This is a genomic window from Frateuria hangzhouensis, assembly GCF_026410505.1.
In the GTDB taxonomy this organism is placed as follows: domain Bacteria; phylum Pseudomonadota; class Gammaproteobacteria; order Xanthomonadales; family Rhodanobacteraceae; genus Frateuria_A; species Frateuria_A hangzhouensis.
Window position 1 is genome coordinate 341,845 of the sequence record NZ_JAPMIU010000001.1, and the last position, 55,977, is coordinate 397,821.

55 protein-coding genes, 2 tRNA genes and 1 other RNA gene (2 of these 58 cut by a window edge) are annotated in these 55,977 nt (G+C 67.5%); 7 read left to right on the forward strand and 51 right to left on the reverse strand.

What is annotated here, in order from left to right; translation table 11 throughout:
- The 38 genes from phaC to OSC30_RS01715 form a co-directional block, all read right to left on the reverse strand.
- On the reverse strand, positions 1-212 hold the 5' portion of the coding sequence (gene phaC / locus OSC30_RS01530) for a class III poly(R)-hydroxyalkanoic acid synthase subunit PhaC (RefSeq protein WP_267170060.1). It extends 859 nt beyond the left edge of the window; the window shows 212 of its 1,071 coding nt (coding positions 1-212); it begins with the start codon at positions 210-212; the stop codon falls past the left edge of the window.
- A gap of 8 nt (positions 213-220) precedes the next feature.
- Positions 221-1,066 carry a poly(R)-hydroxyalkanoic acid synthase subunit PhaE gene (locus OSC30_RS01535; RefSeq protein WP_267170061.1) on the reverse strand — a complete coding sequence of 282 codons (846 nt, stop codon included), beginning with the start codon at positions 1,064-1,066 and terminating at the stop codon, positions 221-223.
- Between the two features lie 258 nt (positions 1,067-1,324).
- On the reverse strand, positions 1,325-3,430 hold the full coding sequence (gene pnp, locus OSC30_RS01540; RefSeq protein WP_267170062.1) for a polyribonucleotide nucleotidyltransferase: 2,106 nt from the start codon (positions 3,428-3,430) through the stop codon (positions 1,325-1,327).
- A gap of 142 nt (positions 3,431-3,572) precedes the next feature.
- Entirely contained in the window at positions 3,573-3,842 is a 270-nt protein-coding gene (rpsO, locus tag OSC30_RS01545) for a 30S ribosomal protein S15 (RefSeq protein WP_267170063.1), read from the reverse strand.
- A 237-nt stretch (positions 3,843-4,079) separates the two neighbouring features.
- Positions 4,080-5,030 (reverse strand): tRNA pseudouridine(55) synthase TruB, encoded by a 951-nt coding sequence (gene truB / locus OSC30_RS01550; RefSeq protein ID WP_267170064.1) that lies wholly within the window; start codon positions 5,028-5,030, stop codon positions 4,080-4,082.
- Positions 5,011-5,391 (reverse strand): 30S ribosome-binding factor RbfA, encoded by a 381-nt coding sequence (gene rbfA / locus OSC30_RS01555; protein ID WP_267170065.1) that lies wholly within the window; start codon positions 5,389-5,391, stop codon positions 5,011-5,013. The genes truB and rbfA overlap by 20 nt, the downstream gene beginning before the upstream one ends.
- 136 nt (positions 5,392-5,527) lie before the next feature.
- Entirely contained in the window at positions 5,528-8,284 is a 2,757-nt protein-coding gene (gene infB / locus OSC30_RS01560) for a translation initiation factor IF-2 (protein ID WP_267170066.1), read from the reverse strand.
- A 132-nt stretch (positions 8,285-8,416) separates the two neighbouring features.
- Positions 8,417-9,916 carry a transcription termination factor NusA gene (gene nusA / locus OSC30_RS01565; protein WP_267170067.1) on the reverse strand — a complete coding sequence of 500 codons (1,500 nt, stop codon included), beginning with the start codon at positions 9,914-9,916 and terminating at the stop codon, positions 8,417-8,419.
- Positions 9,917-10,016: 100 nt separating this feature from the next.
- Positions 10,017-10,547, reverse strand: coding sequence for a ribosome maturation factor RimP (locus tag OSC30_RS01570; RefSeq protein WP_267170068.1), 531 nt, complete (start codon positions 10,545-10,547; stop codon positions 10,017-10,019).
- 189 nt (positions 10,548-10,736) lie between these two features.
- Positions 10,737-10,813, reverse strand: a tRNA-Met gene (locus OSC30_RS01575).
- 138 nt (positions 10,814-10,951) lie between these two features.
- The gene (nuoN, locus tag OSC30_RS01580) at positions 10,952-12,391 is read right to left on the reverse strand and encodes an NADH-quinone oxidoreductase subunit NuoN (RefSeq protein WP_267170069.1); all 1,440 of its coding nucleotides are present in this window, start codon (positions 12,389-12,391) and stop codon (positions 10,952-10,954) included.
- Positions 12,392-12,407: 16 nt separating this feature from the next.
- Positions 12,408-13,916, reverse strand: a complete 1,509-nt coding sequence (locus OSC30_RS01585; RefSeq protein WP_267170070.1) for an NADH-quinone oxidoreductase subunit M — start codon at positions 13,914-13,916, stop codon at positions 12,408-12,410.
- Between the two features lie 13 nt (positions 13,917-13,929).
- Positions 13,930-15,984, reverse strand: coding sequence for an NADH-quinone oxidoreductase subunit L (gene nuoL, locus OSC30_RS01590; protein ID WP_267170071.1), 2,055 nt, complete (start codon positions 15,982-15,984; stop codon positions 13,930-13,932).
- Between the two features lie 4 nt (positions 15,985-15,988).
- On the reverse strand, positions 15,989-16,294 hold the full coding sequence (nuoK, locus tag OSC30_RS01595) for an NADH-quinone oxidoreductase subunit NuoK (protein ID WP_209614757.1): 306 nt from the start codon (positions 16,292-16,294) through the stop codon (positions 15,989-15,991).
- Positions 16,291-16,938, reverse strand: coding sequence for an NADH-quinone oxidoreductase subunit J (locus OSC30_RS01600; RefSeq protein ID WP_267170072.1), 648 nt, complete (start codon positions 16,936-16,938; stop codon positions 16,291-16,293). The genes nuoK and OSC30_RS01600 overlap by 4 nt, the downstream gene beginning before the upstream one ends.
- Before the next feature lie 12 nt (positions 16,939-16,950).
- Positions 16,951-17,442 carry an NADH-quinone oxidoreductase subunit NuoI gene (nuoI, locus tag OSC30_RS01605; RefSeq protein ID WP_267170073.1) on the reverse strand — a complete coding sequence of 164 codons (492 nt, stop codon included), beginning with the start codon at positions 17,440-17,442 and terminating at the stop codon, positions 16,951-16,953.
- A gap of 8 nt (positions 17,443-17,450) precedes the next feature.
- Positions 17,451-18,503: an NADH-quinone oxidoreductase subunit NuoH gene (nuoH, locus tag OSC30_RS01610; RefSeq protein ID WP_267170074.1), complete on the reverse strand. Its 1,053-nt coding sequence runs from the start codon at positions 18,501-18,503 to the stop codon at positions 17,451-17,453.
- Positions 18,504-18,506: 3 nt separating this feature from the next.
- Positions 18,507-20,837, reverse strand: coding sequence for an NADH-quinone oxidoreductase subunit NuoG (gene nuoG, locus OSC30_RS01615; protein ID WP_267170075.1), 2,331 nt, complete (start codon positions 20,835-20,837; stop codon positions 18,507-18,509).
- The gene (nuoF, locus tag OSC30_RS01620) at positions 20,837-22,162 is read right to left on the reverse strand and encodes an NADH-quinone oxidoreductase subunit NuoF (protein ID WP_267170076.1); all 1,326 of its coding nucleotides are present in this window, start codon (positions 22,160-22,162) and stop codon (positions 20,837-20,839) included. Before nuoF ends, nuoG begins: the two co-directional genes overlap by 1 nt.
- An 8-nt stretch (positions 22,163-22,170) precedes the next feature.
- Positions 22,171-22,698 carry an NADH-quinone oxidoreductase subunit NuoE gene (gene nuoE / locus OSC30_RS01625; RefSeq protein ID WP_267170077.1) on the reverse strand — a complete coding sequence of 176 codons (528 nt, stop codon included), beginning with the start codon at positions 22,696-22,698 and terminating at the stop codon, positions 22,171-22,173.
- Positions 22,699-22,720: 22 nt separating this feature from the next.
- Positions 22,721-23,974: an NADH-quinone oxidoreductase subunit D gene (locus OSC30_RS01630; RefSeq protein ID WP_267170078.1), complete on the reverse strand. Its 1,254-nt coding sequence runs from the start codon at positions 23,972-23,974 to the stop codon at positions 22,721-22,723.
- Between the two features lie 14 nt (positions 23,975-23,988).
- Positions 23,989-24,720, reverse strand: coding sequence for an NADH-quinone oxidoreductase subunit C (locus OSC30_RS01635; protein WP_267170079.1), 732 nt, complete (start codon positions 24,718-24,720; stop codon positions 23,989-23,991).
- A 16-nt stretch (positions 24,721-24,736) separates the two neighbouring features.
- Positions 24,737-25,294 carry a NuoB/complex I 20 kDa subunit family protein gene (locus OSC30_RS01640; RefSeq protein ID WP_267170080.1) on the reverse strand — a complete coding sequence of 186 codons (558 nt, stop codon included), beginning with the start codon at positions 25,292-25,294 and terminating at the stop codon, positions 24,737-24,739.
- Positions 25,285-25,641: an NADH-quinone oxidoreductase subunit A gene (locus OSC30_RS01645; RefSeq protein WP_267170139.1), complete on the reverse strand. Its 357-nt coding sequence runs from the start codon at positions 25,639-25,641 to the stop codon at positions 25,285-25,287. The genes OSC30_RS01640 and OSC30_RS01645 overlap by 10 nt, the downstream gene beginning before the upstream one ends.
- A 331-nt stretch (positions 25,642-25,972) precedes the next feature.
- A complete protein-coding gene (locus OSC30_RS01650; RefSeq protein WP_267170081.1) occupies positions 25,973-26,326 on the reverse strand; it encodes a PilZ domain-containing protein in 354 nt (117 codons plus the stop codon).
- A 127-nt stretch (positions 26,327-26,453) separates the two neighbouring features.
- Positions 26,454-27,383 (reverse strand): PIG-L deacetylase family protein, encoded by a 930-nt coding sequence (locus OSC30_RS01655; protein ID WP_267170082.1) that lies wholly within the window; start codon positions 27,381-27,383, stop codon positions 26,454-26,456.
- A gap of 132 nt (positions 27,384-27,515) precedes the next feature.
- A complete protein-coding gene (gene holB, locus OSC30_RS01660; RefSeq protein WP_267170083.1) occupies positions 27,516-28,451 on the reverse strand; it encodes a DNA polymerase III subunit delta' in 936 nt (311 codons plus the stop codon).
- Complete coding sequence (gene tmk / locus OSC30_RS01665; protein ID WP_267170084.1) at positions 28,448-29,089, reverse strand: dTMP kinase; 642 nt, start codon at positions 29,087-29,089, stop codon at positions 28,448-28,450. Before tmk ends, holB begins: the two co-directional genes overlap by 4 nt.
- On the reverse strand, positions 29,082-30,122 hold the full coding sequence (gene mltG, locus OSC30_RS01670; RefSeq protein ID WP_267170085.1) for an endolytic transglycosylase MltG: 1,041 nt from the start codon (positions 30,120-30,122) through the stop codon (positions 29,082-29,084). Before mltG ends, tmk begins: the two co-directional genes overlap by 8 nt.
- Before the next feature lie 122 nt (positions 30,123-30,244).
- Positions 30,245-31,054, reverse strand: coding sequence for an aminodeoxychorismate lyase (gene pabC / locus OSC30_RS01675; protein ID WP_267170086.1), 810 nt, complete (start codon positions 31,052-31,054; stop codon positions 30,245-30,247).
- Entirely contained in the window at positions 31,051-32,403 is a 1,353-nt protein-coding gene (locus OSC30_RS01680; protein ID WP_425474723.1) for an aminodeoxychorismate synthase component I, read from the reverse strand. The genes pabC and OSC30_RS01680 overlap by 4 nt, the downstream gene beginning before the upstream one ends.
- A complete protein-coding gene (gene fabF / locus OSC30_RS01685; protein ID WP_267170088.1) occupies positions 32,400-33,689 on the reverse strand; it encodes a beta-ketoacyl-ACP synthase II in 1,290 nt (429 codons plus the stop codon). Before fabF ends, OSC30_RS01680 begins: the two co-directional genes overlap by 4 nt.
- Positions 33,690-33,913: 224 nt before the next feature.
- Positions 33,914-34,153: an acyl carrier protein gene (gene acpP, locus OSC30_RS01690; RefSeq protein ID WP_091336635.1), complete on the reverse strand. Its 240-nt coding sequence runs from the start codon at positions 34,151-34,153 to the stop codon at positions 33,914-33,916.
- A gap of 195 nt (positions 34,154-34,348) precedes the next feature.
- On the reverse strand, positions 34,349-35,092 hold the full coding sequence (fabG, locus tag OSC30_RS01695; RefSeq protein WP_267170089.1) for a 3-oxoacyl-ACP reductase FabG: 744 nt from the start codon (positions 35,090-35,092) through the stop codon (positions 34,349-34,351).
- A 99-nt stretch (positions 35,093-35,191) separates the two neighbouring features.
- The gene (gene fabD, locus OSC30_RS01700) at positions 35,192-36,130 is read right to left on the reverse strand and encodes an ACP S-malonyltransferase (protein WP_267170090.1); all 939 of its coding nucleotides are present in this window, start codon (positions 36,128-36,130) and stop codon (positions 35,192-35,194) included.
- Between the two features lie 157 nt (positions 36,131-36,287).
- The gene (locus tag OSC30_RS01705; RefSeq protein WP_267170091.1) at positions 36,288-37,262 is read right to left on the reverse strand and encodes a beta-ketoacyl-ACP synthase III; all 975 of its coding nucleotides are present in this window, start codon (positions 37,260-37,262) and stop codon (positions 36,288-36,290) included.
- A gap of 158 nt (positions 37,263-37,420) precedes the next feature.
- A complete protein-coding gene (gene rpmF, locus OSC30_RS01710) occupies positions 37,421-37,612 on the reverse strand; it encodes a 50S ribosomal protein L32 (protein ID WP_091336642.1) in 192 nt (63 codons plus the stop codon).
- A gap of 15 nt (positions 37,613-37,627) precedes the next feature.
- A complete protein-coding gene (locus OSC30_RS01715) occupies positions 37,628-38,146 on the reverse strand; it encodes a YceD family protein (RefSeq protein WP_425474718.1) in 519 nt (172 codons plus the stop codon).
- Positions 38,147-38,259: 113 nt separating this feature from the next.
- Here OSC30_RS01715 and OSC30_RS01720 point away from each other — a divergent pair, with 113 nt between their 5' ends.
- Complete coding sequence (locus OSC30_RS01720; RefSeq protein WP_425474719.1) at positions 38,260-38,718, forward strand: hypothetical protein; 459 nt, start codon at positions 38,260-38,262, stop codon at positions 38,716-38,718.
- On the forward strand, positions 38,715-39,293 hold the full coding sequence (locus OSC30_RS01725) for a Maf family protein (RefSeq protein ID WP_267170092.1): 579 nt from the start codon (positions 38,715-38,717) through the stop codon (positions 39,291-39,293). Before OSC30_RS01720 ends, OSC30_RS01725 begins: the two co-directional genes overlap by 4 nt.
- A 65-nt stretch (positions 39,294-39,358) precedes the next feature.
- On the opposite strand, the gene OSC30_RS01730 is transcribed toward OSC30_RS01725, so the two are convergent.
- A complete protein-coding gene (locus tag OSC30_RS01730) occupies positions 39,359-40,843 on the reverse strand; it encodes a glycosyltransferase family 39 protein (protein ID WP_267170093.1) in 1,485 nt (494 codons plus the stop codon).
- 136 nt (positions 40,844-40,979) lie between these two features.
- Between OSC30_RS01730 and OSC30_RS01735 the strand changes: the two genes are divergently transcribed.
- The 4 genes from OSC30_RS01735 to OSC30_RS01750 are packed head-to-tail and all read left to right on the forward strand — an operon-like array spanning position 40,980 to position 45,502.
- On the forward strand, positions 40,980-41,921 hold the full coding sequence (locus tag OSC30_RS01735) for an AAA family ATPase (RefSeq protein ID WP_267170094.1): 942 nt from the start codon (positions 40,980-40,982) through the stop codon (positions 41,919-41,921).
- A gap of 2 nt (positions 41,922-41,923) precedes the next feature.
- Positions 41,924-42,877 (forward strand): DUF58 domain-containing protein, encoded by a 954-nt coding sequence (locus OSC30_RS01740; protein WP_267170095.1) that lies wholly within the window; start codon positions 41,924-41,926, stop codon positions 42,875-42,877.
- On the forward strand, positions 42,874-44,859 hold the full coding sequence (locus OSC30_RS01745; protein ID WP_267170096.1) for a transglutaminase TgpA family protein: 1,986 nt from the start codon (positions 42,874-42,876) through the stop codon (positions 44,857-44,859). Before OSC30_RS01740 ends, OSC30_RS01745 begins: the two co-directional genes overlap by 4 nt.
- 46 nt (positions 44,860-44,905) lie before the next feature.
- A complete protein-coding gene (locus OSC30_RS01750) occupies positions 44,906-45,502 on the forward strand; it encodes a Slp family lipoprotein (protein WP_267170097.1) in 597 nt (198 codons plus the stop codon).
- A 257-nt stretch (positions 45,503-45,759) separates the two neighbouring features.
- On the opposite strand, the gene OSC30_RS01755 is transcribed toward OSC30_RS01750, so the two are convergent.
- From OSC30_RS01755 to OSC30_RS01795, 9 genes are all read right to left on the reverse strand, one after another.
- On the reverse strand, positions 45,760-46,104 hold the full coding sequence (locus tag OSC30_RS01755; RefSeq protein WP_267170098.1) for a histidine triad nucleotide-binding protein: 345 nt from the start codon (positions 46,102-46,104) through the stop codon (positions 45,760-45,762).
- Positions 46,105-46,128: 24 nt separating this feature from the next.
- The gene (locus OSC30_RS01760; protein WP_267170099.1) at positions 46,129-46,560 is read right to left on the reverse strand and encodes a GNAT family N-acetyltransferase; all 432 of its coding nucleotides are present in this window, start codon (positions 46,558-46,560) and stop codon (positions 46,129-46,131) included.
- Positions 46,557-47,156, reverse strand: a complete 600-nt coding sequence (gene recR / locus OSC30_RS01765; protein WP_267170100.1) for a recombination mediator RecR — start codon at positions 47,154-47,156, stop codon at positions 46,557-46,559. Before recR ends, OSC30_RS01760 begins: the two co-directional genes overlap by 4 nt.
- A 79-nt stretch (positions 47,157-47,235) precedes the next feature.
- Entirely contained in the window at positions 47,236-47,559 is a 324-nt protein-coding gene (locus OSC30_RS01770) for a YbaB/EbfC family nucleoid-associated protein (protein WP_267170101.1), read from the reverse strand.
- A 13-nt stretch (positions 47,560-47,572) separates the two neighbouring features.
- On the reverse strand, positions 47,573-49,219 hold the full coding sequence (gene dnaX / locus OSC30_RS01775) for a DNA polymerase III subunit gamma/tau (protein WP_267170102.1): 1,647 nt from the start codon (positions 49,217-49,219) through the stop codon (positions 47,573-47,575).
- A 201-nt stretch (positions 49,220-49,420) separates the two neighbouring features.
- Positions 49,421-49,517, reverse strand: an RNA gene (gene ffs / locus OSC30_RS01780) — signal recognition particle sRNA small type.
- Between the two features lie 41 nt (positions 49,518-49,558).
- Positions 49,559-49,651 (reverse strand) — tRNA-Ser (locus OSC30_RS01785).
- 85 nt (positions 49,652-49,736) lie between these two features.
- Complete coding sequence (locus OSC30_RS01790; protein ID WP_267170103.1) at positions 49,737-50,495, reverse strand: MBL fold metallo-hydrolase; 759 nt, start codon at positions 50,493-50,495, stop codon at positions 49,737-49,739.
- Complete coding sequence (locus OSC30_RS01795; RefSeq protein WP_267170104.1) at positions 50,492-51,220, reverse strand: 3-deoxy-D-manno-octulosonic acid kinase; 729 nt, start codon at positions 51,218-51,220, stop codon at positions 50,492-50,494. Before OSC30_RS01795 ends, OSC30_RS01790 begins: the two co-directional genes overlap by 4 nt.
- A gap of 21 nt (positions 51,221-51,241) precedes the next feature.
- Here OSC30_RS01795 and OSC30_RS01800 point away from each other — a divergent pair, with 21 nt between their 5' ends.
- Positions 51,242-52,312: a glycosyltransferase family 9 protein gene (locus OSC30_RS01800; RefSeq protein WP_425474720.1), complete on the forward strand. Its 1,071-nt coding sequence runs from the start codon at positions 51,242-51,244 to the stop codon at positions 52,310-52,312.
- Between the two features lie 232 nt (positions 52,313-52,544).
- On the opposite strand, the gene OSC30_RS01805 is transcribed toward OSC30_RS01800, so the two are convergent.
- From OSC30_RS01805 to hisS, 3 genes are all read right to left on the reverse strand, one after another.
- Positions 52,545-52,949: a DUF6165 family protein gene (locus OSC30_RS01805; protein WP_267170105.1), complete on the reverse strand. Its 405-nt coding sequence runs from the start codon at positions 52,947-52,949 to the stop codon at positions 52,545-52,547.
- Positions 52,950-52,964: 15 nt separating this feature from the next.
- On the reverse strand, positions 52,965-54,899 hold the full coding sequence (locus OSC30_RS01810; RefSeq protein WP_267170106.1) for an HAL/PAL/TAL family ammonia-lyase: 1,935 nt from the start codon (positions 54,897-54,899) through the stop codon (positions 52,965-52,967).
- 86 nt (positions 54,900-54,985) lie between these two features.
- Positions 54,986-55,977, reverse strand: partial view of a histidine--tRNA ligase gene (hisS, locus tag OSC30_RS01815; protein ID WP_267170107.1) — the 3' portion only. Its footprint extends 385 nt past the window's final position; only the last 992 of its 1,377 coding nucleotides appear in the window; the start codon falls outside the window, past its right edge; the stop codon is at positions 54,986-54,988.

Below are 55,977 nucleotides of genomic sequence, written 5' to 3' on the forward strand. Positions count from 1 at the left end.
ATCAACAGTGGCGTGTTCGAAGTCGGTTCGCGCTCGCCGCGCATGCGCCAGAGGGTGAGCTTGTCCTCGCGGTAAACCAGCTCGCGCGGGGTATCGGCGTACGTCGGCTCCGCCAGGCCGCGCAGGCTCGCGGCGCCGGCTGCCAGCTTGCGCTGGAAGGCGGTGATTTCCTCGAGGATCCGGGCGGGATCCAGCGTTCCTGGCATATGCATGCTCGGCCTCAGCGCGGCTTGCGCGATGCGCGGCGGGTGCCGGCCTTGGCGGCCGGTTTCGTCTTGGGGCGCGTGGACGGCCTGGCGGCGGCGGTAGCGCGTTTGGCGGCTTTTGTGACTTTGTCCGCGTCCGTTGACGGCGCACCAGCCGCGGCCCGCATGCGCCGCAGTTCGCGTCGAAGCTCCTGCAACCGTTGGCCCAGCGTGTCCACCTCACTACGCGTGGGCAGGCCCATCTCGCGGCACCATTGCTCGATCTGCTGTTGCTGCAGCTGGCGTACGCGCATCTGCGTGTTGGCCTGCGCGGCATAGACCTCGCGGAATTCGTCGGACAATGCGATCTCGGCGTAGGCCTCTTCCACCGCATCCACCCACAGGTCGTACATGGCCTTGAGCGAATCGATCTGGAGGCCAGGCTCGGCCAGTTGGCGCTGTGCCCGTGCCATGCCTTCGGCCTGCGCGCGCCCGACCAACTGCTGGTAGCGGGCGTTTGCCTGCTGGTGGTCGAGCAGCGCACGCATGAGCGCCTGCTGCTGAGCCTGCTGTTCGCGGGTGTAACCGAAGGCGGGCGTGTCGAGCAGTCCGCGCGAGGCGTCGAGCCCGGCCGGTGGCGCTCCCATGGCAGGCATGGCCCAGCCGGTGAACGGAGGGACCGGCGGGGGAACCTGGGTGCCCTGCCCGGTCATCGTGGCGGTTGCCTGCTGCATCCACTCGAGATAGCCCTTGAGGCCGTCCATGCCCGGTACGGCCTCGGCGGCGGGCGTCACAGCAGAGCCGGGCCACTTGTGGGCCCAGGCCTCCCATACCTGGCGGCCCAGGGTTTCGAAGTCCGTAGCGGGGTTCTGCGCGGTCACGGGCGTGCCTTGCGGGGGATCGCGTGGATCGTAGCAAAACGGTCAGGCGCGCACCTTCGCACGTGGCAAGGAATGGCCGTCGACAGCCTGCCCTTGCAGGCGCCCACTTGTGGGCGATGCTCTTCGTCGCGTGGGTTGAAGAGCATCGCCCACAAGCGGGCTCTACAGAGATGACGCCGTGCGTGAGCATAAAAAAAGCGGGCCGATGGCCCGCTTTTCTTTTTCATTGGAACGGATGCTCAGTCGCGCATCGGGCGATCAGCCGTTGGCGGCTTCGTCTTCGGTCACGGCCTTCATGGACAGGCGGATACGGCCCTGCTTATCCACCTCGAGCACCTTGACCTTCACGATGTCGCCTTCCTTGAGCTTGTCGGAGACCTTCTCCACGCGCTCGGAGGAGATCTGCGAGACGTGCACCAGGCCGTCCTTGCCCGGCATGATGGTCACGAACGCGCCGAAATCCATCAGCTTGGCGACCTTGCCCTCGTAGATGCGGCCCGGCTCGACGTCGGAGACGATCTGCTCGATGCGCTTCTTGGCCTCGTCGGCCGCCAGGCGGTTGACCGAGGCGATGATGACGGTGCCGTCGTCGCTGATGTCGATCGTGGTGCCGGTCTCTTCGGTGATCGAGCGGATGGTGGCGCCGCCCTTGCCGATGACTTCGCGGATCTTGTCCGGATGGATCTTGATGGTGAGCAGGCGCGGGGCGTACTCGCTCATCTCCGAACGCGGCGTGCTGATGACCTTGGCCATCTCGCCCAGGATGTGCAGGCGGCCGCGCTTGGCCTGCTCCAGCGCCACCTTCATGATCTCTTCGGTGATACCGTCGATCTTGATGTCCATCTGCAGCGCGGAGATACCGTCGGCGCTACCGGCCACCTTGAAGTCCATGTCGCCGAGATGGTCCTCGTCGCCCAGGATGTCGGACAACACGACGAAGTCGCCGCCTTCCTTGACCAGGCCCATGGCGATACCGGCCACCGGCGACTTCAGCGGCACGCCGGCGTCCATCATGGCCAGCGAGGAACCGCACACCGAGGCCATCGAGGACGAACCGTTCGACTCGGTGATCTCAGAGACCACGCGCAGCACGTACGGGAATTCTTCGATGCTCGGCTTGACCGCCTGCACGCCGCGCTTGGCCAGGCGGCCGTGGCCGATCTCGCGACGCTTCGGCGCGCCGAAGCGGCCGGCCTCGCCCACCGAGAACGGCGGGAAGTTGTAGTGGAACAGGAACGGATCTTTCGACTCGCCTTCCGGCGCGTCGATGATCTGCGCATCGCGGGTGGTACCCAGCGTGGCCACGACCAGCGCCTGCGTCTCGCCGCGGGTGAACAGCGCCGAACCGTGGGTGCGCGGCAGCACGCCCACGCGCACGCTGATCGGGCGCACGTCGTCGAGCTGGCGGCCGTCGATGCGCACCTTGGACTTGAGCACGCTGTCGCGCATGGTGTGGTATTCGAGCTCGCCGAATTCCTTCGACAGCTCGGCAGTCGACCAGCCGTTGGCTTCGGCCTGGACCTTGAGGGTCTCCAGCACGTCGGCCTTGATCGCGGAGATCGCGTCGCGGCGCTGCAGCTTGTCGCGCACCTGGAAGGCTTCTTCCAGCTTGTTGCCGACTTCGCCCTTGAGCGCGGCGATCAGCGACTCGTTGCGCGCCGGCGCCTGCCAGGTCGACGCGGGCCTGGCCGCTTCGGTGGCGAGCTCGGCGATGGCATTGATCGCGATCTGCATCTGCTTGTGGCCGAACATCACCGCGCCGAGCATGACTTCCTCGGACAGCAGCTTGGCCTCGGACTCGACCATCAGCACGGCACCGGCGGTACCGGCGACAACGAGATCGAGGTCGGAGGTCTTCAGCTCGGTATGCGTCGGGTTGAGCAGGTACTGGCCGTTGGCATAGCCGACGCGGGCGGCTGCGATCGGGCCCTTGAACGGGATCCCGGCCAGCGACAGCGCGGCGGAGGCGCCGAGCATCGCGACGATGTCGCCGTCAACCTCGGGGTTGAGCGAAACGACCTGGGCGATGACCTGCACTTCGTTCTTGTAGTCGTCCGGGAACAGCGGGCGCACCGGGCGATCGATCAGGCGCGAGGTCAGCGTTTCCTTCTCGGTCGGGCGGCCTTCGCGCTTGAAGAATCCGCCAGGGATACGACCGGCGGAGTAGAACTTCTCGACATAGTCGACGGTGAGCGGGAAGAAATCCTGCCCCTCGCGCGGCTTGGCCGCGGCCACCGCGGTGACCAGCACGACGGTACCACCCATGCTGGCCATGACCGCACCGGACGCCTGGCGGGCGATTTCGCCCGTCTCCAGTGTGACTTCGTGATTACCGTACTGGAATGACTTGGTTACTTTCGCCACGGGCTTTTGTCCTATTGAAGAGTGCGGCCAAGAATGGCCGCTTGTTGACTTTCGCGTTCTAGGGAACGAACACAGAAATCAAACAGTGCGGCCCACGCAGGGCCGCTTCCTGACCTTCGCGTTCACGGATGAACGCGGAAAATCAACGACGGAGGCCGAGGCGCTCGATCAGGGCCTGGTAGCGGCCAAGGTCACGATCCTTGAGGTAGGCCAGCAGGCTCTTGCGGCGGTTCACCAACTGCAGCAGCCCACGACGCGAGTGGTGATCCTGCTTGTGCTCCTTGAAGTGGCCGGTCAGATGTTCGATGCGGGCCGACAGCAGGGCCACCTGCACCTCCGGCGAGCCGGTGTCGTTGGGCACGCGGCCGTAGTCAGCAATGATCTTGCTGGTCTGTTCTGCGGTAAGGGACATGGGTATCTCTTCCTAAAAAAAATGCGGATGCGGAACTTGTGCAACGTCACCACCGATGAGGTTGCACAAGCTCCGCTGGTTGGATGCAAAGCTCTGGAACAAGCTCGCTATTGTAGCGAGGGCGGGCGGGTGGCAACAAGAGCGTGAAATGGGCCGTTTGCGGCCCTTCCTTCCCTTGCAAGAGGGGATTTACGGCCCCAGGGAACGGTTCTGCGGCTGGAAAGCCCCGTCCAGGGCTCACGGGGTGGGCAGGTTGAAGCCGCGGACGACGCGCACGCGCCCGCAGGAGTCCGGTTCGATCAGCGCCAGCAGGCGGCCATCGGGGGCGAAGGCCGTGCTGCGGCCCTGCTCCGCCGGGCCAGGCCAGGGAATCTGCTGGCCTTGGGCGACGGCACGCGTCAGGGGTTCGTCCAGCCGCAATGGCGGCAGATCGGCCAGTCCGGCGGAAAGTGGCAACAACAGCGCATCGAGCGCCGCCTCACCCTGCCCGGCCGCCTGCTCCAGCTCGGCCAGCGTCACCATCGCCGGTTCGCGGAACGGCTCCACCCACAGGCGGCGCAGCGCCGTCAGGTGCGCTCCGCAGCCCAATCGCTCCCCCAGATCCACCGCCAGGCTGCGGATGTAGGTGCCCGAGCCGCACTCGACCCGCAGTTGCAGGCGGTCGCCTTCACGCGCCAGCAGTTCCAGGCGATGGATATCCACCTCGCGCGGCGGCACGTCGACCGCTTCGCCGCGCCGTGCCTTGGCGTACAAGGGTTCGCCACCCTGCTTCAGAGCCGAAAAGACGGGTGGCACCTGCACGATGCGGCCGCGCAGGGAGGCCAGTACCTCTTCGAGGACAGCGTCATCCAGTGGCGGCACCGGCCGTTGCCCGACGACCTCACCCTCGAGATCAGCCGTGGTGGTGGTGACGCCCAACTGGCATTGGGCGAGATAGGCCTTGCGCGATCCCAGCAATATGCCTGCGATCTTGGTGCCCTCGCCGAAACATAGCGGCAGCAGCCCGGTCGCCAGCGGGTCAAGCGCTCCGCTGTGCCCGCCTTTGGCGGCGCGCAGCAAGCGGCGCGCCGCCTGCAGGGCCTGGTTCGAGCTCATGCCCAGCGGCTTGTCGAGCAGCAGGATGCCGTGCAGGTCGCGCAGATCCTGGCGCAGCGCCGTTGCCCGGGATTTACGACTCGCTTTCGCCATCGGTATCCGGCGGGATGTCGCCCGAGTCGCGCAGCAATCGTTCGATGCGCTCGCTCTTGTCGACCGAGTCGTCGTACTTGAAGCGCAACTCCGGCACCCGGCGCAGGCGCATGCTGCGCGAGAGCGTGCGGCGGAATTCGATGGCCAGTTCGTTGAGCGCCTTGACCGCCTCCCTGGCGCGCTCCGCCTGCAATGCCGTGACCCAGACGCTGGCGAAGTCGAGGTCACGGGTGACTTCGACGTCGGAAACGCTCACCGACGGCAGCGCGTGGTCGCGTACGGCGGCATGCACCAGGAGGCCGAGCTCGCGGCGGAGTTCGGCGCCTACGCGGTCGGTACGTTTGAAGTCGCGTGAGGGCATGGGATGGCCGTAAATCGTAATGGGGGGAGGAAAATCGAAACAGCCGCCAGCGCGGAAAAACGGGAAGGTCATGGGGGATCGCCTTGACGCTTCCCCATCGACCATTCCCGATTCCCGGACGTTGCAACGCAATGCGTTACAACGTCCTCGCCACCTCGATGCGCTCGAAGCACTCGATCTGGTCGCCGACCTTGACGTCGTTGTACTGCTTCACGGCGATACCGCATTCCATGCCGTTGCGCACTTCGTCGACCAGTTCCTTGAAGCGGCGCAGCGATTCCAGTTCGCCCTGGAAGACCACCGTGTTGTCGCGCAGCACGCGGATCGGCTTGTTCCGCTTGACCGTGCCATCGGTGACCATGCAGCCGGCGACCTGGCCGAACTTGGAGCTGCGGAAGACTTCGCGTACCTGCGCGATGCCGATGATTTCCTCGCGCACTTCCACGCCCAGCAGACCGGAAGCCGCCTGCTTCACCTGATCGATGACGTCGTAGATGATCGAGAAGTAACGGACGTCCAGGCCCGCCGTGTCGATCACCTTGCGCGCCGAGGCGTCGGCACGCACGTTGAAGCCGATGATCAGCGCCTTGGAGGCGGCCGCGAGCGTCGCGTCGGATTCGGTGATGCCACCGACGCCGGCGGCAATCACGTTGACCTTCACGTTCTCGTTGCCGATCTGGCTGAGCGAGTCGCGCAGCGCCTGCACCGAACCCTGCACGTCGGCCTTGACCAGGATGTTGAGCGTCTGCACTTCACCCTGGCCCATCTGCGCCATGATGTCCTCGAGGCGGTTGGCCTTGCTGACCATGCGCGTCTCGCGGCGCTTCTGCTGGCGCTCGGCGGCCACTTCGCGGGCCAGCCGCTCGTCGGCCACCACCACGAAGTCGTCGCCCGCCTCCGGCACGCCGGACAGGCCAAGCACCTGCACCGGAATCGACGGACCGGCTTCCTGCACGGTCTTGCCGTTCTCGTCGACCAGCGCGCGCATGCGGCCGTATTCGACGCCGCAGACCACGAAGTCGCCGCGCTTGAGCGTGCCTTGTTGCACCAGCACCGTCGCCACCGGGCCACGGCCCTTGTCCAGGCTCGATTCGATCACCACGCCCGAGGCGGGGCCATCGAACACGGCGGTCAGCTCCATCACCTCGGCCTGCACCGATACCGCGTCGAGCAGGTCGTCGACGCCCATGCCGGTCTTGGCCGACAGCGGAATGAACGGCGTATCGCCGCCCCATTCTTCCGGGATGACCTCGAGGTTGCCCAGGCCCTGCTTGACGTGGTCCGGGTTGGCGTCAGCCTTGTCCATCTTGTTGAGCGCCACGATCAGCGGCACCTTGGCGGCGCGCGCGTGCTGCACGGCCTCGGCCGTCTGCGGCATCACGCCGTCATCGGCGGCCACCACCAGCACCACGATGTCGGTGGACTGCGCGCCGCGGGCACGCATCGCGGTGAACGCGGCATGGCCCGGGGTGTCGAGGAAGGTGATCACGCCCTTGGGCGTATCCACGTGGTATGCGCCGATGTGCTGGGTGATGCCACCGGCTTCGCCGGAGGCGACCTTGGTGCGGCGGATATAGTCCAGCAGCGAGGTCTTGCCGTGGTCGACGTGGCCCATGATGGTGACCACCGGCGGACGCGAGGACTTCTCGCCTTCCAGCTCGGCGTTCTGGGTGTGCGCGGCCAATGCGGCCTCGGCGTTGCTCTCGGTCGCCTCGACCGGGGTATGCCCCAGTTCCTCGACCACCAGCGTGGCGGTGTCGCGGTCGATGGTCTGGTTGATGGTGGCCATCACGCCCATCTTGAAGAGCGCCTTGACCACTTCGGAACCCTTGACCGCCATCTTCTGCGCCAGGTCGGCGACCAGGTTGGCATCGCCCACGACCACTTCGCGCACCACCGGTGCGGTGGGACGCGAGAAGCCATGCGGACCCGAGGCCGCGGCGCTGCTGCCGCGACCCATGTCGCGTCCGCCCCGGCCGGGCTTGCCGCGCTTGCTGGACCGGCGTGCGCGATCGGCCTCGGACAGGTGCAGTTCGCCGCTGGCGAAGCGCTTCCCACCCGGACCTTCGTCGCGGTCGCGGCCGTGGCGGCCCTTGGCGGCGGCGGCGCGCGCATCGGCAGGTGCCGGTGCAGGCGCCGGCGCGGGGGCCGGTGCGGCGACGACGACCTTCTTCTCGCGCTTGCGCGGTTCATGGATGCGCGGAACGATCATGCCGAACGCGCTGTGATCGGTACCGCTGCTGGACGATGCTGGAGCCGGCGTGGCGGCCGCGGCGACGGTTTCGCCGGCGGCTTCTGCGACCGGTTCTGCGGCGGCGGCGACCGGCTCGGCTGCCTCGGTACCCTTCGCGCTCGCAGCCGCCTGCTCGTCGGCCTGGCGACGCGCTTCCTCGGCTTGGCGCTGCTGCTCCTCCTGCGCATGCAGGGCTTCTTCCTGGCGACGCTGCTCGGCTTCCAGGCGCTCCTGCTCTTCATGCTCGCGCTGCTGCTGCGATTCGGCCAGCTTGCGCACGGCCTCCTCGCGCTCGGGCTCGGCACTCGCTTCTTCGGCGATCACGCTGCGCTTGACGTAGGTGCGCTTGGCGCGCACTTCCACGTTGACCGTCTTGGCGCTGCTGGACGCGCCGCGGCCACCGGGCGTGGCGACCTTCAGCTCGCTGACCTTGCGGCGCTTGAGGGTGATCTGGCGCGGCGCGCTGTCCTCCACCTCGGGAGTCGCTTCGCCCTTGCCGTGGGTGCGGCGCAGGAAGCCCAGCAGTTTCACCTTCTCGGTGCTGCTGATGACCTGCTCCGGATCGGAGAAATTCATGCCCGCCTCGCCAAGCTGCCCCAGCAGCTTGGTGACCGGCATGCCCAGCACCTGGGCAAGTTGTTTGATCGTTACATCCGACATCGTGTTCTTTCTCCGCCGTTCCCGCGCTTATCGTCCGTGCGGCCCAAGCCTGCACGTCCACCTCCATCCTTGGCGGAAGTCCCGCATGGGACTTCCTCGGCGCGCCCTTCCGAAGGCGCCGCCGTTCCGCGGTTAACCACCCTTCTCCAATCGCTCGATCATCGGTGCGCGGGCTGCCATGATCAACGCGGCGGCGCGCTCCTCGTCCATGCCCTCGATGTCGATCAGGTCGTCGACCGCAAGGTCGGCCAGGTCGTCCACCGTACCTATTTCACGTGCAGCCAGCGCATAGGCAGTGGCCTCGTCCATGCCCGCCAGAGCGAGCAGTTCTTCGGACGGTTCGGCGATGCCCTCTTCCACGGCCAGTGCCTCGGTCAGCAGAGCGTCGCGGGCGCGGGCCCGAAGTTCCTCGACGATGTCCTCGTCGAACCCCTCGACCGCCAGCAGTTCGGCGCTGGGCACGTAAGCGATTTCCTCCACGCTGGAGAAGCCTTCCTGCACCAGGATGTTGGCAATCTCCTCGTCCACTTCCAGCTTGTCCATGAACAGCTGGCGCGCGGCCTGCTGCTCGGACTCGCTCTTGGCGGTGACCTGGTCCTGCGTCATCACGTTGAGCTGCCAGCCGGTGAGCTTGCTGGCCAGGCGCACGTTCTGGCCGCCGCGGCCGATCGCCTGGGACAGTTTGTCCTCGGCCACCGCGATGTCCATCGAGTGCTTTTCCTCGTCCATGATGATGGACTGGACCTCGGCCGGCGCCATCGCGTTGATGACGTACTGCGCCTGGTTCTCGTGCCACAGGATGATGTCCACGCGCTCGCCGTTGAGCTCGTTGGACACCGCCTGCACGCGCGAACCGCGCATGCCGATGCAGGCGCCGATGGGGTCGGTGCGGCTGTCGTGCGCGAGCACGGCGATCTTGGCGCGGTCGCCCGGATCGCGTGCGCAGCCCTTGATCTCGACCAGGCCCTGGCCGACTTCCGGTACCTCGAGCTTGAACAGCTCGATCATGAATTCGGGAGCGGCGCGCGAGACGAACAGCTGCGGACCGCGCACTTCCGAGCGCACTTCATAGAGGTAACCGCGCACGCGGTCGCCGACGCGGGCCGATTCGCGCGGAATGGTCTTGTCGCGCGGAATGAAGGCCTCGGCATTGGAACCCAGGTCCAGATAGACGTTGCCGCGCTCGACGCGCTTGACGATGCCGGTGACCAATTCGCCGACGCGCTCCTGGAAGGCATCGACCACCTGCTGGCGCTCGGCCTCGCGCACGCGCTGCACGATCACCTGCTTGGCTGCCTGCGCCGCGATGCGACCGAATTCGGCATTCTCGACCTGCTGCTCGATGTAGTCGCCCACCTGGGCGTCCTCGCGCTCGTCCACCGCGTCCATCAGGCGCAGCTGGTGGAACGGGGATTCCATCTCGCCGTCGTCGGCAATGACTTCCCAGCGGCGGAACGTCTCGTAGTCGCCGGTCTGGCGATCGATCGCGACGCGGACGTCGGGATCTTCCTCCGGATAGCGCTTCTTCGCGGCCGAAGCCAACGCCGCTTCCATCGCCTCGAAGATCACTTCGCGCGGCACGCCCTTTTCATTGGCGACCGCATCGACGACCAGCAACAATTCTTTGCTCATTTGCAGCAACCTCGGTATTTGTACGTTCATCCATGAACGCGAGAATCAAGAAGCGGCCATCCATGGCCGCACTCTCAAATTTCTTCCGGCTTCGCTGTACTTACTGGCCGGTCTTCTTTGTGGATTTCTTGCCACCGGGCTTGGACTGCGGCACGTAACCGAGCGCTGCCCAGTCCGGCACCACACGCGCGCTTTCCACCGCATCGTGGTCGAACTCGAACGCCTTGCCCTCCGCTTCGAAGCTCAGCCGCTCGCCGTCGACCGCAACCAGCTTGCCGCGCAGGCGCCGCCGCCCTTCGATGGGTGCCTTCAGCAGCACCTTTACCTCTTGCCCCACCACCCGGGCGAACTGCTCCGCGGTGAACAGCGGACGGTCGATACCGGGCGAGGAAACCTCGAGCACATAATGGCCCGGGATCGGGTCTTCCACGTCCAGCAGCGCGGAGAGCTCGCGGCTGGCCGATTCGCAGTCCTCGAGCGTCACTTCGCGGCCATCGGCGTGATCGAGCACGTCCAGATAGACGCGCAGGGTACTCTGCCCTTGCGACGGGGAGAACTCCACGCCCAGGCATTCCACGCCCTGATCGGCGAGAACCTCGGTGAAGCGTTGTGCCAGCGCCTGTGTATCCATATCCGTTCTGCCTGCGTCAGAAACAAAAAATGGGCTCAAGCGGCCCATTCCCTTTACCCCGACGATGTGCCGACTCGTCCAGGCTCTTTCCGGCGGATGGACGGCCATTCGAACGGCCGACCATCGCGACGCATCCTTGCGCCCAACAAAAAAGCCTCACGAGGAGGCTTTCTTGTTCTAAGAAAGATCTGGTAGCGGGGGCAGGATTCGAACCTGCGACCTTCGGGTTATGAGCCCGACGAGCTGCCAGACTGCTCCACCCCGCATCAGAGTCCGCAAACTATAGCGGCATGGCCGATTTCTTGCAAGCTTTTCCGTGTCGGAATTTCTCGTGCCGGTTCTCGTAGGATGGGCTTCAGCCCACCTTCCAACATGGTGGGCTGAAGCCCACCCTAAGAAAGCTTTCAGCCCGCGAAAGCCGCGCGGCACCAGCCCAGCAGCGGGCCCCAATACAGGCCCAGCGCGAGCAGCACCAGCGCGTTGACCGACAGCGTGGCGCGCAGCAAGCCGTCGGCTTGCGGCCGCAGCTCCTGACCCTCGACCGGCTTGTCGAAGTACATCACCTTGACCACGCGCAGGTAGTAGTACAGGCCGATGATCGCGAACACCACGCCGACGAGGGCCAGCCACATCATGCCGGCATGGATCGCCGACTGCAGCACCAACAGTTTGGCGAAGAAGCCGAACATCGGCGGCACGCCCGCCAGCGAGAACATCGCCAGCATCATCAGGAACGCCATCCACGGCGAACGCTGGTTGAGGCCCTTGAAGTCGTCGATCTCCTCGCACTCGAAGCCGGCACGCGCCAGCGCCAGGATCACGCCGAAGGCCGCGGTGCTCATCAGCGCATAGCAGATGGCGTAGAACATCGCCGCGGCATAACCCTCAGGGGTGGCATTGACCAGGCCAAGCAGCAGGTAGCCCATATGCGAGATGGTCGAGTACGCCAGCAGGCGCTTGAGGTTGGTCTGCACGATGGCGACCAGGTTGCCGATCGCCAGCGAGGCGACCGCCAGCACGGCCAGCATCATCTGCCACTGCCCCGCCATGCCGCCCATGCCCGACTCGAGCAGGCGGTAGGCCATGCCGAAGGCGGCCAGTTTGGACGTGGAACCGACAAAGATCGTCACCGAGGTCGGCGCGCCCTGATAGACGTCCGGAATCCACATGTGGAACGGCGCCACGCCCAGCTTGAAGCTGATGCCCACGATCATGAAGATCAGGCCGAACACCATCAGGTTGGACATGCCCGCGTGGACTACCGCGCCGTGCAGCTCGGCCAGCGCCAGGGTGCCGGTGGCGCCGTAGACCATCGACATGCCGTACAGCAGCATGCCCGAGGACAGCGCGCCCAGCACGAAGTACTTGATCGCGGCCTCGGACGACAACGGCGAATCGCGGTTGAGCGCCACCAGGCCATACGAGCAGAGCGTCAGCAGCTCCAGGCCCAGGTAGACCATCACCAGGTTGCCGGCCGAAACCAGCAGCATCGCGCCGATGGTCGCGAAGATCATCAGCGTGTAGAACTCGCCCTGGAACAGCTTGCGGTCGACCATGTACGGGCGCGAGAAGATGAAGATCAGCGCGGTGCACAGCAACATGAACACCTTGAGTATCTCGGCCGTCGCGTCGCGCACGAACATGCCGCCGAAGGCGCTCACCGGCGCGTCGGGCTGCCCGGCCACCACCAGGTAGATGCCTACCAGCAGCACCAGGACTGAAACCCAGTGCAGGATGTTGCGCTGCGCGGGCTTCATCCAGGCGTCCAGCAGCAACAGCAGGCACGCCGCCGCCACCAGGTAGAACTCCGGCAGCATGATCAGAATGTCGTTGAAAGTCGGCATGGGCGTGTGATTCCGCTTAGATCTTGTGAACGGCGAGCTGCTGGACCATCTGCGACACCGAGGCGTCCATCAGGTGGATCAGCGGCTGCGGCCAGATGCCCAACGCCATCACGGCGGCGGCGAAGGCGATCAGCACGAATGCCTCGCGGCCGTTGATGTCCTTCATCTGGGCCACGTGCGGGTTGGTGATCTCGCCCCACAGCACGCGCTTGACCATCCACAACGTGTAGGCCGCGCCGATGATCAGGGTGAAGGCGGCAAACAGCGCGATCCACGGGTTGGCCGCGAAGCTGGCCAGCACCACCATGAACTCGCCGACGAAGCCGCTGGTGCCCGGCAGGCCGGAGTTGGCCATGGCGAACAGCACGTAGAAGAAGCCGAACCATGGCATCACGTTGATCAGGCCGCCGTAGTCCTTGATCTGGCGCGTGTGCAGGCGGTCGTACATCACGCCGATGCAGGTAAACATCGCGCCCGAAACGAAGCCATGCGAGATCATCTGCACCATCGCGCCCTGCATGCCCAGATTGGCCGCATCCAGGTCGTTGGCGTCGCGCACCAGCATGAAGGCGATGAAGATGCCGAGCGTGACGAAGCCCATGTGCGCTACGGACGAATACGCCACCAGCTTCTTCATGTCCTCCTGCACCAGCGCCACGTAACCGATGTAGACGATCGCGATGAGGCTGAGCACGATCACGATCCAGGCGAAATGGTCGCCCGCATCCGGGGTGATCGGCAGGATGAAGCGCAGGAAACCGTAGGTGCCCACCTTCAGCATCACCGCGGCCAGCACCACGGAACCGCCGGTCGGCGCCTCCACGTGGGCGTCCGGCAACCAGGTGTGCACCGGCACCATCGGCACCTTGATCGCAAAGGCCAGCAGGAAGGCGAAGAACAGCCAGGTCTGCTCCTTCATCGTCAGCGGCAGCGCCGCCAGCGTGTGCAGGTCGAAGGTGCCCGCCTTCAGGTACAGGTAAATCAACCCGATCAGCATGAAGATCGAGCCGAGGAACGTGTAGATGAAGAACTTCAGCGTTGCATACACGCGCCGCGGGCCGCCCCAGACGCCGATCAGGATGAACATCGGGATCAGCATCGCCTCGAAGAACACGTAGAACAGCAAGGCGTCGGTGGCGCAGAACACGCCGATCATCAGGCCCTCGAGCACCAGCATCGCGGCCATGTACTGGTGCGGCTTGTCCTGGATCACCTCCCAGGCGCCGACGATCACCAGGATGCCGACGAACGTGGTGAGCAGGATCAGCGCGATGGAAATGCCATCCACGGCAAGGCCGTAGTTGACCCCGAGCGAGGCGATCCAGACGTGGCTTTCGGCCAGCTGCATGGCGCCGTTGGCGGCGTCGTGGGCCGGCAGCAGGCACAGGCTGGCCACGAAGGTCAGCACCGCCACCAGCAGCGCGAGCCAGCGGGCCAGGCCCGGGCGGCCGGAGCCGGCCAGCAGCACGGGAATCGCGCCGACGATGGGGAGCCAGATCAGCAGGCTGAGCAAATGATTGAACATGGAGCGTGCTTCCTTATTGCCCGATCAGCCCGGATCCGAAGACCCAGAACCCGCCCAGCAGCAGGATCAGGCCGAGAATCATCGCGAAGGCGTAGTGGTAGAGGTAGCCCGACTGCAGGCGGCGCACACCGGCAGCGATGCCGCGCACCACGCCCGCCGAACCGTTGACCATGGCGCCGTCGATCACAGCCGCGTCGCCGGCTTTCCAGAACAGGCGGCCGAGTTTCACGCCGCCGCGGGCAAAGATCGCGAAGTAGACGTCGTCGACCCAGTACTTGCGGTCCAGCACCGTCCACAGCGGCATGAGCTCGTTCTTGATCTTGCCGGCCATGGCCGGGTTGAACAGGTAGATGTAGGTGGTGATCACGAAGGCGAGCACCACCAGCGCGAATGGCCAGCTCAACAGGCCATGCAGGGCCATCGCGGCCGGGCCATGGAATTCGCGGCCCAGTTCGCCCAGCACGTTGTTGGCTTCCTCCACATGGATCGCCTGGCCGAACCAGTCGCCGAACAGCATCGGTCCGATCGTGAAGAACCCGACCAGCAACGAGGGGATCGCCAGCAGGATCAGCGGCAGCGTCACCACCCAGGGCGACTCGTGCGGCGCGTGTTCCAGCTCGCCCGGCTTGTGACCGTGGTGCGGATCGTCTGAATGCGCGTCGCCGTGCGCGGCATGAGCGTGGTGGTCGACTACCGTGAAGCGCTCCTTGCCGTGGAAGGTCAGATACATCTGGCGGAACGTGTACAGCGCGGTGACGAAGGCACCGATCAGCACGCAGACATAGGCGTAACCCGAGCCCCAGCGATGCGATTCACCGACCGCCTCGATGATTGCGTCCTTCGAGTAGAAGCCCGAGGTGAACGGAATCGCCACCAGCGCCAGCGAGCCGATCCACATGGTGATCCAGGTGATCGGCATGTACTTGCGCAGGCCGCCCATGTAGCGCATGTCCTGCTCGTGGTGCATGGCGATGATCACCGAGCCCGCGCCCAGGAACAGCAACGCCTTGAAGAACGCGTGGGTCATCAGGTGGAACACCGCGCCGGCGTAGGCGGACACGCCCAGCGCCACGGTCATGTAGCCCAGCTGCGACAGCGTCGAGTAGGCGACCACGCGCTTGATGTCGTTCTGCACGATGCCGATCAGGCCGGTGAACAGGGCGCCGGTGGCGCCGATCACCATCACGAAGCTGAGCGCGCCTTCGGACAATTCGAAGAACGGCGACATGCGCGCGACCATGAAGATGCCCGCGGTCACCATCGTCGCGGCATGGATCAGCGCCGAGATGGGGGTCGGGCCTTCCATCGAATCGGGCAGCCACACATGCAGCGGAACCTGCGCCGACTTGCCCATCGCGCCGACGAACAGCAGCACGCAGATCACCGTGGCCGCGTCCCAGTGCGTGGTCGAGGTCAGCGCCAGCGTCTTGCCGATCAGGCTGGGCGCGTTTTCGAAGGCGGTGGCGTAATCCAGCGTGCCCAGGAAATACAGCACCGCCGCGATGCCCAGCAAAAAGCCGAAGTCGCCCACGCGGTTGACCAGGAACGCCTTGAGGTTGGCGAAGATCGCGGTCGGCCGCTTGTACCAGAAGCCGATCAGCAGGTAGGACACCAGGCCCACGCCTTCCCAGCCGAAGAACAGCTGCATGAAGTTGTTGCTCATCACGAGCATCAACATCGCGAAGGTGAACAGCGAGATGTAGCTGAAGAAGCGCTGGTAGCCGGGGTCGTCGGCCATGTAGCCGATGGTGTAGACGTGCACCAGCAGCGACACGAAGGTCACCACCACCATCATCATGGCGGTGAGACGGTCGACCAGGAAGCCGACGCTGACATGCAGGCGGCCGATCTCGAACCAGGTGTAGATGTCCTGGTTGTAGCTCGACGCGCCGCCGGCGGTGAGCTGGTAGAGCACGTAGAACGACAGCGCGCAGGAGACAGCCAAGCCAAGGATGGTCACGCTGTGCGCGCCCACGCGACCGATCTGCTTGCCGAGGAAGCCGGCCAGCAGGCAGCCGACAAGGGGCGCCAACGCGATGATCAGCAGGATGTTCGTGGACAATTGCATCGGCTCAGCCCTTCATCGAGTCGATTTCGGCGACGTTGACCGTGCTGCGGTTGCGGAACAGCAGCACCAGGATCGCCAGGCCGATCGCGGACTCGGCGGCCGCGACGGTGAGGATGAAGAACACGAACACCTGGCCGCCCACGTCGCCAAGGAAGCGCGAGAACGCCACGAAGTTCATGTTCACCGCAAGCAGCATCAACTCGATCGCCATCAGCAGCACGATCACGTTCTTGCGGTTGATGAACAGACCGGCCACGGCGATGCAGAACAGCACCGCGCCGAGCACGATGAAATGCGACAGCGTGATCATTGCAGCGGCTCCTGCGAGGCAGTCGGTTCATCCGGGCGCGAGGGCGCCATCTTGACCACGCGGATGCGGTCGCGCGGGTTCACGCGCACCTGCTCGCTGGCCGACTCATGCCGCTTGTCGCCGCGCTGGCGCAACGTCAACGCCACCGCCACCACCACGCCCACGGTAAGGATCACCGCGGCGATCTCGAACGGCAGCAGGTACTGCGTGTACAGCGCCCCGCCCAGCCAGGCGGTGTTGGACAGGCCCACGGCGGCGGCCGGATCGGCGCCCAGCACGTGCGCGTGCATCGCACGCACGCCGATCAGGGCCAGCATTTCGCCGAGCATGACCAGCGCCACGATGATGCCAACCGGCAGGTAGCGGATGAAGCCTTCGCGCACCTGCTCCATCTTGATGTCGAGCATCATCACGACGAACAGGAACAGCACCATCACCGCGCCCACGTAGACCACGATCAGCGCGATGGCCAGGAACTCGGCCTCGGCCAGCAGCCAGATGCAGGCGGTGCTGAAGAAGGCCAGCACCAGCGAGAGCACCGCGTGCACCGAGTTCTTCACCGTGATCACCGCCAGGGCGGCGGCCACGGTAACGGCGGCGAAGCCGTAGAAGCAGATCAATTGCAGAAGGTTGGTATCGATCATGTCGGTGGCCCCTTAGCGGTACGCCGCGTCTTGCGCGCGGGCCGCGGCGATTTCCGGCTCGAAGCGGTCGCCGATGGCGAGCAGCTGCGCCTTGGTCACCACGTTCTGGCCACGCTGTTCGAAGTGGTATTCCAGCACCGATGTCTCGACGATCGAATCGACCGGGCAGCTCTCCTCGCAGAAGCCGCAGAAGATGCACTTGAACAGGTCGATGTCGTAGCGCGTGGTGCGGCGCTGGCCGTCGCCCTCGCGCGGAGCCGAATCGATGGTGATCGCCAGCGCCGGGCACACCGCCTCGCACAGCTTGCAGGCGATACAGCGCTCTTCGCCGTTCGGATAGCGGCGCAGCGCGTGCAGGCCGCGGAAGCGGTTCGAGCGCGGGATGTGCTCCATCGGGAAGCGCACGGTGTACTTGGGCTTGAACATGTAGCGCAGGGTCAGCGCCATGCCCTTGAGCAGCTCGATGAGCAGCAGGCTCTTGAAGTAGTCGGTAATGCGGTTCATGAGTTGCCTTATGCCCCCGTTCCGGCGATGACCCAGCCGAAGTACTTCATGCAGCCGGCCACGAGGACCCACACGATCGTGATGGGAATGAACACCTTCCAGCCCAGCCGCATGATCTGGTCGTAGCGGTAGCGCGGGAACGTTGCGCGGAACCACAGGAACAGGAAGGACATCAGGAAGGCCTTGATCAGCAGCCAGATGATGCTGCCGGTCCAGATCCAGTTGACCCACGGCGAGACGTCGGCGGTGATCCAGCCCTGCAGCGGGCTCAGCCAGCCGCCCAGGAAGAAGATCGAGGCGAGGAAGCTCACCAGGATCATGTTCGCGTACTCGGCCAGGAAGAAGATCGCGAAGGCCGAGCCCGAATATTCCACGTGGAAGCCGGCGACGATTTCCGATTCACCTTCGGCCACGTCGAACGGCGCGCGGTTGGTCTCGGCCACGCCGGAGATGAAGTAGACGATGAACACCGGCAGCAGCGGCAGCCAGAACCAGTCGAGGAAGCCCTTGCCGCCACCCTGCGCATGCACGATGTCGGTCAGGTTGAGAGAACCGGCCAGCACCAGCACGCAGACCAGCGACAAACCCATGGCCAGCTCGTAGGAAATCACCTGCGCGGCCGAGCGCATGGCGCCGAGCAACGCGTAGCGCGAGTTCGACGCCCAACCGGCCAGGATGATGCCGTACACGCCCAGCGAGGTCATCGCCAGCAGGTACAGCAGGCCGGCGTTGACGTTGGCCAGCACCATCCTGTCGTCGAACGGAACCACCGCCCACGCCGCGAACGCCGGCACCAATGCGAGCAGCGGCGCGAGGTAATACAGCACGCGGTTGGCGCTGGAGGGAAGGATCACTTCCTTCAGCAACAGCTTCACCACGTCGGCGAACGCCTGCAGGATGCCGAACGGGCCGATCTTGTTCGGCCCCATGCGCACGTGCATCCAGCCGATGACCTTGCGCTCCCAGTACACGAACATGGCCACCGCGAGGATCAGCGGCACCGCGATGCACAGGATGTAGACGACCGGCCAGACCAGCTCGTTGAGGAGTTGTTCGCCCATGGGTTACGCCTTGCTCAGGGTGATGGCCGCGCCGTACGGCGGCAGCGTGGCGGTCAGGTCGTGCGCGGCCTCGATCCACACCGCGCCGTTGGGCACGGCGTCATCGATGGCAACCGGCAGCAGCGCATCGGCGAGGCGCACCTGCGCGCCGGAGGTGAGGCCCTGGTGCATGGCCTCGTTGGCGTTCATGCGCACGGCCGCCGGGCGGTTGATCGGATGCGCGTTGAGCGCGGTGGCCCGGCGCAGCACGGCGTCGCCGCGGTAGATCGGCCAGGTCGCCAGTCGCACCAGGCCGCCCGCCCCACCCTGGCGAGGGGCCAGGGACGTGGCGTGCGACGGCAACGGACGCTCGGTGATGCCCTCGCGCAGGCCGGCCAGGTCGTCGAACTCGAAACCACCCAACTGCAGCAGGCCGCCGAGTGCGCGCAGCACCTTCCAGCCGGCACGCGCCTCGCCGGGCGCCTTGGCGCCGGCCAGCGCGCTCTGCGCCAGGCCGTCCACGTTGACCAGGGTGCCGTCGGTTTCCGGCAGCAGCGCGATGGGCAGAATGACGTTCGCCACCTCGCGAAGCGCTTCACCGGCGTAGGCGCTGAACGCCACCACCGCCTGCGCGCCGCGTAACGCCGCCAGCGCCTTGGCGCCATCGGAGAAATCGTGCGGCGGCTCGACGCCGTAGAGCACGTAGCCCTTGCGCGGCTGGGCGAGCATCGCCTGCGCGTCGAGGCCACCGTTGCCGGGCAGCAGGCCACCCTGCCCCAGGCCCAGCGCGTTGGCGCCGACCGGCAGTTCGTTGTAGCCGGCACCGGTGGCCTGTGCGATGAAACGCGCCACGGCACGCAGCCACGAGGCCTGCGGATGCGTGGCGGCGGCCTCGCCCAGGATCACCACGGCCTTGCCGGCCTTGAGCACGGCGATCGCGTCGCGGTCGCCCTCGTCATGCTGTGCGCCGTTGATGGCGTCGGCCAGTGCGGCCGGTGCGGCGGCGCCGTCGGCAACCGCCGCCTTGGCCAGCGCCAGCAGCGCATCGACCAATGCAACCGGCGACACGATCGCCTCGCCAGCCAGCGCGTAGTTGAAGCCGAAGCGCGCCGGATTGACCGTGTAAACCTTGGCGCCACGCTTGACCGCCTGGTGCAGGCGATGATTGAGCAGCGGCATTTCGTAACGCAGGTCCGAGCCCACCAGCAGCGCGCCGGTGACCTGGCTGACCTCGGCGACGGGCACTTCGAAGCGGGCCGCGACCGGACGGTCGGACAGGTCCAGCTGGCGCAGGCGATGGTCGACGTGCGCGCTGCCCAACCCGCGGGCCAGTCGCACCAGCAGGTCGCCTTCCTCGTTGGTGGTGGCGGGCGAGGCCAGAATGCCCAGTTCGCTGCCCGGCACCGACTTAAGCGCCTCGGCGGCGGCGGAGAGCGCCTCTTCCCAGCTCGCCTGCTGCCACTGGCCGTTGCGCTTGATCTGCGGCGCGTGCACGCGGTCGGCGGCGTACAGGCCCTGGTAGCTGAAGCGGTCACGGTCGGACAGCCAGCACTCGTTGATGGCTTCGTTGTCGCGCGGCACCGTGCGCAGCACTTCGCCGCGGCGCGTATGCAGCCACAGATTCGAGCCGAGCGCATCGTGGTAGGCGATCGACGGACGCGCGATCAGCTCCCAGGCGCGCGCCTGGAACTGGAACGGCTTGTTGGTCAGCGCGCCGACCGGGCAGACGTCGATGATGTTGCCCGAGAGCTCGGTCTCGACGGTCTTGCCGATGTACGTGCCGATCTGCAGGTTCTCGCCGCGGTTCATGCCGCCGAGCTCGTAGGTGCCGGCGATCTCGCTGGTGAAGCGCACGCAGCGCGTGCACTGGATGCAGCGGGTCATCTCGGTGGCGACCAGCGGACCGATGTTCTCGTCGGCGATGGTGCGCTTGCGCTCGGTGTAGCGCGACACGCTGCGGCCGTAGCCCAGCGCCACGTCCTGCAGCTCGCACTCGCCGCCCTGGTCGCAGATCGGGCAATCCAGCGGGTGGTTGATCAGAAGGAACTCCATCACGTCCTTCTGGAACTTCAGCGCCTTGTCCGAGCGCGTCATCACCTTCATGCCCTCGGCCACCGGGGTGGCGCAGGCCGGCTGCGGCTTGGGCATCAGCTTGCCGCCCATCTCCACGTCGACCAGGCACATGCGGCAGTTGGCGGCGATCGGGAGCTTGCGGTGATAGCAGAAACGCGGGATCGCCACGCCGATCGCATCGGCGGCTTCGATGATCATCGCGCCCTTGCGGATCTGCGTGGGCTTGCCGTCGACCTCGATATTGATCAGGTCCGGCGCGGTGGTGGTCGGCTGCGCGCTCATCAGGCGGCGACTCCAAGCTTGTCGTCGGTCATCGAACGCCCGTGGCGCACGAAGTATTCGAACTCGTCCCAGAAGTGGTGCAGGAAGCCTTGCACCGGCCAGGCGGCGGCTTCGCCGAAGGCGCAGATGGTGTGGCCCTCGATCTGGCCGGCTACGGCCTTCAGGCGATGCAGGTCGTCCTCGGTGCCCTTCCCTTCCACGATGCGGCTGAGCACGCGGTACATCCAGCCGGTGCCTTCGCGGCACGGCGTGCACTGGCCGCAGGACTCGGCCATGTAGAAGCGCGCGATGCGGTGGCAGGCGCGCACCATGCAGGTGGTGTCGTCCATCACGATGACCGCGCCCGAGCCCAGGCCGGAACCGGCCTTCTGCAGGCTGTCATAGTCCATCGTGCACTCGAGCATGGTGGCTGCCGGCAGCACCTTCATCGAGGAGCCGCCCGGGATCACTGCCTTGAGCTGGTTGCCATTGCGCACTCCGCCGGCCATCGCCAGCAGGTCCTTGAACGAGGTGCCCAGGCGGATCTCGAAGTTGCCCGGGTTGTTCACGTGGCCGGAGACCGAGAAAATCTTCGGGCCGCCGTTGTTGGGCTTGCCGAGATTGAGGAACCAGTCGGCGCCGTTGCGCAGGATCGCCGGCACCGAGGCATAGGTCTCGGTGTTGTTGATCGTGGTCGGCTTGCCGTACAGGCCGAAGTTGGCCGGGAACGGCGGCTTGAAGCGCGGCTGGCCTTTCTTGCCTTCCAGCGACTCCATCAGCGCCGTCTCTTCGCCGCAGATGTAGGCACCGGCGCCCAGCGCCGTGTAGATGTCCACGTCGATGCCGCTGCCGCCGATGTTCTTGCCCAACAGACCGGCCGCGTAGGCTTCCTTCAGCGCCGCCTCGAAGTGCTCGTACGGCTCGTGGTGGAACTCGCCGCGCAGGTAGTTGTAGGCGACGGTCGAGCCGGTGCAGTAGCAGGCGATTGCCAGGCCTTCGATGACCGCGTGCGGGTTGTAGCGCAGGATGTCGCGGTCCTTCGCCGTGCCGGGCTCGGACTCGTCCGAGTTGCAGAGGATGTACTTCTGCATCGTGCCCTTGGGCATGAACGACCACTTGAGGCCCGTCGGGAAGCCCGCGCCGCCGCGGCCGCGCAGGCTCGACTTCTTGACCTCGTCGATGAGCGCGGTCGGATCGGGCTTCTCGGCGAGGATCTTGCGCCACGCCTTGTAGCCGTCGACCTTTTCGTAGCTGTCCATCGACCACGGCGTGTCGAAGTGCAGTGTCGTGTAGACGACCTGGTGGTCTTGCGGTGCGGGTCCGACCGGACCGTTGCTGCTAGCCATGCCCTGCCTCACTCCAGACCGTCGAGAATTTCATCGAGCTTCTCGGGGGTGAGCCGCTCGTGGTAATGCCCATTGACCGTCATCGCCGGCGCGTACACGCAGGCGGCGATGCATTCCTCTTCACGCTTGAGATAGACGCGCCCGTCCGGCGTGCTCTCGCCGAGCTTGACGCCCAGCTTCTTCTCGCAGTGGCGCACCAGGCCCTCGGCACCGTTGAGCCAGCACGAGATATTGGTGCAGATCGCCACGTTGTTGCGACCCACCGGCTTGGTCTCGAGCATCGAATAGAAGCTCGCCACCTCGTAGCCCCAGATGGCGGGCAGGTCGAGGTACCTGGTCACCGCGGTGATGAGCTCGTCGGTAAGGAAGCCCTGGTTCTGCTCCTGCGCGGCGAACAGCGCCTGGATAAGTGCCGAGCGCTTGCGGTCGGCCGGGAACCTGGCGACCCATTCATCGATGTGGTGGCGGGTGTGCTCGCTCAGCACGACGAGCGGATCGACGTGCTTGACCTGCTCGTAGTTGTTGGTGGGTTTCATGGGGAATCTCCGTGGTGCCGGCTTAGCGGTCGACTTCGCCGAACACGAGATCGTAGGTGCCGATCATCGCCACCACGTCGGCCAGCATGTGGCCGCTGACGGTGGCGTCCATCGACGACAGATGGGCGAAACCCGGCGCGCGCAGGTGCACGCGGAAGGGCTTGTTGGCGCCGTCGGACACCAGGTAGCAGCCGAACTCGCCCTTCGGCGCCTCGACCGCGCAATAGGTCTCGCCAGCGGGCACGCCGTAGCCCTCGGTGAACAGCTTGAAGTGATGGATGAGCGCTTCCATGCTCTCCTTCATCTCGGCGCGCGAAGGCGGCGCCACCTTGAAGTTGGTCACCATCACCGGACCCGGGTTGGCACGCAGCCAGTCCACGCACTGCTTGATGATGCGGTTGGACTGGCGCATCTCTTCCACGCGCACCAGGTAGCGGTCGTAGCAATCGCCGTTGACGCCCACCGGGATGTCGAAATCCATCTCGGCGTACTTGGCATAGGGCTGCTTCTTGCGCAGGTCCCACTCGACGCCCGAACCGCGGAGCATCGCGCCGGTCATGCCCCAGGCCTTGGCCTTTTCGGGGCTGATCACGCCGATGCCGACGGTGCGCTGCTTCCAGATGCGGTTGGTGGTGAGCAGGTCTTCGTATTCGTCCACGCGGCCCGGGAAAATGCGGGTGAACTCCTCGATGAAGTCCAGCATCGAGCCCTCGCGCGCCGAGTTGATGCGCTTGAGATCCGCACCCTTGTGCCAGGGCGATTCCTTGTACTGCGGCATGCGGTCCGGCAGGTCGCGGTAGACGCCGCCCGGGCGATAGTAGGTCGCGTGCATGCGCGCGCCCGAGACCGCCTCGTAGACGTCCATCAGTTCCTCGCGCTCGCGGAACGCGTACAGGAACACCGCCATCGCACCCAGGTCGAGCGCGTTGGAGCCGATCCACATCAGGTGGTTCAGGATGCGGGTGATCTCGTCGAACATCGTGCGGATGTACTGCGCACGCTCCGGCGCCTCGATGCCCAGCAGGGTCTCGATCGCGCGCACGTAGGCGTGCTCGTTGCACATCATCGACACGTAGTCCAGGCGATCCATGTAGCCGATCGACTGGTTGAACGGCTTGGACTCGGCCAGCTTCTCGGTGCCGCGGTGGAGCAGGCCCACGTGCGGGTCGGCGCGCACCACGGTCTCGCCATCCATCTCCAGCACCAGGCGCAGCACGCCGTGCGCGGCCGGATGCTGGGGGCCGAAGTTCATCGTGTAGTTGCGGATTTCCTGCATGACGTCGCAGCCCTTCAGTTGTGGCGCCAGTCGTCGGCGGCTTCGGCGTTGGCCTGGATGAGGTCGGCGTCGTCGCGGATCACGCGCGGCACCAGCACGCGCGGTTCGATCGTCACCGGCTGGTAGACCACGCGCTGCTGCTCGGCGTCGTAACGCACTTCGACGTTGCCGATCAGCGGGAAATCCTTGCGGAACGGATGGCCGACGAAGCCGTAGTCGGTGAGGATGCGGCGCAGGTCCGGATGGCCGTCGAACAGGATGCCGTACAGGTCGAACGTCTCGCGCTCGAACCAGTTGGCAACGGGCCAGATGCCGGTCAGCGAGGGCACCATCGGCAGGGTGTCGTCGTCGCAGAACACGCGCAGGCGCAGGCGCCGGTTGTGCGCAAGCGAAAGCAGGTGGACAACCACGGCGAAGCGGCGCGGCATGTTGGCATCGCGCGGGCGCTCGGCCCAGCTGAAGCGGCCCATCGCCTGGCCTTCGACGCCGCGGGAAAAGCCGGTGGCGGTGACTGTCTCGGTCGCCCACTCGTCCTGGCCATAACCGAGGTAGTCGACGCCGCAGACGTCGATCAGCTGTTCGAAGCGGAACTCCGGCTCATCGCGCAGCGCGGTGGCGACGCTGATCAGGTCGGCAGCGGTCAGCTCGGCGGTGGTTTCGCCGCCGCGCGCGGGCAGCAGCGAAAGGGTGTCGCCGAACCGTGCCGCGAGGCGGGCGGCAAGCGAAGTGTTTTGCGTATCGGTCATGAGCAGGGTCTCAGCCTCAGCCGCGGGCAATGGTGCTGGTGCGGCGGATCTTCTTCTGCAACTGCAGGATGCCGTGGATCAGCGCCTCGGCCGTCGGCGGGCAGCCCGGCACGTAGATGTCTACCGGCACGATGCGGTCGCAGCCGCGCACCACCGAGTACGAGTAGTGGTAGTAGCCGCCGCCGTTGGCGCAGCTGCCCATCGAGATCACCCACTTCGGGTCGGGCATCTGGTCGTATACGCGGCGCAGCGCCGGCGCCATCTTGTTGACCAGGGTGCCGGCCACGATCATCACGTCGGACTGGCGCGGACTCGGGCGGAAGATCACGCCATAGCGGTCCAGGTCCAGGCGCGCGGCACCGGCGTGCATCATCTCGACCGCGCAACAGGCCAGGCCGAAAGTCATCGGCCACATCGAACCGGTACGTGCCCAGTTCATCAGCGCGTCGACCGAGGTAGTGGCGAAACCGCGCTGGACGACCGGATTGTCCTCGGCCGGGCGCAGGATGTCGTCGACCAGGTTCAGCGGCTCGGGGTTGTGCATCACCCGACCGACGGAAGACATCACTCCCATTCCAGTGCTCCCTTCTTCCACACGTAGGCGAAACCGACCACCAGCAACAACAGGAACAGCGCCATCTCGATCAACGCGATGATGCCGATCTGCTGGAATACCACCGCCCATGGGAACAGGAAGGCGATTTCCAGGTCGAAGATGATGAACAGGATCGCCAGCAGGTAATAGCGGACGTCGAAGCGCATGCGCGCGTCTTCAAAGGCCTCGAAACCGCACTCGTAGGGTGCGAGCTTGATCGCCTCGGGGCGGCGCGGGCCGGCGAGCATGCCGATGATCAGCAGCACCACGCCCAGGCCGGCGGCAACGCCGATGAACAGCAGGATGGGCCAGTATTGAGCAAGCACGATGCAACGTACCTCCGCACCCTTCGGGCGCATCAGTGACCGCCAACGATGTGGCGATCTGGCTGGTTCGATTCGGCAGGCCAGGGAACGGCAGGGGCTGTCCGGCCACGATCGCACGCGTGGGGTCGCGAGCGCCCGATTTCCACGAAATCCCTTCGTGTAACCGCCGCATTGTATCAGCGGGTGCGGGGACAACGCCAAGTATTGCGAACGCGACAGTTATTGGTTAGCGACCCGCCGACCGGCCGGTTCTCGCAGGTTGCAGGTGAGCGTACGGCGAATGCCGGCGCGCGGCGCGATGCGTGCGCGGTATCCGCCGAACCCTGACGCGTTACATGGTATGCGTCGGACGCTCCGAACCGAGCACGCCGGCAAGGATGTTCTCGATGCGCTGGCGCGCCACCTCGGCATCACCCGATTCGTTGAAGTGCACGCCGATGCCGGCGGTGCGGTTGCCCTGGGCGCCGAGCGGACTGATCCAGGCCACCTTGCCCACCACCGACAGGCGCTCGGTCTCGTCCATCAGCGTGATCAGCAAAACCACCTCGTCGCCCAGCGCGTAGCGTTGCGCGGTTGGCGCGAACAGGCCGCCGTACTTGAGGAACGGCATGTACGCGTTGTACAGCGACGCGGCGTCCTTGATCTTCAGCGAGATGATGCCCTGGCGGGCGGCGGTGGGGGTCATGCTTGGGCTCCGGGACAACGGCCGGCTTCGGAGCCGGCAAGAGCATCGTAGCGAGCAGGGTGCGCCGGCGCAAAGCGGTGATCGCCCACCGCAACCGCATAGGGTGGGCTTCAGCCCACCTACGGACCTACAACTCGCACCAGCCCCAGCGGTCGAAGATCCACGGCGAGGGCACGTCCATGTCCAGCCGCGCGAAACACGGTGCCGTGGGCACTTCGGCCAGGCGCCAGCGGCCCTGCCCGTCCTGCTGCAGCGGCGCATCGGCCCAGGGCCAGTGGCGCACGCCATCGGGACTGGCGATGGTCAACCGCAGTTGCGAGCGCCAGGCCTTGGGGTGCCAGGGCAGCCCGCCGGCCTCGCGATCGGCAGGAGGCCGGGCGACGCGTTCGTAGCGCTCGGGGCGATCGGTCAGCCGCCGCATGCGGCCCGCGCTCAGCGCCATCTGGCTGCCATGCGCCGAAAGAGCGGCAAGCTTGGCCGCGTGGCGCTCGGCAGCGTCGGGCAGGGCGACGTCGTCGGTCATCTCCCCGCGGCCGTGAACCAGATAGCCGAGCAACAGCGGCGGCTCGGCACCCCAGTCGGCCAGCGCCAGCCGCGTCAGCACGTGCGCGCTGCCGTGGTCTGGATGGCGGTCGGACAAGGCAGGCAGGGCGACCACGTTGGGCTGGAAGCGGGCCAGTTCCGCGACCAGGCGCGCGCGCGCCATCGAGGCGTCCTCGCGAACCAGTGTGGTCAGACCCATGTCCGCCCAGCCCATCGCGTGCAGTGCGCTGAAAGGCACGTCCAGGCGCCGCAACGCCTCGGCAACCTCGCCGCGGCGGCGCCGGCCCCAGCGCGCGCGTTCGGCATCGCCGATGCGCACGCGGCGCTCGAGCCACCGTTGTGGCCAGGGGTTGTCGTCGCCATCGGTAAGCAGCAACACGCACACTTCGCCGCCTGCCGCACGCACGAGTTGCAGCAGTTCGCCGGTGCCGATGGTTTCGTCGTCGGGATGCGGCGCCACGACCAATAGGCGGGTGCGCGCGTCGGGGCTGTACAGCTCCGGGCTCAACGGCATGTCGTGGCGCCTCCCGCGCCGGGATGTGGTGATCGCCCGGCCGGTGGAAACGGCGGGCGATCGTGGCGCGCAGCTTGCCGCAGCGCGCGTTCGTACAACGTGTAGCGCAGACGGAATCCGCGTGGCATGGGCTCAGCGCCAGTCGGCGAGCAACTCTAGCAGCAGAAGGTCCCCGCGCAGCGGGCCGCGCAGCGTGTCGCGCGTGCGGTTGGCGGCGGCGAACCAGTCCGCCAGCGCCTCGGCGTCGAGCTGGCTGCCGAGCACCGCGGCCGTGCCGGCCGCGCGCGCGCGCGCCTCGTCGACGGCCGCCTGCGCCGCGAACCACAGGCACTGCTCGGGTTCGGCATCCAGCCAGCGACGTGCCACTTCCATCGGCTCGGCGCGACCGGCGGACAGTGCGGCCAGATCCTTGCGCACGGCCTGCCGGCGCGCCAGCGCACCCTGCTCGGCCCAGGCCCGCGCGAGCCCCGGATTGCCACCGGCCGCCTCCAGCGCGACCGCCGGCTCGGCCACGCCCTGTGCGCTCAGCCAGGCCATCGCGTCGGCTTGCGAGGGCAGCTGGAACTCGATGCGCTGGCAACGGCTGCGGATCGTTTGCGGCAGTCGCCAGGGCGCATCGGCCACCAGCAGCAACAAGGTCTGCGGCGAAGGTTCTTCCAGCGTCTTGAGCAGTGCGTTGGCCGCCGCCGCGTTCATGGCATCGGCCGGATCGATCACCACCACCTGCCAGCCGCCGAACTGGCTGGCCATCGCCAGCCGCGCGGACAACTCGCGGACCTGGTCCACCACGATCTCCTTGCGCTGCACGCCGTCCTTGCGCAGGCCGTAGCTGATGGTGACGAAATCCGGATGGGTGCCGGCCTCGAGCAGCAGGCAGGTACGGCACTGGCCACAAGCCTCGCCCTCGTGCGAGCGCTCGCACAGCAGGCCACGCACGAAGCGCTGCAGGAACGCGCGCTTGCCCAGACCGGCCGGGCCGCACAACAGCATCGCGTGCGGCATCGCTCCGCGACCCAGGCGCGATTGCAGCCGTTGCCAGTGTGGCTCGTGCCAGCTCGGCGTGGTCATGCCGCGTGTCCCGCCAGCAGCGGCGCCAGTGCCGCGATGGCCGCTTGCAACACTGCCTCCGCCGATTGGCCGGCGTCGATCAGGCGGAAGCGCCTAGGCTCCGCCGCGGCGCGCGCGCGGTAGCTGGCACGCACGCGCTCGAAGAAGGCATCGGCTTCGGTTTCGATGCGGTCGGCCTCGCCGCGTCCGGCGGCGCGCGCGCGACCGGTGGCCACCGGCAGGTCGAGCAGCAGGGTCAGGTCCGGCGCCAGACCGGCGCAGGCCCAGCGTTCCAGTTCGGCGATGCGCTCCAGCGGCTGGCCGCGGCCAGCGCCCTGGTAGGCGTAGCTGGCATCGACGTAGCGGTCGCACAGCACCCACCGCCCGGCCGCCAGCGCCGGTGCGATCGTTTCGCGCACCAGTTGGGCGCGCGAGGCGAACATCAGCAGCAGTTCGGTTTCCGCCGCCATGGCTCGCGCGTGCGGGTCCAGCACGATCGCGCGCACCGCCTCGCCCACCGGCGTACCACCCGGCTCGCGGGTCTGCACCAGTTCGATGCCCTGCCCCGCGATGTGCGCGCGCAGACCGGCCAGCAAGGTGCTCTTGCCGGCGCCTTCGCCGCCCTCGAGCGAGATGAAGTGTCCGCGCCGGTCAGTCATGACAGCGCTTCAACTGGTAGCAGGCGACGTTGCGATTGTGTTCGGCCAGCGAGCTGGCGAACACGTGGCGCCCATCGCCGCGCGCCACGAAGTACAGCGCCCTGCCCGGCGCCGGGTGCAGCGCGGCCTGGATCGCCGGACGGCCCGGCAACGCGATCGGCGTGGGCGGCAGGCCCGCATGCAGGTAGGTGTTGTATGGCGTGTCGGTGGTCAGGTCGCTGCGCCGGATGTTGCCGGCATAGGCCTGTCCCATGCCGTAGATCACGCTGGGGTCGGTCTGCAGCAGCATGTGCTTTTCGAGCCTGCGCACGAACACGCCGGCGATCTTCGAGCGCTCCTCGGCGCGGCCGGTTTCCTTTTCCACGATCGAAGCGAGGATCAGCGCCTCGTAGGGCGATGCCAGCGGCAGGTCCCTGGCGCGCTTGGGCCAGAGGTCGGCCAGCGTGCGTGCCATGGCCTCGTGGGAGCGCTTGAGGATGTCCAGGTCGCTGTCGCCTTTGACGTAGGCGTAGGTCTCGGGCAGGAAGCGGCCCTCCGGCATTTCGCCAGCCACGCCGATGCGGCGCATCACTTCGGCATCATCCAGCGCAGCGCCCTCGTGGCGTAGCGTGACGATCTTCGACAGCGCGTCACGCAATTGCTGGAAGGTCCAGCCATCGACGATGGTGAAATCGTGCTGCAGGACCCGTCCTTCCGCCATGAGGTCGAGCAACCGGCCCGGCGTGAGGCCGGGATCGAGCGCGTATTCGCCCGCATGGAGCCGGTCGGCCACGCGCATGCGCTCGGCGAGCACGCGCCAGTACAGCGACGGAGCATGGGTGAGGCCGCGCGCGCGCAACTGCGCGACGATGCCGCGCAGGCTGCTGCCGCGCTCCACGTCGAACGTCTGGCGTTGCGGGCCGATCGCGAGCGGCGTGCGGGCGAATCGCTCGAAGTCGTACCAGGCCGCTACCGCCGCAGCCAGCACTGCCAACAGCACGATCCACGCCAGGATGCGCCCGACAGCGCTTCCTTTCCTTTTCCTGCGCCCCATCGGCCGCTCCACCAGGATGATCCGGTCAATTCTACGCAGGCCTCATCGACTCTGTCTGTCTGGAAGGGGCGACGCACCGCACGCCTGGCACCCCGGCTCGCGTCCGCGGAATCGGATCGAGCCTAAAAGCCCAGTTCGCGCCAATGCGCCTGCAACGCGCGGGCAACCGGCCCGACCGCAAAGGCACGGGCGTCCAGTTCGCGGACAGGCAGGATGCCGCGCACGCTGGAGGACAGGAACAACTCGTCGGCGCGGCGCAGCTCTTCCAGCGGAATCGAGCGCACCTGCGCATGCGGCCAGGCGGCCAGCACCTCGGCCCGGCCCACGCCGGCGACGCCGCAACGGTCCACTGCCGGGGTGGCGAGCATCTTGCCGGACACCGCGAACAGGTTCGCCGACGTCGCCGAGATGGCCAGGCCGTCGGCATCGCAAAGCAGTCCCTCGGTGATCGCCGGATCGTCCCACTCGGCGCGCGCCAGCACCTGCTCCAGGCGATTGAGGTGCTTGAGGCCGGCAAGCAGCGGTTGTGCCGCCAGCGAGGTGGCGCACAGGCGCACGCGGATGCCGTCGGCCTGCGCGGCATCGTCGGGCGGCGGCGGGTCGAAGGCGGCGACGATGCGCGTCGGCTGCGGCTGCGCGGGCGGCTTGTAGCCGCGTGCGCCTTCACCGCGCGTGAGCGTGACCCGCACCACCGCCCCGGACATGTCCCGCGACACGGCGCGTGCTTCGTCCAGCAGCATCGCCGGACCCGGCATCGGCAACCCCAGCCGGCGGCAACCCTCCTCCAGCCGCTGCATGTGGCGCGCCCACAAGGGGGCGTCGGCGCCCACGAAACGGATCGTCTCGAACAACCCGTCGCCGTAGCCGAGCCCGCGATCCAGCGCCGACACCTGGCCACGCATCCGCCCGTCGATCAGCATGCGGGCGATCAACCGGACGCTCCCAGTGCACGCAACAGACCGCGCGCCTTGGCGCGAGTCTCGTCCAGTTCCCTGTCCGCCTCCGAGTCGGCCACGATGCCGGCGCCGGCACGAAAGCTCACGTCAGGGCCGACCTGGGCGAGCGTGCGGATCAGGATGTTGAGATCCAGCTCCCCGCTGCGGTCGAGGTAGCCCAGAGCGCCGGTGTAGGCGCCGCGCGGGGCATCCTCCAGCGCGGCGATGATTTCCATGCAGCGCACCTTGGGACAACCGGTGATCGTGCCGCCCGGAAAGGTCGCGGCAATCACCTGCCCTGGTGTCACCCCCTCGCGCAGGCGCCCGCGCACGTTGGAGACGATGTGGTGCACGTGGGCGTAGCTTTCCACCACCATCAACTCATCCACCTCGACCGAACCGGGCGTGCAGACCCGGCCCAGGTCGTTGCGCTCGAGGTCGATCAGCATGACGTGTTCGGCGCGCTCTTTCGGATGCGCGGCCAGTTCGCGGATGCGTGCCGCGTCGTCGTCACCGGCCAGGCGCGGGCGAGTGCCGGCGATGGGGCGTGTCTGCGCGACGCCGTCGCGCACTTCGACCAGCCGCTCCGGCGAGGAGCTGGCGATTGCCCAACCCGGCTGTTGCATCAAACCCGCGAACGGCGCCGGATTGGCAGCGCGCAACGCTCCGTACAAGGCCGCTGGCACGGGCGGCTGTGCATAGCGCGCGCGCCAGGCCCGCGAGAGGTTGGCCTGGAAGAGGTCGCCGGCATGCAGGTGCTCTTGGATGCATGCGACACCATCAAGGAAGCGCTCGGGCGCGTCCTCCTCGATCACCGTAGGCGGTAGGATCGCAGGGATCGCAGACGACACGGCGAGGTCAGCCTCCACCAGATCGAGCAGATGCCCGTGTCCTTCCTCGGCCACCAGCCAGGTGCACTGAGCCGCATGGTCGACGATCGCCGCCACCGGACAACGCAACGCGAATGCGACCGGCATATCGTGGCCGGCACGGAGGCGCAGGCGAGGCTCGATCTCGCCGGCCAGTTCGTACGCTAGCAGCAGCACCCAGCCACCGTGGAAAGGCAATCCGTCGATGTGCGCAGCCACGCGTTCGGCCTGCCAGGCGGCATCGAGTGCAGCGAGGAAGCCGCCCCCGTCCTGGGGCTGCTGGGCGCCGTGGAGCGCGCCGTCTGCGGACAGCATCAGCGCCTCGCGCGGAAAGGCGAACAGAATGTCGTAGCGTGCCTGCGCGCTGCCGTGCAGCACGCTCTCGAGCAGGCAGGGATAGCGGTCCGGAAACGCAGCGGCCGGCGCGAGCAGGTCGCGCCGGCCGCCGGGCAGGCGGCGCCGGTGGGTCACGTTCAGACGCGACGGAAGACGAGCGTGCCGTTGGTGCCGCCGAAACCGAACGAGTTCGACATGGCAACCTCGATGCCGGCCGGTTCGGCCTTGTTCGGCACCAGGTCCATGCCGAGCGCTGCGACTTCCGGATCCACGTCGACCAGGTTCATGGTCGGCGGCAGCACGCCTTCGCGCAGCGCCATGATCGAGAAGATCGCCTCCACGCCACCCGCCGCGCCGAGCAGATGCCCGGTGACCGACTTGGTGGAGCTGACCGCGAACTTGCCCTTCTGCGTGGCATGGTCGCCGAACACGTTGCGGATCGCCTTGGCCTCGCCCAGGTCGCCTACCTGGGTCGAGGTGCTGTGCGCGTTGACGTACTGCACCTGCGACGGTTGCAGCTGCGCGTCATGGAGCGCGTTGCGCATGGCCAGCTCCGCGCCCTCGCCGCTCGGGGCGGTGATGTGGTACGCGTCGCCGCTCATACCGAAACCGCTCAGCTCGGCCAGGATGTTGGCGCCGCGCGCCTTGGCGAATTCGTATTCCTCGAGCATCAGCATGCCCGCGCCGTTGGACAGCAGGAAGCCGTCGCGACCGGTGTCCCAAGGGCGACTGGCGTGGGTGGGGTCATCGTTGCGCGTGGACATAGCCTTGGCCGAGCAGAAGCCCGCCATCGCTGTCGGCGTGGTGGCGAACTCGGCGCCGCCGGCCAGCATTGCGTCGGCGTCGCCGTACTGGATCAGGCGCATCGCCATGCCGATATTGTGTGCGGCGGTGGTACAGGCCGAAACCAAGGCAATGTTCGGGCCCTTGATGCCGTGGTAGATCGACAGGTTGCCGGCGACCATGTTGATGATCGAGCTGGGCACGTAGAACGGCGAGACCTTGCGCGGCCCCTTTTCCGCCAGCTCCAGCGCGGTCGATTCGATGGTGTGCAGCCCGCCGATGCCGGCGCCCGCGGCGATGCCGATACGAGCGGCGTTACGGCCGTCGATCACCAACCCCGACTGGCGCAGCGCATGAGTACCCGCCACGATGCCGTAGTGGATGAACGGGTCCATCCGCTTGAAGTCCTTGGCGATCGCCCGCCGCTCGTCGTCGGGCGTGTCGGTACCGGCGAAATAGGCCTCCACCGGGTCGAAGTCGTGGACTTCGCCAGCGATACGTGTGGCGTAAGCGCTGGCATCGAAACTGGTCACCGGACCGATGCTGCTATTGCCCTCGACCACATTCTTCCAAGCGGTGGCGATGTCGTTGCCGACCGGCGAGATGATTCCCATGCCGGTCACTACCACACGTCGCTTGCTCATGCTGATGTTCCTTACGTGATTGCGTGGATCCGCCGCCGATGGCGGCCGTCCCGCGCGGATCGCGGACATGCGCCCCGCTTCGCCGGCGGGCGTCGTATCCACCATACGGTATCGGACGTTTCAAAGGCAGAAACGAAAACTGCGCCAAGGTGGCGCAGCTTTCAGTATCGCCGCGTGAACGGAAACCGCGCCGCCAGGGGCGCGGAGACCCGCCACGAAACCGATCAGTCCTTGGTGTGGGCCTTGATGTAGTCGACGGCCTGCTGCACGGTGGTGATCTTCTCGGCTTCCTCGTCGGGAATCTCGGTCTCGAACTCTTCCTCGAGGGCCATCACCAGTTCCACCGTGTCCAGCGAATCGGCGCCCAGGTCGTCCACGAACGAAGCGTTCGCCGTGACTTCATCTTCTTTCACGCCCAGCTGCTCGATGACGATCTTTTTGACGCGCTCTTCGATGGTGCTCATGTTGCCAAACCTCCCAAGGGGTGTGCTTTTTTTGTCGGGCCGGCACGGGTCCGGCAAAGGCCGGCGAATTGTAGTGGGTAAGCGGCCAGGCCGCCATTGCCACGCCGGCAGGGTCGGGACGCGCAGGCTTTCGGGCCGGCGCGAAAGGTCGATTGTCGCCTAAAAACGAGTCCTTGGCGACAACCGTGCCATACGTCAGGGCATGTACATGCCGCCGTTGACGTGCAGCGTTTCGCCGGTGATGTACGCGGCGGCGGGCGATGCAAGGAAGCCGACGGCCTTGGCGATGTCGCTCGCCTCGCCCAGCCGGCCCAGCGCGATCTGTCCCAGCAACGCCTGCTTCGACTCCTCCGGCAGCGCGCGCGTCATGTCGGTATCGATGAAACCGGGCGCGACCACGTTGACGGTGATGCCGCGCGTGCCGATCTCGCGCGCCAGCGACTTGGAGAACGCGATGATGCCCGCCTTGGCGGCCGCGTAGTTGGCCTGCCCCGGGTTGCCGGTCAGGCCGATCACCGAGGCGATCGAGATGATGCGGCCCTTGCGCGCCTTCATCATGCCGCGCATCACCGCCTTGGAGGTGCGGTAGACCGAGGTGAGGTTGGTGTCGATGATCGCCTGCCAGTCCTCGTCCTTCATGCGCATCAGCAACTGGTCGCGGGTGATGCCGGCGTTGTTGACCAGGATCGAGACCGCACCGAACTCCTTGGCCGTGGCGTCGATCAGGCCTTCGACCGCAGCGCCGTCGGTCACGTCCAGCACGCGGCCATGACCACCGTGGGCGGCCAGGCGCTCGCCAATGGCCTTGGCGCCATTCTCGCTGGTGGCCGTGCCGATCACGGTGGCGCCCATGGCCGCCAGCTCGTCGGCGATCGCCGCGCCGATGCCGCGGCTGGCGCCGGTGACCAGCGCGATTTCTCCTTGCAGCGTGTTGCTCATCGTCATGCCTTTTTTAAGGAAACCGAAAGATAGCCAAGTACCCGTAGGGTGGGCTTCAGCCCACCATCCCGGTACGACAGCGGCGGGCTCAAGCCCACCCTACGCAAGCGCGGATTCCAGCTCGGCCGGCGCGCCGATGGCACGCGCATCCAGGCCTTTGTCGATGCGCTTGATGAGGCCCGAAAGCACCTTGCCCGGCCCGCATTCGAGCACGCGGGTGGCGCCGTTGCCGGCAAGCGCCTGCACGCATTCGGTCCAGCGCACCGGCAGGTAGAGTTGCCGCTGCAGCGCGCCGCGGATCTCCTGCACGCTGCCGTAGCTGCGCGCCTCGGCGTTCTGTACCACGGGGATGCCGGGCGGCGACCACTCGATCGTGGCCATGCGTTCGCCGAGCCTGTCGGCCGCCTCACGCATCAACGCGCAATGCGAAGGCACCGACACGGCCAGCTTGACCGCCTTCCTCACGCCCAGCTCGCCGAGCTTCGCCAGCGCACGGTCGACCGCTTCGGCATTGCCTGCAATAACCAGCTGGCCCGGAGAGTTGTAGTTGGCCGGCGAGACCACCTGGCCCTGCGCGACCTCTTCGCACACCTGCGCGATCTGCGCGTCATCGCCGCCCAGGATCGCCGCCATCGCGCCCACGCCCGACGGCACGGCCGCCTGCATCAGGCGGCCGCGCTCGGCCACCAGCGCGGCCGCGTCATGCAGCGACAACGCACCGGCACAGACCAGCGCGCTGTACTCACCCAGGCTGTGGCCCGACAGCTGCGCGGGACGCGCGCCCCCAAGCTTCGCCCATACGCGCCACACCGCCACGCTCGCGGCCAGCAGCGCGGGCTGGGTGTTCTCGGTCCGATTGAGCTGATCCTCTGGACCCTGCTGGCTGAGTTGCCACAGGTCCGCGCCGGCACCCTCGGAGGCTTCCTCGAAGGTCGCCCGCACATCCGCGTGCGCGGCGGCCAGCTCGGCCAGCATGCCGACCGATTGCGAACCCTGGCCGGGGAAGACGAAGGCGAGCGAAGCGGAGGTGTCAGTCATCGAGGGGTATCCAAAGCAAAGAAGCGATGATGCCAGCAGCCGCGCGCGTACGCAGCCGTATAGGGCATGTGTCGCGACTGGCGGACTGTTTCGCAGGAACTTTCCCCGGAAACGACGATGCCGCCCGAAGGCGGCATCGCGTCAGGGCTTTCCGGACTCAGTAGCGCAACAACGCCGAAGCCCAGGTGAAGCCGCCACCGAAGGCTTCCAGCAGCAGGTTCTGGCCACGCTGCACCTTGCCCGAACGCACTGCATAGTCGAGTGCCAGCGGCACCGAGCCCGACGAGGTGTTGGCATGCTTGTCGACGGTCACGATAACCTGATCCATCGACATGTTGAGCCGCTTGGCGGTGGCCTCGATGATGCGCAGGTTAGCCTGGTGCGGAATCAGCCAGTCCAGTTGCGACGCCTCCATGCCGGCGGCCTGCAGGGTCTGCTCGACCAGCGAGTCGAGCGTCTTGACCGCGACCTTGAACACCTCGCGGCCGGCCATCTTGATGCGCACGCCATGGTTGGGCTCGTCACGGAAGCCGACAGAGACGCCGACCGGGTTCCACAGCAGTTCCTTGAAGCCGCCGTCGGCATGCATGCAGGTGGCATAGATACCGGGCTCGTCGCTGGCTTCCAGCACCACCGCGCCGGCGCCGTCGCCAAACAGCACGCAGGTTTCGCGCTCGGTCCAGTCGATCATGCGGGTCAGCGTCTCGGCGCCGATCACCAGCACCTTCTTCGACTGCCCGCTGCGGATGAATTTGTCGGCAATGCCCAGCGCATAGACGAAGCCCGAACAGGCGGCGTTGACGTCGAACGCGGCACAGCCGTTGGCGCCCAGGCGGTTCTGCACCAGGCAGGCGGTGGACGGGAAGATGAGGTCGGGCGTGGTGGTGCCCAGTACGATCAGGTCCAGCTCGGACGCCTTGACGCCAGCCGCTTCCAGCGCACGCTGGGCGGCGAGCAGGGACAGGTCGCCGGTGGTCTGGCCTTCCGCCGCGACGTGGCGCTGGCGGATGCCGGTGCGGCTGCGGATCCATTCATCGCTGGTCTCGACGAACTTTTCCAGATCGGCGTTGCTCAGCACGCGCTCGGGCAGCGCGCTGCCGGTGCCGGTGATGCGGGCATAAATCGAAGCCATGGGGCTGTCCATCTGCAAGCGGGGGCGATGGCTTCTTTGGCCCGGTGGCTTCTGCCGCCCAGGTCCAGCCGCGCCGGATCCGCAACGTTACGTTCGCGGACGCCGAAACGCAAAGCGGCGCGTCGCCGCGCCGCTTTGCTGCGTCCGGTGGATGGCGCTTATTCGGCGTCGACGGCCGCGGCGGTGTCGATCACCTTCTTGCCACGGTAGTAGCCGTCCTTGGTGACGTGGTGGCGCAGATGTACCTCGCCGCTGGTCGGGTCGGTCGCCAGCTGCACGGTCTTGAGCTTGTCGTGCGAACGACGCATGCCGCGGGTGGACGGGGTCTTGCGGCTCTTGGCAACGGCCATGGTGTATCTCCAGCTTCAATCGTTGTGCTTGAGTTCGCGAAGGACCGCGAACGGGTTGTCGGTACGTTCCGATGCGGGTTCGGGTGAACCCGCATCGGTCACTTCGGGTGGCAGGCTGCTGTCCGGATTGACCGGCACCAGCGGCAACGCCAACAGCAATTCGTCCTCGATCACGTCCGCCAGGTTCAGCTTGCCGTCCTCGTCGACCAGCAGCGGCTCGCAACCGGGCGGCAGGGCCGCCTCCTCGCGTTCGCTGCGGATCAGGCCGAGCCGGCCGTCCACTTCCAGCGGCAGCACGAACGGTTCCAGCGTACGCTGACAGGTCAACGTCAGCGGTGCCTCGACGTGCAACTGGAGGTAGGCCGTACCGAACTCGTCGCGACCGAAATCCAGCGCGTACTGCGCCGCCCCTTCGTTGCCGGCCAGCATCCCGCACAGGCGGGACATGGCGGCCACGGGAAGCGTCCCGGTAAACGAACGCCGCGCCGAGACCATGCGCCAAGCGTCCACGGACTCTGGCAGTGTCACGGACATAATCGCGAAATCTTAAGGTCCGGCGCGGGTGCAAGTCAACCGCGCCATGACGGGCTTTGCCTGCCGGCGGGACTGCGGCAGACTGCCCTTCCGACTGTCACCGGCTCCCTATTGTGCCCGTTACCCTCGCCTTCGGCCTTGCCGCGATGTTCCTGCTGCTGGTGGGCGCAGGCGCATTCGTGCTGCTGGGCCGCCGTCGGCGGCTGGACCAGCGCAGCGACAGCATGCTGCGGTTGCTTGAACTGGCCGACCAGTTGGAGGCCGACCTGAAGACCTGCCGCAACGGGCTCAAGCAGGCCCATGCGGTGATGTCGCTCAATCCCGACCAACCCGCGGCCGGCGAGCAGGAGGCCACCCAGGCGATCGACGCCGGCCTGCGCTCGCTGCTGCAGCAGCGGCTGTGGATTCGCGACTGCGCGCCCGATGCCAGCCAGCAGGGGCTGGACGAGGCCGCCGCGGACATGAGCCAGACCCGCGCCCGGCTGCGCCCGCTGGTAAACGCGCTGGAACGGGCGCACCACGACCTGGACGACGCCATGCGCGAGCACATCCGCCGCGAATCGGACGTATGACGCGGCTGGTACTGGGTTCCACCTCGCGCTACCGCGCGGAACTGCTGCGCCGGCTGGTGGACGACTTCGACCAGCGCGCGCCCGGCACCGATGAAACCCTGGCTCCCGGCGAGACCCCGGTCGAGGGCGCCCTGCGCCTGGCCATCGCCAAGGCCGAGGGCGCCGCCAGCGGACTGGCCGATGCCCTGGTGATCGGCTCGGACCAGATCGCCGAGCTCGACGGCCATGCGCTGGGCAAGCCCGGCAGCGCCGATGCCGCGCAGGCCCAGTTGGCCGCCTGTGCGGGCCGCGAGGTGCGCTTCCATACGGGGCTGTGCGTGTTCGATACCCGCGACGGGCGCCGGCGCACGCACCTGGACACCACGCGCGTGCAGTTCCGGCCGCTCGCGGACGCCGAGATCGCTCGATACGTGGCGCGCGAGCAGCCGCTGGACTGCGCCGGCAGCTTCAAGTGCGAGGGCCTGGGCGTTGCTTTGTTCGAGCGCATCGACAGCAGCGACCCTACCGCGCTGGTGGGTTTGCCGTTGATCGCACTGGCACGGCTGCTGCGCGAAGCAGGCCTGGCCATCCCCTGAACCGTAGGGTGGGCTTCAGCCTACCGGGCGCCAAGTGGCGAAAAGCGGGTGGGCTCAAGGCCGTCCTACCGTCGAGGCACGGCTTGCGCGTTGCGCCAGAACAGGCACCGGGAGGGATCGGCCAGCCGCGCAGGCGGCGAGACCGGCACCCGACCCCGGTAGTACGCGAAGCTCTTGCGCCCGTCGAACAGCACTTGCCGCGCGACCAGCCGCGGCGCCTCGATGCTGCCGCAGATCGACCCCAGCCGTTCCAGCATCTCGCGCTCGCGCATCACCTCGCTCACCACCAGCAGCATCGGCTCACCGGCGTGCGCGGTGCGCAGCCCGGCCTCGTCGAGCTGCCAGATCGCCAGCTGCGGCGCACGGCCGTGCTTGACGTTGAGCGAACTGTCCAGCGAATACACCGGCCGGCGGCCATCGAGCTGGAATTCCAGCTCGGCGGCCAGCATGAAGTTGTCGGCCACCAGCACCGCGTCCTCGTGTTCCAGCAGGACCTGCGCCTGCGCCGCGCTCTCGCGCCAGCCCACGAAGTTGCTCGGGAATGCCTTGCTCGATGCCAGCACTTCCACGCCCTGCGCACTCGCCGCCAGCGCGAGATAGCCCAGTCCAAGCACAGTGCCGAGTCCGCCCAGCACGCCGCCGATCACGGTGGCGACGCGCCATCCCCGGCCCGCCTGCCGGCACAGCGCGGGCAAGGCGGCAAGCAATGGCAGGTAACCGGGCAGCGGCCAGTGCGCGCGAAAGCGCAGGTCGTCGGCGAACAGGCCGAACAGGAAATACGGCACCAGGAAGCCGAGCGATGTCCAGGCGAGGAAATCCCACGGCGCCCCTTCGTCACGCCGGCGCCAGCTGCGCCACAGCGCCCACAGCAACAAGGCGTAGAGCACCGGCGTGCAGGCGATCGCCTGCTCCAGCGGCTGCACCAGCGCATCGGCGTGGAAGCTCCATGGGTTGCGATCGACCAGTTGGAACGCGAGGCCTGCGCCATGCTGGCGCCAGTTCGACACCACCAGCGGGATCAACCCCAGCGCCGCCACGGCAAGCGCCAGCCACAGGCCGCCCCGGCGCCACTGCGCGCGGCCGCGCGTGGTGAACACCAGCAGCAGCAGTCCGGCCAGCATCACCATCGCCGCGCGGTAGTGGGTCAGCCACGCCACCGCCAGCGCGACGCCGAGCAGCAGCCAGTCGCGCAGGCGATCCTCGTCCATCGCGCGCAACAGCGCATGCAAGGCCACGGCGATCGCCAGGGTCAACGGCACGTCCGGCATTGCCATCACACCGAACGTACCGGCCAGCGGCAGCGCCATGCACAGCAGGCCCGCCTGCCAACCGATGCGCGCGTCGAACGCACGCCGCCCGAACGCCACCATCACCCACGGCAACGCGCTGCCCAGCAGCAGGAACGGCCAGCGCATGCCCAGCAGGCCGTGCCCGGCGATACCCTCGCCCAGCCGGATCAGCCACGCCGTCAGCGGCGGCAGATCGCTGTAGCCCCAGGCCGGGTGTCGGCTCTCCAGCCAGTAGAACGCCTCGTCGCCGAACGGCGACATGCGCGCGGCGACGATGCACTTGAGAACCAGCAGGACAACGAACGCAATGAGGAACGCGCCTCGCCAGCGCGCGAGATGGGCCGCTACACTCGACCGACCCTCCCCGCGTTGTGCCCGTGCCGACTGCCAGGAACCCATGTCCGCCACCACTCCCCTGCCCGAAGAAACGCTCCATTCCCGCCTGGAAGCGGCGATGGCCCAGGTCAACCGCGTGCTGCTAGGCAAGCCGCGCCAGGTCAAGCTGGCCTTCACCTGTCTGGTCGCCGGCGGCCATCTCTTGCTGGAGGACGTGCCCGGCGTGGGCAAGACCACGCTGGCGCATGCGCTGGCCGCGAGCTTCGCACTGGATTTCCAACGCATCCAGTTCACCAGCGACCTGCTGCCTTCGGACATTATCGGGGTCAGCGTGTTCGAGCGCGAGACGGGGCAATTCCGCTTTCATCCCGGCCCGATCTTCACCGGTCTGATGCTCGCCGACGAGATCAACCGCGCCACGCCCAAAACGCAAAGCGCGCTGCTCGAAGCCATGGCCGAGGGGCAGGTCACCGTGGACGGCCAGACGCACACGCTGGCGCAACCGTTCTTCGTGGTCGCCACGCAGAACCCGCTGGACCTGCATGGCACCTTTCCCCTGCCCGACTCGCAGCTGGACCGCTTCATGCTGCGCATCTCGCTGGATTATCCCGACGCTGCCGCCGAGCGCGCGCTGCTGGCCGGCAGCGATCGCCGCGACCTGCTGGCCCAGCTCACGCCGCAGCTCGACGCACCCAGCCTGGCCGCGCTGCACGGCCAGGCGCAGCGCATCACCGCCAGCAGCGCGCTGCTCGATTACCTGCAGGCGTTGCTAGCGGCCAGCCGTCGTCATGCGGACATCAAGGTTGGGCTGTCGCCGCGGGCCGGCATCGCCCTGCTCGGCGCAGCGCGTGCGTGGGCCTTGTTGAGCGGACGTGGCCACGTGCTGCCGGAGGACATTCAGGCGCTGTTCGTGCCACTGGCCGCGCACCGGCTGGTGCCTTCGCGCGGCGCCAGCGGGGATGCGCTGGCCCGCGCGCTGCTGGCTGATACCGCGGTCGACTGACCGTGCGCGACGCATTGCGCCGCCTGCAGCAACTGGCCGAACGGCGGCTGCCCGCGCTGACCCGTTTCCGCCGCACCGAGCCGATGCCGATCGAGCTGCACCGCCGGCGCATCTACATCGTGCCGACCGGCTTCGGCATCGGCTTCACGATCCTGCTGTTGGTGATGCTGGTCGGCTCGTTGAACTATTCCAACAACGCCGCGCTGCTGCTGACCTGCATGCTCGGCGCGGCCGGCGCGGCCAGCATGCTGGTGGCCTTCCGCGCGCTCGACGGGCTCGCCCTGGCCAGCGTGCGCGCCGGCCAGGCGATCGCCGGCGAGGCGCTGGCGCTGACCCTGGAATTCGAATCGACCCGCCCCCGCAGCGCGATCCGTGTCGATCTGGGCAACGCCTGCCAGCCATTCGCCATCGATGCCAGCGGCCGGGCCGACGTCACCCTGCCGCTGGCCACCGCCCAGCGCGGCTGGCAGCCATTGCCGCGCCTGCGCGTCTGGACGACCTGGCCACTGGGGCTGTTCCGCGCGTGGAGCTGGGTGCATCCGGCGCAATCCGCGCTGGTCTGGCCGCGTCCGGAAAACAGCGGGCCACCACCGCGCCTGCCCGCCGACGAAGGCCTGCGCCCGCGCCTGCACCGAGGCGAGGACCTGGCCGCGTTGCGCGACTACCGCAGCGGCGATCCGCGCAAGCACATCGCCTGGAAGGCCAGCGCGCGACTGGGCCAATTGCTCAGCAAGGATTTCGAACAACCCGAATCCCGCCCCGAATGGCGCCTCGACTGGCGCGAGCTGGAAGGCATGGACAACGAGGCGCGCATCGCCCGCCTGGCCCGCTGGCTGGGCGAGGCCCATGCCCAGGGCCGCCGCCACAGCCTGTGGCTGCCGGGCCAACCGATCGAGGTCGGCAGCGGTCCGGGCCATTACGCGCGCTGCATGAGCGCACTGGCGTCGCTGCCATGATGCGCGCCCTGCATCGCCATCATGGCGAACCCATCCTGGATTCGCGCGCGTTCGACCTGCTTTGCCTGACCATGGCCTGCGTGCTCGGCGTGCACGTGGCACACTTGCCCTGGTGGCTGGCCGGCGCACTGGCCCTGGTGCTGGCCACGCGCTGGTGGCAGCGCCGCCACCACGGCAAGCGCGCACCGCTGCTGCTGAAGCTGCCACTACTGGCGTTGCTGGCGGTGGCGGTGGTGTTCCACTACGGCACGATTTTCGGACAGGAACCGGGCTCGGCGCTGGCCGTCGGGCTGCTGGTACTCAAGCTGCTGGAAAGCGAGACGCCCCGCGACGCCAAAGTCGGCGTGAGCTTCGCCTGCTTCGGCCTGATGGCCGCGCTGCTGTTCGACCAGGGCCTGGTCGCCACTGTCGTGGTGGCCCTGGGCCTGTTGCCCGCACTGGCCACGTTACGCGCGCTGGAGCCGGCGCAGGCTCCGGCGAGCCTGCCGCACGCGCTGGTCCCCGGCCTGGCCCTGCTCGCCGCCGCGGTGCCGCTGGCCCTGCTCGCCTTTGCGCTGGTGCCCCGGCTGAGCTCGCCCTTGTGGGGCGCGGCCAACCGTAGCGAGGCGCGCACTGGCCTGAGCGACCGGATGTCGCCGGGCAACTTCACCGAACTGCTGGTCGATGACCGCCCGGCAATGCGGGTCAGCTTCGATGGCCCGCCGCCGGCGCGTGAATTGCGCTATTTCCGCGCCTACGTGATGTGGGTGTATGACGGACGCACGTGGGAACACGTTCAGCTGCGCCGCGCCGACGGCAGGCCACGGCCGCCCGAGACACTGGAGGCCAGGGTCACCACCGGCTATCAGGTCGACCTGGAGCCGACCGACCGCGCCGTCCTGCCCGCACTCGGCGTGCCGCCACAGGCACCAGTCGATGCGAGCCTCAGCCCCGACCGCGAGGTTTTCAGCGACAAGCCCGTCCGCGAGCCACTGCATTACGAGGCGCGCGCGGCACTGCACTACCGCCTGCAGGCGCGGCTGCCCGAGGCGGCAAGGCGTTTCGCCCTGCGCCTGCCCGAGGGATTCAACCCGCGCACGCACGCGCTGGCCGCACAGTGGCGCGCGCGCTACGGCGGCAACGACCAGGCCATCATCGACGCCGCGCTGGGGTTGTTCCACGACGGCGGGTTCCGCTACACGCTGGCGCCGGCGCCGCTGGGCCGCAATGCGATGGACGACTTCCTGTTCCATACCCACGAGGGGTTCTGCGAGCACTACGCCTCGTCCTTCACGGTGCTGATGCGCGCGGCGGGTATTCCCGCGCGGGTGGTCACCGGCTACCAAGGTGGCTACTGGAACCGGCTGGGCAACTATCTGCTGGTGCGCCAGTCCGACGCGCACGCCTGGAGCGAGGTGTGGCTGCAAGGACGTGGCTGGGTACGCATCGACCCGACCGCCGCGGTTCGACCTGAACGCGTCAGCCTGGGCGCCGAGGCCGCCGCCGGCGACCAGCTCGGTTGGACGCAAAGCGGCTGGCTGGGCGCACTGCGCAACCGCTGGGACGTGGTCAACCACTGGTGGGCCCAAGGCGTTATCGGGTTCGATGCACTGCGCCAGCGTGGCCTGTTGACCCCGTTCGGCATCCGCGACACCGGCACGGCGATGCTGGGCATGCTGTTGGCCATCGGCACGGCCCTGTTCGTGGCCATCGGCGTGGGCTGGGCGTTGTGGCGGCGTGAACGGCCCGAGCCGCTGCGCCAGGCGCTGCGGCGACTGGAGGTCAGGCTCGCCCGCGCCGGCATCACGCGCCGTCGCGGCGAGGGGCCGCAGCATTACCTGAGCCGCGCGGCAAGGGCGTTGCCCGCGCAGCGCGGCCAACTGGAGCGATTGATGAACCGCTACCTCGATCTGCGCTATGCACGCGACGAACCCGTGCCTGAACTGCTGCGGGATTTCCAGCGGGCGGTACGGGAATTCCGGCCGCGCCGCGTGGTCAAATGACTATCCATGCGATCGCCCGGCGATCGCAGTCCCAGGGAGAACCACCATGTCCTTTCCGTACCGACCGCTGGTCCTGGCCACCGCCTTCGGCCTGCTGACCGCCTGCGCGACGATGCCCCAGCCGCTGCAGGGCACCTACTCCAACGTGAGCACGGCGGGCGCCCAGCAGGGCGGCGCCGGGGGCGCGAAGGTGCGCTGGGGCGGCGAGATCATCAAGACCGAGCCGGGCCCGCAACAGACCTGTTTCTATTTGCTGTCGCGCCCGCTGGACAAGCAGGCACGGCCGGAGTCCGGCACCAGCGGCGCCACCGACGGTCGCTTCGTCGCCTGCCACGAGGGTTTCTACGATCCGGAAGTGTTCACCCGCGGCCGCGAGCTCACTGTTACCGGCACCCTACATGGCACCGTGACCAAAAAGGTGGGTGACTACGACTACGCCTACCCGCGCGTGGAGGCCGACGTGGTCTACCTGTGGCCGAAGCGCCCGGTGACCGTGCGCTACCCGCCGGGTTACTACGATCCGTTCTGGGGTCCGGGCTTCGGGCCGTACTGGGGCCCGTGGGGCGACCCGTTCTGGAATCGCCCGCGCGTGATCGTGGTGCGCCCGGCACCCGCGCCAGCGCCCAGGCCTGGCCACAAGTAGGCTGCCTCCGATCGCAAAAAACGCCGGCCTCGCGCCGGCGTTTTTCGTTGGATCCTACTGTCGGGAACCTCGAATAGCTCTTTTCGCGCGACGCTTTTGCAGGAACCCACTTGTGGGCGATGGTCTTACGTCTGATTGCACGCCAAAAGCATCGCCACAAGTGGGCTCCTGCAGTGGGCGTCGGAAGCTTTCGGGGTTTTCCGAGGTTCCCTATCGAAGCGCACCAGCGCACCACCGGATGCAGCCCGGCAGTGCGTTCAGCCGGGCGGCCAGTTCATGCGGCGCCCGGCCAGCAAATGCACGTGCAGGTGGTAAACCGTCTGCCCGCCGTGCTCGTTGCAGTTGATCACGGTGCGATAGCCCTGCTCGGCCAGCCCTTCCTGCTTGGCGTAGTCGGCTGCGGCGATCAACACTTTTCCCAGCAGCCCGGCATCGGCCGGCTGCGCGTCGTTCAAGGTCGGCAACGGCTTCTTCGGGATAAACAGCACGTGCACCGGCGCCTGCGGGTTCAGGTCCCGGAAACCGAGAACCTCGTCGTTTTCGAAGACGATATCGGCGGGGATTTCCCGCCGGATGATCTTGCCGAAGATCGTGTCGCCCATGCCTGACTCCTTCGTGCGGTGCGATTACAGCCGCAGCAGCATACCCTGCGAATGCGGAGCGCTCAGCCGGAACCCGAACTGCTCGTACAGCCGGCAGGCCTCGCCGTCGGCGAGCAGGGTAACGACCACGTCGCGGGGTGCGCACTCGCGCGCGTGCTCCATCAGCGCCGCCACGATTCGACTGCCGAGCCCGCGCCGCTGCCAGTCCGGGCGTACGGCGATGTCGGCTAGCTGCAGGAACAACGCCCCGTCGCCGACCAGCCGTCCCATGCCCACCAGTTCCTCGCCGTCGCGCAGGCAGACCGCACACCAGCTGGCCGGAAGCCCGACGCGGGCGGCCGCCTCGTCCATGCGGCTGAGGCCGGCAGCCTGGCGCAGTGCGCAGTACTCGGCCGGCGCGGGCGCCTCGAACACGAGGCGCGGCGCGGCCGCATTTCGTCCAGTGGCGGGCGTCATTCGAGCACTTGGCGGCTACCGAAGGCGTGCGCCAGCGTGCCGCGGTCGACGTACTCGAGCTCGCCCCCCAGCGGCACGCCGTGTGCCAGCCGGGTCGGCTTCACGCCGCCGGCGTTGGCCAGCTGCGCCAGGTAGTGCGCGGTGGCCTCGCCTTCGACGGTCGGATTGGTGGCGATGATCATTTCCTCGATCTCGCCCTCGCCCAGCCGCGCGCTCAGCTGTGCCAGGCCAAGCTCTTCCGGGCCGAGTCCGTCCAGTGGCGACAGCCGGCCGAGCAAAACGAAGTACTGCCCGCGATAGCCGGTGGCTTGTTCGATGGCGGCCAGATCGGTCGGCGACTCCACCACGCACAGGACGTTGCGGTCGCGACTGCCGCTCGCGCACAGCGCGCAGACCGGATCCTCGCTGAAATTCCGGCAGCGCGTGCAGTTGCCGATGCGCTCCATCGCCTCGCGCAGCGCTCCGGCCAGTTTCAGGCCGCGCGTACGCTCGCGCTCGAGCAGATGGAAAGCCATCCGCTGCGCACTCTTGCCGCCCACGCCGGGGAGGCAGCGCAGCGCTTCGATGAGGTCGGCGAGAAGGGGGGAACCTGTCATGATCTCGGGATTCGCGAAGCGGGATTCGGGATTCAAAAAGCCGGGGGCTGCTTGCCAATCCCGAACCCCGAATGCCGGCTCAGAACGGCATCTTGAAACCGGGCGGCAGATTCATGCCGGAGGTCACGCCGCCGAGCTTGCCGCGACTGGCCTCGGCCACCTTGTTGACCGCGTCGTTGACGGCGGCGGCGACCAGGTCCTCGGCCATCTCCGGATCGTCGGCGAACAGCTTGCGGTCGATCTGCACGCGGCGCACCTCGTGCGCGCCGGTCATCAGCACCGTGACCAGGCCGCCGCCGGCGCTGCCGGTGACTTCCATCTTCGCGATTTCCTCCTGCGCACGCTTCATGTCTTCCTGCATGCGCTGGGCCTGCTGCATCAACTGACCGATCTGGCCTCTCATGGCGTAACTCCGCTCATTGTTCGATGGGTTTGATGGACTGTGGCACCACGCGGGCACCGAACTCGCGCTTGAGCGACTGCACCAGCGGATCCTCTTCGATCGCCTGCTCGGCGGCGCTCTGGGCGCTCTGCCGGGCGGACGCGGCGCGGGCGGCCGGGGTTTCGGCAGCGCCATCGCTGTCGACCACGAAGCGCAACTTGATGCGCTCGCCCAGAACATCGCCGATACGGTCGGCCATCTGGCCTGCCATCGGCTCGACGGCCAGGTGCATGTGCGCCGGTTGCAGCGCCAGCACCAGCGTGTTGCCGTCGCGCTCGCGCAATGCGGCGTTCTGTGCCAGTTGGCCGAGGGGACCGCGCAGGCCAGCCTGTTCGATCAGCGCGTCCCAGCGCGGCAGGCCGCGGGCATCCGTGGCCAGGGGCGGACGAGCCTTGGGCGCGGCGGGTGGTGCGGGCGGTGGTGCTGCGCGGGTAGCCGGCGCCTCGCTGCGGGGCATCGCCGATGAGGGTCGCGGCGCCGGTGCCGGCGACGGGCGGCTCTCGCGCCCGGCCGACGGGGTGGATTCTCCCGCCTCACCCGGGCGGAACGCCAGCATCCGCAACAGCGCCATCTCGAATCCGGTACGTGCATCCGGTGCCAGCGCCAGGTCGCGGCGGCCGGTCGTAGCGATCTGGTAGTAGAGCTGCACGTCTTCCGGCTGCATGCGATCGGACAACCCAGCCAGCACTTGCTCGTCCTCCCCGTCGCCTTCGACACGGTAGCCGGGCACCAGCTGGATCAGCTGGAGATGGTGCAGCGTGGCGGCCAGGTCGTCGAGCACGCCGCCGAAGTCGGGCGAGTACGAGGCGATGCGCTCGCACTCGGCCATCAGCCGCGCGCCGTCGCCGTCGGCCAGCGCGTCGAGCACGCCCAGCACCTGGCCGCGTGCCACGCTGCCCAGCATGGCGCGCACGTCGTCGGCCTTCAGCCCGCCGCCGCCATAGGCGATTGCCTGGTCCAGCAGCGACAGGCCGTCGCGCAGCGAGCCGTCGGCACCGCGCGCGAGTTCGCCGATGGCGGCGTCCTCGTAGGCAATCTGTTCGGCGTCGAGGATGTGGCGCATCTGGCCGGAGATCTGTTCGGGCAGCAGGCGCTTGAGGTTGAACTTCAGGCAGCGCGACAGCACCGTCACCGGCAGCTTCTGCGGGTCGGTAGTGGCGAGCAGGAACTTCACGTGCGGCGGCGGCTCCTCCAGAGTTTTCAGCAAGGCGTTGAAGGCCGGCTTGGAGAGCATGTGCACCTCGTCGACCAGGTACACCTTGAAGCGGCCCCGGGCGGGCGCGTACTGGGCGTTCTCGATCACCTCGCGCACGTCGTCCACGCCGGTGTTGCTGGCCGCGTCGATCTCGAGCAGGTCGACGAAACGGCCGGCGTCCACCGCCGTGCAGACCGCGCACTCGCCGCAGGGATCGGCCGACTCGCCGCGCTCGCAATTGAGCGACTTGGCGAAGATGCGCGCGATCGTGGTCTTGCCCACGCCGCGCGTGCCGGTGAACAGATAGGCGTGATGCATGCGCCCGGTGTCCAGCGCATTGGTGAGCGCGCGCACCACATGCTCCTGCCCGACCAGCTCGACGAACTTGCGCGGGCGCCACTTGCGGGCGAGAACCTGATAGGACATGGGCTATACCTGAGGGCGAACCCCGATTGTGCCAAGGTCAGGGGCGGGTCGGCAAAGAGCGCCATCCGCATTCGGCACATTCACCCGCGGAAATGGGGAAGAGCTCGACAGGAAGATCTGATGCCTCCCCTTTCCCGGCGTGAGTGGCATGGCGCCGAACGGTGTCGGGGCGCGCTCGCCGCTACCCCGAAATGGCGGCGGCCCCGCCAGCCACACCCCGGCACCCGAATCATCCACTACCGTTGCTTCCTTCCGGACCTGGCGGAGTTTGCGGACTATCGTCGCGGGGGGACCGACGGGGCCACCATGGACGTGGGCGCGTTACGCCCTACTAGAAACTGGCGGAGAGGGCGGGATTCGAACCCGCGATACGGGGATAAGCCGTATACACACTTTCCAGGCGTGCTCCTTCAACCACTCGGACACCTCTCCGGATCTTCCTTGCCGACCCTGGAGGCTGGCAAAGAAGCGGAAGGATAGCGATCTCCCCGTGCCGACACAACCGGCAGGAGCAACGTCAGCCGGCGTCGGGCCGCGGCGGCGACGGTGAAGGCAGCATGAGGCTGCCGCCGGGTTCGGCGATGGCATAGCCGCGGCTGCGCAGCGCCTCACCATCGGCGGTGCTGCCATAGTGGTACAGCACCAGCTGCCGCCGCAGTCCTTCGTCGTATTCGCGGTCCAGGTCATCCACGCCGCTGTGCGAGGGATTGCCCACCAACCCGCAGTCGTGCAGCACGCGTTCGTCGCCGGCCGCATGCTGCGCCAGCATCTCCGGCACCGGGCGGGTATCGCCGGTGAACACGAAGCTGCCGCGCAGCGCCAGGCCGAAGGAAGTGTTCGGACGATGGTGCCGCGTGGGAAAGACGTCGAACCACCAGCCGTCGAGCCAGAAGCCGCGGCTGCATGGCACCAGCCGGAAGGCCTCCCAGAAGTTGACGCCGCCCTCGGCCAGCACGCCGGGGTAGTCGGCCACGCGCGTCTGCAACCACGGCACCAGCGCGGCGTGGGCGAACACCCGCACGCTACCGCGCAAGGCCTCGTCGAACCACAGCCGGGTGAACAGCCGCTCCATGCCGCCGACGTGGTCCAGGTGGGTGTGGGTGATGTAGATCGCGCGCGGCAGCTCGCCGTAAGCGTCCTGATAGCGGTCCTGCGTGTCCGGGCCGCAATCGATCAGCAGCATGGGCTTGCCGTCCCGTTCGAGCACCGCGGCCGAGGAACCCAGCTCTACCGCGTGGGCGGCGCCGACACCGAGGAAACGCAGCGACCAGTTCATGCGCCCAGCGTCCGTTCGTAGCCGTAGACCAGCGGTCCCCAGATCGTCGCCTGGAAATCGGCTATCCGCTCGATGGCACCGAGCTTGACCAGCGAGCGGCGCAACCGGGCGAGATTGGCCAGCCGCCAGGCTTCCGCCGGCGTGCGCAGCGCGCCGCGATCGAAGTCGATCAGATACAGCGCCCCGGCGGTGACCAGCACGTTGTGCGCGTTCAGATCGGCATGCCAGATTCCTTCGCGATGGAAGCGCGCGACCAGCGCGCCGGTCTCGCGCGCCAGGTCGGCATCCAGCCGACCCTCGGCCAGGCACTGGGCCAGCGTGTGCGCATCCTCGATGCGGCGGGTGATCAGATCGGCGGTGTAGGACAACCCATGCCGGCGGTAGCGCGCGGCCACCGGCTGCGGTGCCGGTAGTTCGAGCCCCGCGGCATGTGCCAGCAGCCGGAACTCGGCGAAACTGCGCGTATGCGCGGCGCCGGTCCACAGGTAGTGGTCATGGTTGAACTTCGCCACCAGGCCGCCCCGATGGTAATGGCGCAGCACGCACGCGCCGGCCGGCGTGTCGATCACCGCCACCCCGCCGCGCCCGCCACTCTGCACTCGCAAGGCGTCGCGCTGCTGCCAGTAGCCGCGGTCGAACCAGCGCACATCAGCCGCAGGCGCCAGCGACGCGTCGAACAACATCGCGCCGCCCGCTTCCTCGCGGATCTGCTCCTGCATCATCATGGGCGGTCGAAGGAGACGTTCATGTCGGTCGATTCTAGCCCAAGCCCCCTGCCCGCTCCCGCTGCGCTGTGCCTGCTGCGCACTTCGGCGATCGGCGATGTCACCCATGTCGTGCCCTTGGTGCGCACGCTGCAGCAGGCCTGGCCGCGCACGGCGCTGACCTGGATCGTCGGCAAGCTCGAACGCAGGCTGGTGGGGGATATCGAAGGGGTGCAGTTCGTCACCTTCGACAAGGGCGCCGGCTGGGGGGGCGTGCGCGATGTCTGGAAGACGCTGCGCGGGCGGCGTTTCGATGCGCTGCTGCAGATGCAGGTGGCGGCGCGTTCGAACCTGCTGAGCCTGGGCGTGCGGGCGCCGCGGCGTATCGGTTACGACCGCGCGCGCTCGAAAGATCTGCATAGCCTGGTGATCAACCAGCGCATCCCCGCGCGCTCCGGCGAACACGTGCTCGATGCGATCGGCAGCTTCTGCGAGCCGCTGGGACTGAAGCAGACCCGGGTGCGCTGGGACATCCCGATCCCCGACGAGGCGCGCGTCTGGTCGGAACAGCAACTGCCGGGAGACACGCCCACCCTGCTGGTCAGCCCGACCTCCAGCCATGCCCTGCGCAACTGGTATCCCGAGCGCTACGCGGCGGTGATCGATCACGCGCTGGCGCGCGGATGGAGGGTGGCACTGGTGGGCGGCCCTTCCAGCGGCGAGCGGGCGATGGCCGATGCAGTGCTGGCGGCCTGCAAGGGCTCGCCAATGGACCTGACCGGCAAGGACACGCTCAAGCGGCTGCTGGCCCTGCTCGATCGCGCGCATATGCTGATCACGCCCGATTCGGGACCGATGCACATGGCCAACGCCGTGGGCACCAAGGTGCTGGGGCTGCATGCGGCGAGCAACCCGGACCGCTCCGGACCCTACTCGGATCGCAGCTGGTGCGTGGACAAGTATGACGAAGCGGCACGGCGCTTCCTGGGCAAGCCGGCGAGCGAGCTGGCCTGGGGTACGAAAATCGAGCGGCCGGGCGTGATGGGGCTGATCGAGGTGGATGACGTGGTGGAGCGCTTCGAGGCGTTTGCCGAATCGCGTGGGCTGGCCTGAGATGGCCCTTCGGGAGAAGGGCGGCAGGTGAAGGTTCGGGTGAATCCCGACGTCCTGCTCCGCCCGAACCCTCTCCCGCCTGTCGGCCCCTCTCCCGGAGGGAGAGGGGCTCGGCCTTGGAGCTGCGGCAGGCGCTTCGACTTCGCCCTGCGGGCTGCGCTCAGCGCAAACGGATATTTAAAGGCCGTTCGCCCTGAGCGTAGGCGCGCAGCGCCGGAGTCGAAGACTCACTTCAAGCGCCCGACGGGCGGTAATCCTGGTAGGACTTCTCTTCCACCAGCTGCGAGCCGAGCTTGAGGTTGATCTCGCGCTTGACCGCCGCCCGCTCGTCGTTGCGCACGTACACCGAACGCGCCAGCTCGACGAACTCGGCGTCGAAGGCCTGCGCCCGTTCCTTCAGCCGGATGCGGTCCTCGATGTCCCACAGCGCTTCGTTGACGGCCAGCAGGCGCGCTCGCTCGCCGCCGATGTCGGTTTGCGAAGCGGGGTCGTTGGCCCAGGTCGCGTTGAGCAGGTCCAGCTCGTTGCGCACGTTGGCGAGCTTGACCGGATCGCGGATCTGGCGCGACTTGATCTCCAGGATGGTGATCTTGTCGATCAGCTCGCCGTAGGAAACCGGGACTTGGATGAGGCTCATGGTGACTCCGGAAAATCAGGGGTAATCGACGACGTCGGCGACCAGCCACGGGTGCGCGGCGGCAGCGAACGCACGCTGTTGCTGCAGGGCGCAGGCGGTGCGGATGTCGCCATCCATGGCGCGGTCGCGATGCATGAAGGCAATCCGCTCGCGCAAGAGGGCGTGGGCCGTCTGCACGGCGGTGCCGGCATGGAAATCCTCGCCGTCGGCCAGCGCGGCCATCAACTGGCGCACTTCCTGTTCGAACTGCCCGTAATGCGGCTGGTCTTCGCGCGGCGCGTTGCCGATCTTGGCGGCCAGCGCGCGCCAGTCGCCGCGCGCAGCCAGCCGGCGCGCGGCGTTGAGCATCTCGCGGCGGTAATCGAGGGCCTGCGCGGCAGTGTAGAGCTCCAGCGCCAGCACGTGGCCGAGGTCTTCCATCATTTCCAGCACGTGGCGCGCCTCGTTGGCGCCCATGGAAACGTGGTCCTCGGCGTTGGCGCTGGTGGGGATCGAGTACACGCTGGCCGGATGCGCGCGGGTGGCCAGGTCGTTGACCAGCGCCGCGGCGGTGTACTGCACGATCATGAAGCCCGAATCGGTACCATCCTCGTTGCCGGTGAGGAAGGCAGGCAGGCCATCGTTGTTGGCCGGATCGACCAGCTTGTTGAGGCGTCGCTCCGAGATCGAGGCCAGCACCGGAATCGCCGCCTTCACGTAGCTCATCGCCAGCGCCAGCGGCATGCCGTGGAAGTGGCCGGCGGAGATCACCTGCTCTTCGATGAACTGCGCGCCCTCGGCGTCCGGGAAGATCAGCGGGTTGTCGGTCACCGAGTTCAGCTCGATGTCGATCACGCGGCAGGCCTGGGCCCAGGCGTCACGCACCGCGCCATGTACCTGCGGCATGCAACGCAGGCAGTAGGCGTCCTGCGGCTGGTGCTTCTTGCCGCCCTTGAACGGCAGGAAGCGGTCGTAGAACGCCTCGCGGCCGTGCCGCTGGTTGGCCGGCACCCAGTCCCAGCCGATGTCGAAGGACAGCGCCAGGTCTTCGGGCAGGGTCCAGGCCTCGGCCGACCACGGCTTGAAGCGCGGCACCAGGTGGTAGGGAATGTCGACCAGCGTGGAGCCGGCGAGCAACTGGCGCACATGCGCGGCCGCCTCGACCTGGCCCGGATGCGGCCGCAGCGCGTGCACCTCCGGCCGCAGCGCGCCGCTGCGGCCGGCAAAGGCGTCCAGCGACATGGCGGCGGCAAGATCGGCCACGCCCAGCAGGTATTCCAGGTCGTCCAGCGCCAGCGCGCCGGTGGCCAGCATCTGCGCGGTACCGTTGTTGAGCGCCAGGCCTTCCTTGAAGGACAGCCGGATCGGCTCCAGCCCGGCCCGCTTCAGGGCATCGGCACCGCTCATGCGCTCGCCTTCGAAGAAGGCCTCGCCGCCGCCCAGCAACACGATCGCCAGGTGCGAAAGTGGCGCCAGGTCGCCGCTGGCGCCGACCGAGCCCTTCTCCGGCACCACCGGCACCACGCCGCGGTTGAGCATCGCGGTGAGCGCTTCGAGGGTGGATACGCGAATGCCCGAATGGCCGCGCATCAACGTGTTGATGCGGATCACCAGCATCGCGCGCACCACGTCCGGCGCGAACGGCTTGCCCACGCATACCGCGTGGGTAACGATCAGATTGTGCTGCAGCTCTTCCATGAGGCTGGCGCCGGCCTTGGCCGTGCCAGCCTTGTCCACGACCAGTTCGTCGCGCAGGCGATGGCCACCCAGCAGCTTGTCGGCATTGCTGCCGAAGCCGGTAGTGACGCCATAGGTGGGCTCGCCGCAGTTGACCTTGTCGGCCAGGAAGTCGGCGGCGTGCTGGACGCGTTCGAGTTGCGTCGGATCCAGTTCCACCGCCGTGCCCTGGCGCGCCACCGCGACGAGTTGCGCGCGGGTGAGGCTGCGGCCATCGAGAATGATCTTGTCCACTGGTGCTCCGTTGGTTGTCTTGCTGCCCAAAGCGATGGATACCGGTTTCGCCAGAACGACGTCGGCAAGGGGCTCGATGGCGTGTCCTACTGCCCCATCGCCGCTGCCTGTTCCAGCTCTACCCGTAGCGCCTTGGCCAGTTCGCCCCGGCCCACCTCGAACTGGTCCCCGCGGCGCAGGTCCTTGACCGTCACCACGCCCTTGGCCAGCTCGTCCTCGCCCAGCACGACGGCAAAGCGGATGCCGGCGCGATCGGCGTACTTGAACTGCTTGCCGAGCTTGCCGCTTTCCAGCACCACCTCGGTGGCGATGCCGGCGTCGCGCAGTTCGCTGGCGATCGCCAGGTACGCCGGTAGCTGCGCCGGATCCATCTGCGTGACCAGCACGTCGACCGTGCTGCGCGCGCTGCCCAGCAGGCCGGCGTCGCGCAATTGCCAGAACAGGCGGGTCAGGCCGATGGAGATGCCCACGCCCGGCAGCTTCGACTTGGTGTACTGGCTGGCCAGGTTCTCGTAGCGGCCGCCCGAGCAGATCGAGCCGATCTGCGGGTGGTCGTTGAGCGTGGTCTCGTAGACGGTGCCGGTGTAGTAGTCCAGGCCCCGGGCGATCGACAGGTTCAGCGCGAAGTGGGTCTCGGGTACGCCGAAGTCGCGGATCAGGCCAAGCACTTCCTTCAACTCCGCCCTGCCCTGTTCCAGCGCCCCGGAGCCGCTGCCCAGCGCATCGAGCCTGGCGAAGGCGTCATCCAGCGAGGTCGAGCGCACCTGCACGAAGTCCAGGATCTTCGCCGCCACGTCCGCCGACAAGCCGAAGGCCTCGCCGGTGAGCGTGTCGCGCACGTAGTCGGCGCCGCGCTTGTCCAGCTTGTCCACCTCGCGCAGCACCAGCATCTGCTGCTCCGCATCGGCGATCCCCAGGCTCTCGAAATACCCGCGCATCAGCTTGCGGTTGTTGAGCTGGATGGTGAATGCGCCGATATCCAGTTCGCGGAACGTGCTGTAGATCACCGCCGGCAGTTCGGCGTCGTAACGGGTGGTCAGGCTGTCCTTGCCGATCACGTCGATATCGCACTGGTAGA

What these genes read in the sequence shown, in the direction of transcription:
- fabF (WP_267170088.1), bottom strand. Translation starts at nt 33,689, where the DNA reads ATGAGCAAGCGACGTGTGGTAGTGACCGGCATGGGAATCATCTCGCCG.
- OSC30_RS01760 (WP_267170099.1), bottom strand. Translation starts at nt 46,560, where the DNA reads ATGACGCCCGCCACTGGACGAAATGCGGCCGCGCCGCGCCTCGTGTTC.
- OSC30_RS01730 (WP_267170093.1), bottom strand. Translation starts at nt 40,843, where the DNA reads ATGTCGCCGTTCGGCGACGAGGCGTTCTACTGGCTGGAGAGCCGACAC.
- OSC30_RS01600 (WP_267170072.1), bottom strand. Translation starts at nt 16,938, where the DNA reads ATGATCGATACCAACCTTCTGCAATTGATCTGCTTCTACGGCTTCGCC.
- rpsO (WP_267170063.1), bottom strand. Translation starts at nt 3,842, where the DNA reads ATGTCCCTTACCGCAGAACAGACCAGCAAGATCATTGCTGACTACGGC.
- OSC30_RS01735 (WP_267170094.1), top strand. Translation starts at nt 40,980, where the DNA reads ATGTCCGCCACCACTCCCCTGCCCGAAGAAACGCTCCATTCCCGCCTG.
- nuoN (WP_267170069.1), bottom strand. Translation starts at nt 12,391, where the DNA reads ATGCCGACTTTCAACGACATTCTGATCATGCTGCCGGAGTTCTACCTG.
- nusA (WP_267170067.1), bottom strand. Translation starts at nt 9,916, where the DNA reads ATGAGCAAAGAATTGTTGCTGGTCGTCGATGCGGTCGCCAATGAAAAG.
- OSC30_RS01715 (WP_425474718.1), bottom strand. Translation starts at nt 38,146, where the DNA reads ATGTCCGTGACACTGCCAGAGTCCGTGGACGCTTGGCGCATGGTCTCG.
- OSC30_RS01650 (WP_267170081.1), bottom strand. Translation starts at nt 26,326, where the DNA reads ATGACCCCCACCGCCGCCCGCCAGGGCATCATCTCGCTGAAGATCAAG.
- nuoK (WP_209614757.1), bottom strand. Translation starts at nt 16,294, where the DNA reads ATGATCACGCTGTCGCATTTCATCGTGCTCGGCGCGGTGCTGTTCTGC.
- OSC30_RS01635 (WP_267170079.1), bottom strand. Translation starts at nt 24,720, where the DNA reads ATGACCGATACGCAAAACACTTCGCTTGCCGCCCGCCTCGCGGCACGG.
- acpP (WP_091336635.1), bottom strand. Translation starts at nt 34,153, where the DNA reads ATGAGCACCATCGAAGAGCGCGTCAAAAAGATCGTCATCGAGCAGCTG.
- fabD (WP_267170090.1), bottom strand. Translation starts at nt 36,130, where the DNA reads ATGACTGACACCTCCGCTTCGCTCGCCTTCGTCTTCCCCGGCCAGGGT.
- recR (WP_267170100.1), bottom strand. Translation starts at nt 47,156, where the DNA reads ATGACAGGTTCCCCCCTTCTCGCCGACCTCATCGAAGCGCTGCGCTGC.
- nuoL (WP_267170071.1), bottom strand. Translation starts at nt 15,984, where the DNA reads ATGCAATTGTCCACGAACATCCTGCTGATCATCGCGTTGGCGCCCCTT.
- OSC30_RS01725 (WP_267170092.1), top strand. Translation starts at nt 38,715, where the DNA reads ATGACGCGGCTGGTACTGGGTTCCACCTCGCGCTACCGCGCGGAACTG.
- fabG (WP_267170089.1), bottom strand. Translation starts at nt 35,092, where the DNA reads ATGAGCAACACGCTGCAAGGAGAAATCGCGCTGGTCACCGGCGCCAGC.
- nuoH (WP_267170074.1), bottom strand. Translation starts at nt 18,503, where the DNA reads ATGGGCGAACAACTCCTCAACGAGCTGGTCTGGCCGGTCGTCTACATC.
- nuoE (WP_267170077.1), bottom strand. Translation starts at nt 22,698, where the DNA reads ATGAAACCCACCAACAACTACGAGCAGGTCAAGCACGTCGATCCGCTC.
- rbfA (WP_267170065.1), bottom strand. Translation starts at nt 5,391, where the DNA reads ATGCCCTCACGCGACTTCAAACGTACCGACCGCGTAGGCGCCGAACTC.
- OSC30_RS01795 (WP_267170104.1), bottom strand. Translation starts at nt 51,220, where the DNA reads ATGATGATGCAGGAGCAGATCCGCGAGGAAGCGGGCGGCGCGATGTTG.
- OSC30_RS01745 (WP_267170096.1), top strand. Translation starts at nt 42,874, where the DNA reads ATGATGCGCGCCCTGCATCGCCATCATGGCGAACCCATCCTGGATTCG.
- OSC30_RS01770 (WP_267170101.1), bottom strand. Translation starts at nt 47,559, where the DNA reads ATGAGAGGCCAGATCGGTCAGTTGATGCAGCAGGCCCAGCGCATGCAG.
- OSC30_RS01755 (WP_267170098.1), bottom strand. Translation starts at nt 46,104, where the DNA reads ATGGGCGACACGATCTTCGGCAAGATCATCCGGCGGGAAATCCCCGCC.
- nuoG (WP_267170075.1), bottom strand. Translation starts at nt 20,837, where the DNA reads ATGAGCGCGCAGCCGACCACCACCGCGCCGGACCTGATCAATATCGAG.
- mltG (WP_267170085.1), bottom strand. Translation starts at nt 30,122, where the DNA reads ATGGGGCGCAGGAAAAGGAAAGGAAGCGCTGTCGGGCGCATCCTGGCG.
- tmk (WP_267170084.1), bottom strand. Translation starts at nt 29,089, where the DNA reads ATGACTGACCGGCGCGGACACTTCATCTCGCTCGAGGGCGGCGAAGGC.
- infB (WP_267170066.1), bottom strand. Translation starts at nt 8,284, where the DNA reads ATGTCGGATGTAACGATCAAACAACTTGCCCAGGTGCTGGGCATGCCG.
- OSC30_RS01790 (WP_267170103.1), bottom strand. Translation starts at nt 50,495, where the DNA reads ATGAACTGGTCGCTGCGTTTCCTCGGTGTCGGCGCCGCCCACGCGGTA.
- truB (WP_267170064.1), bottom strand. Translation starts at nt 5,030, where the DNA reads ATGGCGAAAGCGAGTCGTAAATCCCGGGCAACGGCGCTGCGCCAGGAT.
- OSC30_RS01800 (WP_425474720.1), top strand. Translation starts at nt 51,242, where the DNA reads ATGTCGGTCGATTCTAGCCCAAGCCCCCTGCCCGCTCCCGCTGCGCTG.
- nuoI (WP_267170073.1), bottom strand. Translation starts at nt 17,442, where the DNA reads ATGAACCGCATTACCGACTACTTCAAGAGCCTGCTGCTCATCGAGCTG.
- OSC30_RS01585 (WP_267170070.1), bottom strand. Translation starts at nt 13,916, where the DNA reads ATGTTCAATCATTTGCTCAGCCTGCTGATCTGGCTCCCCATCGTCGGC.
- OSC30_RS01750 (WP_267170097.1), top strand. Translation starts at nt 44,906, where the DNA reads ATGTCCTTTCCGTACCGACCGCTGGTCCTGGCCACCGCCTTCGGCCTG.
- OSC30_RS01570 (WP_267170068.1), bottom strand. Translation starts at nt 10,547, where the DNA reads ATGGATACACAGGCGCTGGCACAACGCTTCACCGAGGTTCTCGCCGAT.
- OSC30_RS01705 (WP_267170091.1), bottom strand. Translation starts at nt 37,262, where the DNA reads ATGGCTTCGATTTATGCCCGCATCACCGGCACCGGCAGCGCGCTGCCC.
- OSC30_RS01655 (WP_267170082.1), bottom strand. Translation starts at nt 27,383, where the DNA reads ATGCCGTTGAGCCCGGAGCTGTACAGCCCCGACGCGCGCACCCGCCTA.
- OSC30_RS01640 (WP_267170080.1), bottom strand. Translation starts at nt 25,294, where the DNA reads ATGGGAGTGATGTCTTCCGTCGGTCGGGTGATGCACAACCCCGAGCCG.
- holB (WP_267170083.1), bottom strand. Translation starts at nt 28,451, where the DNA reads ATGACCACGCCGAGCTGGCACGAGCCACACTGGCAACGGCTGCAATCG.
- OSC30_RS01630 (WP_267170078.1), bottom strand. Translation starts at nt 23,974, where the DNA reads ATGCAGGAAATCCGCAACTACACGATGAACTTCGGCCCCCAGCATCCG.
- nuoF (WP_267170076.1), bottom strand. Translation starts at nt 22,162, where the DNA reads ATGGCTAGCAGCAACGGTCCGGTCGGACCCGCACCGCAAGACCACCAG.
- rpmF (WP_091336642.1), bottom strand. Translation starts at nt 37,612, where the DNA reads ATGGCCGTTGCCAAGAGCCGCAAGACCCCGTCCACCCGCGGCATGCGT.
- OSC30_RS01805 (WP_267170105.1), bottom strand. Translation starts at nt 52,949, where the DNA reads ATGAGCCTCATCCAAGTCCCGGTTTCCTACGGCGAGCTGATCGACAAG.
- dnaX (WP_267170102.1), bottom strand. Translation starts at nt 49,219, where the DNA reads ATGTCCTATCAGGTTCTCGCCCGCAAGTGGCGCCCGCGCAAGTTCGTC.